Here is a 56252-nt window from a genome sequence, read left to right as displayed (position 1 = left end):
GTGTTCGGCAAGGACGGCCTGGGCTGGACGGACGTCGCCAGGGTCACGGCCGCCGCGGGCGGCGCCCTGCTCAACGCCGACCTCGGCCTGCCGCTGCTCTTCTGCATCGGCGTCGCGATCGGCATGGCGAAAAAGGCGGACGGCTCGACCGCGCTCGCGGCGGCGGTCGGCTTCCTCGTCTACCGGAGCGTGCTGCGCGCCTTCCCCACACGCTGCCCGGAAGGCACCGTGGACATCGGGGGCGGCTGCCTGGGGCCCGACCGGACCTTCGCCGAGTACACCTTCCAGAACCCGGGGGTGTTCGGCGGCATCGTCATGGGCCTGCTGGCCGCCTGGTTCTGGCAGCGCTACCACCGGGTCAAGCTGGTGGACTGGCTGGGCTTCTTCAACGGCCGCCGACTGGTCCCGATCATCATGACCTTCGTGGCGATCGCCTTCGCCGTCCTCTGCCTGTGGATCTGGCCGCCGATCGGCGACGCGCTGGAGAGCTTCTCGGACTGGCTGGTGGGTCTGGGCTCGGTGGGCGCCGGCATCTTCGGCGTCGCGAACCGCGCGCTGCTGGTGATCGGCCTGCACCAGTTCCTGAACGTGCCGGTGTGGTTCCAGTTCGGCAGCTACACCAAGCCGGACGGGCAGACGGTCCACGGAGACATCCCGATGTTCCTCGCGGGCGACCCGAACGCCGGCCAGTTCCTCACCGGCTTCTTCCCGATCATGATGTTCGCCCTCCCGGCGGCGGCGCTGGCGATCACGCACTGCGCGAAGCCGGCCCGACGCAAGGAGGTCGGCGGTCTGATGCTGTCGGTCGGCCTGACCTCCTTCGTCACCGGCATCACCGAGCCGCTGGAGTACTCGTTCCTCTTCCTGGCGCCGGCGCTGTATGCGGTGCACGCGGTGCTGACGGGCGTGTCGATGGCGGTCACCTGGGCGTTCGGCGTCAAGGACGGCTTCAGCTTCTCGGCCGGCCTGATCGACTACCTCATCAACTGGAGCCTGGCGACGAAGCCCTGGCTGATCATTCCGATCGGCCTCTGCTTCGGGGTCGTCTACTACGCCGTCTTCCGCTTCGCGATCACCAAATGGGACATCAAGACGCCGGGCCGGGAGACCGACGAGGAGATCGCGGTGATGGAGGCGGAGAACACGAAGGCGTGAGCCCCGCCGGGACTTCCGGCCCGCGCGAGCCGCGGGCCGGAAGAGGTCCGAAGCACCCCCGGATCCCGGCGGACGTCCTGCCCGGACGGGCCGGTGGACCGCTCCCGGACCTGCCGGAAGCCCCCTCCCGAGACCGCCGAAGGTCCTCCCGCACGACGCCATAGGCCCTGTTCAGGGCAGCCATATCGGAGCCATAGAGGAGACGAAGGCCTCCGGACCCACAGGGTCCGGAGGCCTTTGCCGTGTATGTCCCACTGTGTCTTCCACCACTGAATTGGTGGGTTCCTTACGCGGACCTCACCGTGCTACAACTGGTCTACACCACTGAGTGGTGTAGACCACGTAGGCCTTTCGGCCCGGGGTCCTCCCCTTTCCTGAGACGCCGCCACCCCCCTTCGCCATGCCCCCAGGCAGCGTCTTGTCCACTGGAGGAAGTTGATGAGTACGGCCACCGCCGCTCCCGCCAAGAAGCGGGGCTCCGGCCTGATCCAGGGTCTGCAGAAGGTCGGCCGCAGCCTTCAGCTGCCGATCGCCGTCCTGCCGGCCGCGGGTATCCTGCTGCGCCTCGGCCAGCCCGACGTCTTCGGCAAGGACGGCCTCGGCTGGGGCAAGGTCGCCACGGTGTTCGCCACCGCCGGTGACGCCGTCTTCGCCAACCTGCCGCTGCTCTTCTGCATCGGTGTCGCCATCGGCTTCGCCAAGAAGGCGGACGGCTCCACCGCCCTCGCGGCGCTGGTCGGGTTCCTGGTCTACAAGAACGTCCTCACCGCCTTCCCGGTGACCGAGGCCGTCATCAACACCACCGAGAACAAGGGTGTGGACGTCGCCGCGACGTACAACAACCCGGGTGTCCTCGGCGGCATCATCATGGGTCTGCTCGCCGCGGTCCTGTGGCAGCGCTTCCACCGCACCAAGCTGGTGGACTGGCTCGGCTTCTTCAACGGCCGCCGCCTGGTCCCGATCATCATGGCCTTCGTCGGCGTCCTCGTCGGTGTCTTCTTCGGCCTGGCCTGGGAGCCGATCGGCGAGCTCATCGCCAACTTCGGCGAGTGGATGACCGGCCTCGGCTCCATCGGTGCGGGCCTCTTCGGCCTCATCAACCGCGCGCTGATCCCGATCGGCATGCACCAGTTCGTCAACACCGTCGCCTGGTTCCAGATCGGTGACTTCACCGACGCTGCCGGTGCGGTCGTGCACGGTGACCTGAACCGCTTCTGGGCCGGTGACCCGAGCGCCGGCCAGTTCATGACCGGCTTCTTCCCGATCATGATGTTCGGCCTGCCGGCCGCCGCCCTGGCCATCGCCCACAGCGCCCGTCCGGAGCGCCGCAAGGCGGTCACCGGCATGATGGTCTCGCTCGCCCTCACCTCGTTCGTCACGGGTGTCACCGAGCCGATCGAGTTCTCCTTCATGTTCATCGCGCCGGTCCTGTACGCCATCCACGCGGTCCTGACCGCCGTGTCCATGGCCGTCACCTGGGCGCTCGGGGTCCACGCGGGCTTCACCTTCTCCGCCGGTCTGATCGACCTGGGCCTCGGCTGGAACAAGGCCACCTCGCCCTGGCTGATCCTCCCGATCGGCCTGGCCTTCGCGGCGATCTACTACTTCGGTTTCCGCTTCGCCATCACGAAGTTCAACCTCCCGACGCCGGGCCGCGAGTCCGACGAGGAGCTCGCCGAGATGGAGAAGGCCGAGGCCAAGTAGGTCTCCCGCCCCGCACCACGGCGAAAGCCCCCGCTCTCCCGGAAGGGAGGGCGGGGGCTTTCGCGTGCCGGCGGGCCGGTGGGGACGCTCAGGACCGTCGCAACGGGCAGGACGGGTCAGACCTCGTACACCGCGCCCGTGTACGCCAGCTCCACCGGGCCGTCGTAGACCGCGCGGGCGTCGGCGAGGTTGCGCTCGGCGTCCGTCCACGGCGGGATGTGGGTCAGGACGAGCCGGCCGGCCCGGCCCGCGCGGGCGAACTCGCCGGCCTCGCGCCCGTTGAGGTGGAGGTCCGGGATGTCCTCCTTGCCGTGCGTGAAGGAGGCCTCGCACAGGAACAGGTCGGTTCCCTCGGCGAGCAGGCCCAGCTCGGGGCAGGCGCCGGTGTCGCCGGAGTACGTGAGCGCGCGGCCGTCGTGCTCGACGCGGATCCCGTAGGACTCGACCGGGTGGCAGACCTTCTCGGTGCGGACCTGGAACGGGCCGATCTCGAAGGTGCCGGACTTCAGGGTCCGGAAGTCGAAGACCTCGCTCATGGAGCGCTCGTCGGGGACGTCCTCGTAGGCGGTGGACAGCCGCTTCTCCGTGCCCTCGGGGCCGTAGACGGGAATGGTGCCGCAGCGGCCGCCCTCGTGGCGGTAGAAGCGTGCGACGAAGTACGCGCACATGTCGATGCAGTGATCGGCGTGCAGGTGGCTGAGGAAGATCGCGTCGAGATCGTAGAGCCCGATGTGCCGCTGGAGTTCGCCGAGGGAGCCGTTGCCCATGTCGAGGAGCAGCCGGAAGCCGTCGGCCTCGACGAGGTAGCTCGAACAGGCCGATTCCGCGGACGGGAACGACCCCGAACAGCCGACGACGGTGAGCTTCATGGAGCGTGAACCTCCGTGGACGGTCCGTGGACGGAATGCGGGCCGTGCGTGGGTCGAGCGTAAGGCGCGAAACGTCCGGTCGCTCCTCCGCGGCAGGCCGTTGTGGGGCGAATCACCTGAGCTGTCACCCGGGGGAGCGACGGGGTGGACCCGGGTTGCCGTTCGGCGTGCCGGTGGTGTGCCGGTGCGGTGCGCTGCCGTGCCGCTGGCGCCGGGCAGGACTACGGTCGGTGTATGGACACGTCCTGGTGGCCGGCGGTCGCCGCGGTCGTGGTCGTGATCCTGCTGGTGCTCCTCCCCCGGCGGGTACGGCCCGCCCCGGATCCGCCGCACGGACCGGGACCGCTGCCGCGGCCCTCGGCCGGTGAGCTGTGGTCCCTGGAGGACGGGCGGCCCGTCCTGGTGCTGGGCGTACGGGGTCACCGGGCGCGGATCGCCCGGATCACCGGGAAGTACGACGACCGGCGCGCCGGGGTGATCCCGCTGCCGCCGGGGGTGGTGGGGCCGCGGGGCGCGTTCCTGGAGGCGGACCGGGCGGTGGAGGTGTCGGTATGGGAGTTCGCGAGGGCGCGGCCGCTGGGGACGCTGGATCCGGCGGTGTGGGACGAGGTGAAGGGGCTCGGGGGGCCCGCAGGACCCGGGTCGTCCGGCTGAAGCGTGTCTACGATCCCCCGGAGCCGGAGCTGGACGGGGTCCGGGTGCTCGTGGACCGGCTGTGGCCGCGGGGGCTGTCGAAGGAGGCGGCGGGGGTCGACGAGTGGGCGAAGTCCGTCGCCCCGTCGGGGGAGCTGCGGAAGTGGTTCCACGGGGGCGGATCCGTGGCGGAGTTCCGGGAGCGGTACGCGGTGGAGCTCCGCGCGGAGGAGGCGGTGTCGGAGCTGTCGCGCCTGCGCGCCGTGGCCGCGGGTGGGCCGGTCACGCTGCTGACTGCCGTCAAGGATCCGGCGGCGAGCCACGCCGGGGTGCTGGCCGCGCTGCTGGCCTCTTCCTGACGCGGAGCTTGCACCGCGCGCGGCTCCTCGGGCTTCGCGCGGCTGCGCATCACCGCTTCCGGCGGTGCCCGGTCGGGGTGCTCGCCACTGCCGCGTTGCGCGGGGCCCGGTGGGCGAGTGCGGCTGGGTTCGCCCTGCGGGGCTGTCCCCTACCCGCCCTTCGCCCGTTCCCCGGGCTCTGCCCGGACCCGGTCCTCAAACGCCGGACGGCTGGATCGGCTCCGGGCGGCCGGACTGGCTCCGGGCGGCCGGACTGGCTCCGGGCGGCAGAGCATGCCGGAGGGGCTGGATTGCCGTGTGGCGGTCCAGCCCCTCTCCGGGCGCGGTCGGGCTACGCCCAGAGTTGGCCCTGGAGGACGTCGATGGCTTCTTCGGTGGTGGCCGCCGTGTAGACGCCCGTCGACAGGTACTTCCAGCCGCCGTCGGCCACGACGAAGACGATGTCGGCCGACTCGCCCGCCGCCACCGCCTTGCGGCCGACACCGATCGCCGCGTGCAGGGCCGCGCCGGTGGAGACGCCCGCGAAGATGCCCTCCTGCTGGAGGAGTTCCCGGGTGCGGGTGACCGCGTCCGCCGAGCCCACCGAGAAGCGGGTCGTCAGGACCGACGCGTCGTACAGCTCGGGGACGAAGCCCTCGTCGAGGTTGCGCAGCCCGTAGACGAGGTCGTCGTAGCGCGGTTCCGCCGCGACGATCTTGACGCCCGGGACGTGCTCCCGCAGGTAGCGGCCCACGCCCATCAGCGTGCCCGTGGTGCCGAGGCCCGCCACGAAGTGGGTGATCGAGGGGAGGTCCGTGAGGATCTCGGGGCCGGTCGTGGCGTAGTGGGCGCCCGCGTTGTCGGGGTTGCCGTACTGGTAGAGCATCACCCAGGAGGGGTTCTGCGCCGCCAGTTCCTTCGCGACGCGGACGGCCGTGTTCGAGCCGCCCGCCGCCGGCGACGGGATGATCTCGGCTCCCCACATGGCCAGCAGGTCGCGCCGCTCCTGGGAGGTGTTCTCCGGCATGACGCACACGATCTTGTAGCCCTTGAGCTTCGCGGCCATGGCGAGGGAGATGCCCGTGTTGCCCGAGGTGGGCTCCAGGATCGTGCAGCCGGGGTACAGCCGGCCGTCCTTCTCGGCCTGCTCGACCATGTGGAGCGCGGGGCGGTCCTTGATCGAGCCGGTCGGGTTGCGGTCCTCCAGCTTCGCCCAGATGCGGACGTCGTCCGAGGGCGAGAGCCGGGGCAGGCGTACCAGCGGCGTGTTGCCGACCGCGGCCAGGGGGGAGTCGTAGCGCATTACTTCGATCCGCCGGCTACGGCCGGGAGGATGGTGACGTTGTCGCCGTCCTTGAGCGCGGTGGAGATGCCGTCGAGGAAGCGGACGTCCTCGTCGTTGAGGTAGACGTTGACGAAGCGGCGCAGTTCGCCGCCCTTGGCCTCGTCGACGATGCGCTCCTGGATGCCCTTGTGGCGGGTCTCCAGGTCGGAGAACAGCTCGGAGAGCGTCGCGCCCGCGCCCGTGACGGCCTTCTCGCCGTTGGTGTAGGTGCGGAGGATGGTGGGGATGCGGACCTCGATGGCCATGGCAGGCTCCAGTCAGGATGGTGAAGGGAAGGCGGGCGAAGCGGAGCGGGCGTGAGCACGTGGCCCCGCGAGGGGGCCGTCAGGGCTCAGGCGGCAGTACAGATGGCGCTGGCGAGGCGGCACAGGTCGACGTGCAGCCGCGCCACAAGCAGCAGCCTGCCGGGCGTCTCGATGCTCACGTCGTGGGAAACCATGCGGTCATGTTAACGATTCCCGGTCCCTGGTTTGGAGTGTGATCCCGCATCGTGGACGGATCTCGCTCACATACTGAGAAGTAGCCCTGTGCCGGTGCCTCAGTAGGCCGCTACGACCTGCACTTCTTCCTCCGTGATCACGCCTTCGACGATCCGGTACGACCGGAACTGGAACTCCCCGAGGCCGTCCTTGTCGGCGGTGGAGACCAGCACGTAGTGCGCGCCGGGCTCGTTCGCGTACGTGACGTCCGTGCGCGAGGGGTAGGCCTCGGTCGCGGTGTGCGAGTGGTAGACGATGACGGGGTCCTCGTCCCGGTCGTCCAGTTCGCGGTAGAGCTTGAGCAGGTCCTTCGAGTCGAACTCGTAGAACGTGGGCGAACGGGCCGCGTTCAGCATGGGCACGAACCGCTCCGGACGGTCCGTACCCGCCGGGCCGGCCACCACGCCGCAGGCCTCGTCGGGGTGGTCCTGACGGGCGTGCGCGACGATCTGGTCGTGGAGAGCCTGGGTGATGGTCAGCATGAGCGACAGGATAAGCAGACGGGCCCTCCCGTACCGAGGAGTGGTACGGGAGGGCCCGGATGATGGACACGAGCCCCTGCGTGCAGGGGCTCGTGCCGGAAAGCCGCGCGGTTCCCGGCCGTGACAGGCGGCCGGGACCCGCGGTTCGCGGAGGCCTTACGAGGCCTTGGTGAAGGCGGCGCCGCGCGGGTCGCGGGACTTCATCACCAGGTAGCAGACGCCCAGCAGCAGGCCCCACAGGGGCGCGCAGTAGAGCGAGACCCGGGCGTCCTTGTCGATGCCCATCATCACGATGACCATGCCGATGAAGGCCAGGGCGAAGTAGCTCGTGTACGGGGCGCCGGGGGCGCGGAAGGCGGACCTGGGGAGGTCGCCGCGGTCGGAGGCGGCGCGGTAGCGGATCTGGCAGACCAGGATCATGATCCAGGCCCACATGCCGGAGATCGTGGCGAAGGAGACGACGTAGTCGAAGGCCTTGCCGGGGGCCACGTAGTTGATCCAGACGCCGACCAGCATCAGGGACGCCGAGAAGGTGGTGCCGATCAGCGGGGTGCCGCTCTTGGTGAGCTTGGTGAAGAACTTCGGGCCCTGGCCGTTGAGGGCGAGGTCGCGCAGCATGCGGCCGGTGGAGTACATGCCCGAGTTGCAGGAGGACAGGGCCGCGGTCAGGACGACGAAGTTGACGATCGCGGCGCCGACGCCGAGGCCCATCTTCTCGAAGGCGGCGACGAAGGGGCTGACGCCCGGCTGGAACTCGTGCCACGGGACGACCGAGAGGATCATGATCAGCGCGCCGACGTAGAAGACGGCGATGCGCCACGGCACGGTGTTGATGGCCTTGGGCAGGGTCTTCTCGGGGTCCTTGGACTCGCCGGCGGTGACGCCGACCAGCTCGACGGCGAGGAAGGCGAACATCACGATCTGCAGGGTCATCAGCGTGCCGCCGAGGCCCTTGGGGAAGAACCCGCCGTCGTTCCACAGGTTGGAGACGGTGGCGGTGTCCGCGGCGTCGGAGAAGCCGATGGTGAGGATGCCGGCGCAGATCAGGATCATGCCGACGATGGCGGTGACCTTGACCATGGAGAACCAGAACTCCAGCTCGCCGAAGAGCTTCACGGAGATCAGGTTGGCGCCGTAGAGGATGACGGTGAAGATCAGCGCGTACGCCCATTGCGGGAAGCTGTCATGGGTCCAGTACGACATGTACTGCGCCGCGGCGGTGACTTCGGTGATGCCGGTGACCACCCAGAACAGCCAGTAGGTCCAGCCGGTCACATAACCCCAGAAGGGGCCGAGGAACTCCCGGGCGTAGTCCGAGAAGGAGCCGGACACCGGGCGGTACATGAGCAGTTCGCCCAGGGCCCGCATGATGAAGAAGATGACCAGGCCCGCGATGGCATAGGCCAGGATCAGGCTGGGGCCGGCTTTGGAGATGGCCTTGCCGGCGCCCAGGAAGAGGCCGGTGCCGATGGCGCCGCCGATCGCGATCATCTGGATCTGGCGGGCGCCGAGTGCGCGGTGGTAGCCACCGCCCTCGGTTGTGTCGTGCTGCTGCTCGTCGACCTGTACGGAGGTCATGTCTTGGTGCGCCTTTCTCCACGCCGACCCGCGCCATGACTGGCTGCGGATCGGGTCCTCGATCCCCCCGGATACGGATGGAGTTGCACGCCGGCGGTCAGCCGGTTCAAGCAGGCCGGGGGGCATGGGTGGCGCCCCGTCGGCGGTCGTGAAGATTTATCACGTGCTTACGGGTCCACGAGGGAAGAAAATGTGGCGCAGGGCACAAAAAAATCAGGACAGAGGTCCTGGAATGGATCAGATCACCACATCGCGGTGATCTGATCGTTATCCGGATTTGAGCGTCCGCTGAGCGAACGATCGGGGGACTTGAGGCCCCTCAGAGGATGGCGGGGTCAGAGGGTCTCGGTGAGCGTCTCGATGAGGGTCTCCTGGAGACCGCCGAGCCAGAGGTACGCCATCACCATCGGCTTGCGCGGATCGTCGTCCGGCAGCCGGAAGAGCACGGCGCTCTCGTCGTCCTCCGTGATGTCCAGGCGGGCGGCGATGGTGAGCCGCAGGTCGTTCAGGGCGCCCAGCCAGCGCAGCCGCAGCTCCCCGTCGACCTCCAGGACGGCCGTCCCGTCGCCGGCCGGGTCCAGCCCGTCCAGGTTCCGTACGACGGCCAGCGCGTCCTCCCGCTTGCGGGTGCGCAGGTCGTTCTCGGTGAAGCGGCGGAACTCGGCCGAGTGGGCCCGCAGCTCCTCCGTGTCGGCGTCGGGTCCGGTCTCCGGGCCGCCGTAGGCGTCGGGGAAGAGCCGGGCCAGGGCGGGGTCGGAAGGCGGCTCGGTGGGACCGTCGGAGGCGGCGAAGAGCGCGGCGAGCGGGTCGGCCTCCGGATCGGGCTCCGGCTCGCCGGGGCCGATGAGCTCCAGCAGCTGCACGGCGAGGGAGCGCAGGATCGAGATCTCGATCTCGTCCAGCGCGATGGCGGCCCCGCCGCCCTTCAGGGGCTCGAAGACGCCGCCCATCAGTTGCGGTCCTGGGACATGGTCGCCCAGAGGCCGTAGCCGTGCATGGCCTGCACGTCCCGCTCCATCTCCTCGCGGCTGCCGCTGGAGACGACCGCCCGACCCTTGTGGTGGACGTCCATCATCAGCTTGTTCGCCTTGTCCTTGGAGTAGCCGAAGTACGCCTGGAACACGTACGTCACGTAGCTCATGAGGTTGACCGGGTCGTTGTGCACCAGGGTCACCCACGGGACGTCGGGTTCCGGGACCGCGAAGGTCTCTTCGGCCGATTCGGTGCGTTCGATCTCAATGGGAGCAACACTCACTTGTCCCATGCTGCCACTGACGGGGGCCGGTCGCACAAACGGGCCCCTACATCTCGTCACTTTGACGAGATGTGCGCTAGCATCCGTCGTATGAACCCTGCGGACCTGGGCCTGCCGGTGGACGTGCCGTCGACAGCGCTCTTCACGGACCATTACGAGCTCACGATGTTGCAGGCCGCGCTGGCCAACGGCACGGCCGACCGCCGCTCGGTCTTCGAGGTGTTCACCCGGCGGCTCCCCGAGGGGCGCCGCTACGGGGTGATCGCGGGGACCGGCCGGGTGCTCGACGCGGTGGAGAACTTCCGCTTCGACGGCGCCGTACTGGAGTTCCTGCGCGAGCGGGCCGTCGTCGACGCCCGCACCCTCGACTGGCTCGCCTCGTACCGCTTCTCCGGCGACATCTGGGGCTACCCGGAGGGCGAGGTCTACTTCCCCGGCTCCCCGGTCCTGCGCGTCGAGGGCAGCTTCGCCGAGTGCGTGCTGCTGGAGACCGTGATCCTGTCGATCCTCAACCACGACTCCGCGATCGCCGCGGCCGCCTCCCGGATGGCCACGGCCGCCGGCGGCCGGCCGCTGGTCGAGATGGGCGCCCGGCGCACGCACGAACTGGCGGCCGTCGCCTCGGCGCGCGCCGCGTACGTCGGCGGTTTCACCTCCACCTCGGACCTGGCGGCCGGGTTCCGGTACGGGATCCCGACGGTCGGCACCAGCGCGCACGCCTTCACCCTGCTGCACGACAGCGAGCGGGACGCCTTCACCGCCCAGGTCGCCTCGCTGGGCAGCGGCACGACCCTGCTGGTGGACACCTACGACGTGGCGGAGGCGGTCCGCACGGCCGTGGAGGTCGCCGGGACGGACCTCGGCGCCGTCCGGATCGACTCCGGGGACCTGCTTCTGGTGGCGCACCGGGTGCGGCAGCAGCTCGACGAGCTGGGGGCGACCGCGACGAAGATCGTGGTGACCTCGGACCTCGACGAGTACGCGATCGCCTCGCTGGCGGCCGCTCCGGTGGACGCGTACGGGGTCGGCACCCAGCTGGTGACGGGCAGCGGGCACCCGACGTGCTCGATGGTCTACAAGCTGGTGGCGCGGGCCGCCTCGGCCGATCCGAAGGCGCCGCTGGTGTCGGTGGCGAAGAAGTCCTCGGGCGGCAAGACCTCCATCGGCGGGCGCAAGTGGGCGGCCCGGCGGGTCGACGCCGAGGGGGTCGCGGAGGCGGAGGTCCTGGGAACCGGGCCCGTCCCGGCGGCGCTGGCCGACACGCAGCTCCTGGTCCAGCTGGTCAAGGCGGGCGAGGTGGTGGCCCGCGAGTCCCTGGAGACGGCCCGCGACCGCCACCGCGAGTGCCTGGCGGGTCTCCCCCTCTCGGCGACGCAGCTGTCGCGGGGCGAGGCGGTCATCCCGACCGAGTACGCGTAGCCCCTGGGGGGCGGCGCCCTGCGGGGGCCGTCGCCCACCCGCCCGGGCGGGGCCGTCGCCCACCCGCCCGGGCGGGGCGGAGCCCCCGCCAAGGGGTCTGGGGCCGGGCCCCCGTTTCGGGAAGGGGCGGGGTGGGGGAAGAGCCCCCGCAGGGTCCCCCGCCCACCACACACCAAGCCGAAGGGCACCGGACATGCACCGCGCACTGATCGTCGTCGACGTACAGAACGACTTCTGCGAGGGCGGCAGCCTCGCGGTCGCCGGCGGAGCCGACGTCGCCGCCGCCATCACCGAGCTCATCGGCCAGGCCACCGCCGGCTACCGGCACGTCGTCGCCACCCGCGACCACCACGTCGACCCCGGGTCCCACTTCGCGCACCCGCCGGCCCAGCCGGACTACGAGACCTCCTGGCCGGTGCACTGCGTCGCCGGGACCGAGGGCGTGGGCTTCCACCCGAACTTCGCGCCCGCCGTCGCCTCGGGAGCCGTGGCCGCCGTGTTCGACAAGGGCGCGTACGAAGCGGCGTACAGCGGCTTCGAGGGCGCGGACGAGAACGGCCGCGGGCTCGCGGAGTGGCTGCGCGAGCGGCAGGTCACCGAGGTCGACGTGGTCGGCATCGCCACCGATCACTGCGTCAAGGCCACCGCCCTGGACGCGGCCCGCGCGGGGTTCCGTACGCACGTGCTGCTGGACCTGACGGCCGGAGTGGCCCCGCACACCACGACCCGCGCGCTGGCCGAGCTCCGGGAAGCCGGCGTGGAGCTGAGCGGGACCCCGGTGGTGGCCGGCTGAGACCGGGCACCGGCAGGGGGCGTCGCGGGGCGCCCCTGGTGCCTGCAGGGCTCCCAGGGGGCTCCCAGGGGGCTCCTGCAGGCCACGGGGAGGCCCGGACCCACCCGCTCAGCCCAGCAGGGCCCTGATCGGGTGCCACAGCTCCGTCGCCCGGTCGGGCGCGCAGCGCCAGAGCAGGCCGTCGGGGTGGTGCAGGACGGCCGTGATCTCGTCCGGGGTGGGCGGCTGGGCGTTGCCGCGCAGGTAGACGGCGCGCAGTCCGAGGTTCCGCAGCCTGGTCAGGGCGCGGGCCCGGTTCGCGGCGTGCACGAGCACGCGGACGTTTCCACCGTCGGCGGTGCCGTCGAGGGCGCCCTCGACGGCACCTTCCACGGACGGTCTGGGCAGCGTGAGCGCGACGACCACGCTGCCGCCTGGCAATCGGACGAAACCTCCACCGGGCATGTCTTCATCTCCCCCGTCAATAAGAAACTCAGCTCACGCATCTAAACGCGATCGGCCGCCGCCCGCTAGAGGGCGACGGCCGATCACGCTTTGACCTGCGGTTTTACCGAATTACTTAACGGAGGGGCCGACCTCGACCGTCATGACGAGACCGTCGTAGGTCTCCTTCACGATCTTGATCTTGGTGTTGGTGTCAGTGACCTTCACCGAGCCGGTCGGGTTCTCGTCGTAGTAGTACTTGCCCTTGTGGTCGTCGAAGACCAGCTGCGCGGGCTTCGGCTTCAGGAACAGTTCCGAGCCGTTCTTGTGCAGGGTGATCGCATCCGTCTTGTACGCGCTGAAGGCGGCGTCGTACGGCTGGATCTTGTTGCGCAGCAGGGTGCCGTCCGACCACTTCATCGGCTTGGCGTTGGCGTCGATCGGAAGGATCAGACCGGAGCCGGGGTGCTGGCTGGTGTTGTTGTCCTTCTGGGAGGTGTCCCACTGCCAGATCAGGAGGCCGTCCTGGTAGGCGTAGTGCTCGACCCAGTTCGGCTTGGTGTTGGCGAAGCCGAAGTTGTACGGACCGACCTTGAGGGTCTTGTCGTACGAGACGTAGCGGCGGTTCTCGGCCAGGTAGTACTGCGCGTACTCCTTGGTGAAGCCGGCGCCGACGCGGGAGAAGCCCTTGCCGGTCCAGCCGTTGTCGCCGTTCTCGGCACCGTCGGTGAACAGCGTGGCGCCGTCCGCCGTGATGCTGAGCGCGTCGCCCGTGAAGCCCTTGCCGCCCGCGCCGCCGTCCGTCTGGTAGCGGAAGCGGAGGTCGACCTTCTTGCCCGCGTAGGCGTTCAGCGAGTAGTTCAGGTTCTTCCAGCTGCCCGAGACGCCGGTGAGCGACGGGCTGTTGGAGGCGTCGACCGGGATGGCGACGCCGTCGGCGGTGCCGGCCAGCGCGGTCCAGGTGGCGCCACCGTCGGTGGAGACCTCGGTGTACAGGAAGTCGTACTCCGCCTCGATGTCCCACCAGCCCTTGAGCGACAGGGCCGCGGAGGACTTGCCGGTCAGGTCGACCGAGCGGGTGAGGGTGTTCTTGAGGTCGTCACCCATGTTGCTCCACCACTGCGAGGAACCCTCGGCGGGAGCGACGATGTCGGTCGTGACCTTCTTCTTCGGAAGGTCGACCAGGAGCGCCTGCTTGTCCTTGGTGTTGTACTCCGAGACGCCCAGCTTGTGGGTGGACTTCGTCGCGGCCTTGGCCGTGTCGTAGTTCAGCCAGCCCAGCTGGAACTTGTCCCAGGCGGTCATGTCGCCCGGGAGGTCGCCTATGGAGTCCTTGCCGGTGCCGAGCCAGGAGCCGGCCGACATCAGGGACCAGAAGCCGACCGAGTTCTCGCCGCCACCGGAGGTGTCGTAGAGGTCGGGCAGGCCCAGGTCGTGGCCGTACTCGTGCGCGAAGACGCCGAGGCCGCCGTTCTCGGGCTGCATCGTGTAGTCGCCGACCCAGATGCCGGTGTTGCCGATCTGGGTGCCGCCGGCCTTGTTGTTCGCCGGGCCGTTCTTGCCGGCCTCGGTGCCGTAGGCGTACCAGCGGTGCGCCCACAGGGCGTTGGTGCCCTGCACGCCGCCGCCCGCCGACTCGTCCTCGCCCGCGTGGACGATCTGGAAGTGGTCGATGTAGCCGTCGGGCTCGTTGAAGTTGCCGTCGCCGTCGAAGTCGTAGCGGTCCCAGAGGTCGTACTGGGCCATCTGCGCCTTGATCTCGGCGTCGGTCTTCCCGGCCTTCTTCTGGGCCTCGGCCCAGGCGGTCACGCCGTCCTTGACCGTGTCCCAGACGTTGGCGCAGTTGCTCTGGCCGCAGTAGTTCGAGCCGTAACGGGCCTCGTTGTACGGGACCTTGACCCAGTCGGCGACCTCGCCCTCGACCGAGTAACGGCCCGAGGAGGTCTTCTCGTAGTAGGTCTTCAGCGAGTTCTTGCCCTTGCCGGTACCGAAGTACAGGTCCTGGAAGTACGCGCGGTTGAAGTCCTTGCGCCAGGCCGTGCTGTTGTTGGTCGCACGGTCGGGCTGGGCGATCTGGTTGTGCAGCGGGCCCGGGGTGCCGCCGTACTTGGGCGCCGCCGGCTTGGGGCCGGGGCCGTCCGGGTCGAACATGGTGGTGTTGTCCACCTGGTCGCCGAAGTCGACGAGGATCGTGAAGATCTTGTCGGTCTTCTCGCGGCCGAGCTCGACGTACTTCTTGTCGTCGAGCTTGACGACCTTGGAGGCGCCCCGCTGCTCGACGTCCTTCTTGCCGCTCAGCACCTGCTCCAGGGCGGCCTTGCGGGCCTGCTCCTGCTGCTTGCTGAACGGGCCTTCGAGGTTGTGCTTGACCTGCTCCTTGGAGGGAGCGGTCGGGTCCTGGCGGTCCGCGGCGGACACCTTCGCACCCGGGTCTGCCGTGGCCATCGTGAAGGCGGCGCCGGTGGCCGCCGTCGCTGCCAGGGTCACGCCGATTGCGGCGGCGCGCAGCGCTCGTCTTCTGGCCGAGTTGCTGGTCACTTGATGTCGTTCCCCTCCCGCGGCCGCGAAGTGGTGCGGAACTTCTCCGTAGGAGTGGGGGGTTCCGTGCGGCGCGCGTCTCAAGTGACGACATTTGACCGGAGAGTCGCAAGAAAAGACAGACCTTGACTTGTTCCTTACAACTGCACTATGCGGTCACCGAGTTCCGCTATACGGACGTTCCGCGCCCATAAGGGACGAACGCCACTTCCGACCCCTCGGCGGACCCGCACCGGAGCATCACCGGAGCCCCGGCGGACCCGCACCGGAGTGGTACCGGAGCCGGGCCGGAGCCGGACCGGACCCGCTCCGGGCCCGCTCCGGACCGCCATCGAACCCCACCGGCTCCACCTGCGCCTCCCCGCCCCCCGGGCCCCAGGAGTGCTCCTCGTGCGCCCCCCGTGCTCCGCTGCGTCCGGTCGCATGAGTGAGGTCACGCTTACCGACAGTTCCGCTCGGGCATCCACCGTCGTAGAGTCACTCGACGCCAGACCTGGTCGAGCCGACTCCCCCTCCCGCTTCGAGGACGGATATCGCCATGCCGCGACCGACTGCCGCACAGCTCGCCTACGGGTCCGCCACCGTCATCGTGTCGACGATCGCCATGCTGCTGCTCTCGCAGACGAGTACGGGCCTCGGCGTCGCGGTCATCTCCGCCGCCGCCCTCGCCCTCGGGCTCCTCGTCGCGCTCACCGTGCCGCTCCCGCGCCGGCGCGGACGGCACGCGGCGACCCGCAGCACCACCGCCGTGCACCCGGTGGGTCCCGGCACCGTTCCGCGGGACGTGCCGGCGGACGCCCCGGCGCCCGAGCCGGCCCCGGTCGAGCATCCCGTGCACCACTGAGCGGACGCCGCCTACCGGTCGTGCGACCGGATCGCCTCCGGCCCGGCTGCGCGCACGACGCGGAGCGGGCGGCCTCCCCCGTGGGGAGACCGCCCGCGCGCTCGGACCGGGTACCGCTAGGGGGCTTGGACCACCACGGTCTTGGCCACCTTGTCGTGCAGACCCTGCTTGTAGGGCTTGTCGACGAGCATCGAGATGACGAGGGCGATCGGCCACAGGCAGAAGCAGCAGATCAGCGTCGGCAGCCAGAGCACGGCCGAGCGGGAGAGCGCGGCACCGGACTGCGGGACGCTGCCGTCGTTCAGCATCGCGACGCGCAGGCCCATCCACTTCTTGCCGAGGGTCTGGCCGTTCTTCTTGACGAACCACCAGTCGTAGCCGACGTAGGCGACGATCGAGATCAGCGTCATGAGCAGACCGCTGCCGCTGTAGGACTTGGTGATGACCTCGGTGACGTCCTCGCCCTTGTTCGTCTCGACCGTGTAGCGGTTGCGGTCACCGGCGAGGAGCTGGATGACGAACAGCGGGACCGCGATGATCAGCAGGTCGATGACGCGGGCGACGAGCCGCTTGCCGAAGTCGGCGAGCGGCGGCATCCCGGCGAGCGGGTCGGGCATGCCGTAGCCGCCACCACCGCCGTACGGGTCGCCACCGCCCGCGCCGCCGTACGGGGGCGGCGGGGGCGGGTAACCGCCTCCTCCGGGCGGGGGCGGCGGCGGGAAGCCCCCGCCGGCGCCCGCGGGCGGTGAGCCGTACGGCGAACCACCCGACGGCGGAGGCGTCGGTTCCTGGGGCTTCTTGAGGAACGGGTCGTCCTCGGGCGGCTGGCCCGGCGGCGGCTGGTCGGTGCTCATGGCCCGAGTCGAACCCGGCCCGGAGCGGCCCGCAACGGGAACGCGTCCATTCGGGGGACGGGGCGGCGGGAGTGGCCCTAGCGGGCCACGTACGTCCCTGCGGCGCGGTCGTGGAGGGTCCGGCGGCGCCGGCGGTCCGCGAGGGCCCACAGGGCCCCCGGGAGGCCCAGGAGGGCGTACAGGAGCCAGCGGCGCAGCGCAGCGCCGAAGCGGGGCGGGCGCAGCGTGGCGGTGGCCAGGACCCGTACGCCGAGCAGCTTCTTGCCCGGGGTGCGGCCCCAACGGGCGGTGGGCAGGGCTTCGTAGAAGACGCCGAAGAGGAGGACGGCGCCCACGACGAGGCCCAGCGAGCCCGCGACGGTCCCGTCGAGCAGCCACACGGTGGTGGTCCGGCCGAGGGCCCTGGCGGCGTCCACCTTGGCCTGGATGTGCGCGGTCGCCGCGGGCACGAGGGGCAGCGCCGCCCCGGTCGCGACGGCGGCGTACACGAGGGAGTCCAGCAGCCGGGCCGTCGCGCGGCGCACGAGCCCGGCGGGGCGCACGGCCCGCTCCGCCATCCGCTCGAACACCGCGCGTCCGGTCCTCGCGGGACCCGGAGCCGGGGGCACGGCGCCCTCGGCCCGCTCTTCACGCTCCGCCGGCTCCACGGGCGTCACGCGCCGGGCGGGCTCCGCCGCGGCGGCCGGCGCCGGGGCCGGGCGCTGCGCGGACCGCACGCGCTCCACCGGCTCCGGGTCCGAGCCCGGCGACCCCGGGGCGGCGGGCCACACGGGGGCGGGAGCAGGAGCCGGAGCCGCTACGGGGACAGGGGCGGGAGCCGGAACCGGCGAGGGTGCCGACAGGATCCCGAGGCCGCCCGGGGCGGCGGAGGCGGCCGCCTGCGCGGGCAGGGGCGCGGACACGCGAGCCGGGGCCGGGGCGGGGGCGGGTTCCGGGCGGGGCGCGGGGGCCGGTACCGGCGGGCGGGCCAGGGAGATCCCGCCGGGTCGGGCGGCTTCGGCCTCCTCGTGCCCCCAGGACACCCGGCGGTCTCGAGGCCCGCCGAACCCGGCCTGGTGGAGCGGGTCGACCTGCCACCCCGCGGGCTCGGAGTCCGCACCGGACTCGCCCCGGGGCCCGGGCTCCGCCCGGGAGGCGGGCTCGGACCCGGACCCGGCCCGGGGAGCGGGCTCCGGCCAGGCGTCGGGCTCCCGCCGGGGAGCGGGCTCCCGCCACGACTCGGTCTCCGCGCGGGACGCGGCCGGCTCCGGCCAGGGGTCGGGGGCCGGGCGGGGGGCCGGGCGGGGGGCCGGTTCCGGCGCGGGCTTCGGCCATCGCTCCGGCTCGCGCAGTGCCTCGCTCACGCCCGTCTGGTCGAGGAACACGGGACCCGTCTCGTCGGCAGGGGCCGCGGGGCGGCTCGTACCGGGAACCCAGTTCAGGCCGTTCCAGAACCTGACGTACCCGGGGATGGACGGATCGGGGTAGTAGCCCTCGCGGGCCGCGTGCTCGCCGTCACCAGGGGAGGCCGTCAATGTCCCCAACTCCGATCGTGGCTTGAGGCTTCTTGCAAGGGTGGACCATAGCCAAGAACCGCACCCCGACAGGTCCGGTAACGGGAGAATCCAAGCGTTCGGGCGAACGTGGTCCCGTACGGAAGATTTCGGTCAGCCGATTGATTTCGGCCAATCCTCGATGTGCCTCGCGAAGTCGCGTCATACCCGGGCACTTCGGCGCTCTCCCCGGGTGTGGGCCGGTCCTCCGGCCCCGCGCAGCACCCGTACACGTACCCCCGTACCGAAGTGAGGCCGCCATGCACCACCCCGTCGTCGAGCGCGAGCTGGAACTCAAGCTGGTCCTGTCCCCGGAGCGCAGCGTCCCCGTCCCCGCCCGGCTGCTGTACCTGACGGACGACCCGTACGCCGTGCACATCACCTTCCACACCGGCTCCAGCACCCCGGTCAACTGGACCTTCGCCCGCGAGCTGCTGGTCGAGGGGGTGTTCCGTCCGTGCGGCCACGGCGACGTGCGGATCTGGCCCACGAAGGTCGGCCAGCAGTCCGTCCTGTGCATGGCGCTCAGCTCCCCCGACGGCGACGCCCTGCTGGAGGCCCCCGCCGTGTCGGTGTCGGCCTGGCTGGAGCGGACCCTGCGGATCGTGCCGCCCGGCACCGAGGCCGACCGGCTCGGCCTCGACGCGGCGCTGGCCGAGCTGCTCGCCCCGACGCCGGCCGACGAGCTGTGGATGCGCGACCCTTGGCCGTCGGACGAGTCGGCCGACGGGGACCTGTGACGGCCCGCACGCGGGGCCCCGTACGGGGACTGCCCCTGCCTCAGAAGAGCTTGCCCGGGTTGAGCAGTCCCTCCGGGTCGAAGGCGTGCTTGACGGCGCGCTGCATCTCCAGCCCCACCGGGCCCAGTTCGCGGGCGAGCCAGTCCTTCTTCAGGACGCCGACCCCGTGCTCCCCCGTGATGGTCCCGCCCAGTTCGAGCCCCAGGGCCATGATCTCCTCGAAGGACGCGCGGGCCCGCCGGGTCTCGTCCTCGTCGGCGGGGTCGAAGCAGACGATCGGGTGGGTGTTGCCGTCGCCGGCGTGCGCGCAGACCCCGATGAGCAGGTCGTGCGCGCGGGCGATGGCCGCGGTCCCGTCCAGCATCTCGGCGAGCCGGGTGCGCGGTACGCACACGTCGTCGATCATCGTCGCGGGCCGCAGGGCCTCCAGGGCGGGCAGGGCCATCCGGCGTGCCTGGAGGAGCAGTTCGGACTCCGCCGCGTCCTCGGCCGGTACGACGGCGCTCGCCCCGGCGGCGGTGCACAGCTCCCCCACGGCGGCCAGGTCCTCGGGGGCGTGCGGGGTGTCGAAGGCGGCGAGCAGCAGGGCCTCGGTGGTCTCCGGCAGGCCCATCTTGCCCAGGGCGTTGACGGCGCGGACCGTCGTACGGTCCATCAGTTCGAGCAGCGAGGGCGTCAGGCCGGCCTCCATGACGGCGCAGACGGCCGCGCAGGCGGCCGCGGCGGAGGGGAACTCGGCGGCGAGCGCGAGCTGGCGGGGCGGGGCCGGGCGCAGGGCGAGGACGGCCCGGACGACGACGCCGAGGCTGCCTTCGGAGCCGACGAACAGGCGGGTGAGGTCGTACCCCGCGACGCCCTTGGCGGTGCGCCGGCCGGTCTGCAGGAGCCTGCCGTCGGCGAGGACCACGTCGAGGCCGAGGACGTACTCGGCGGTGACCCCGTACTTGACGCAGCACAGACCGCCGGCGGCGGTGCCGATGTTCCCGCCGATGGTGCACTGCTCCCAGCTGGAGGGGTCCGGCGGGTAGTGCAGTCCGCGCTCGGCGACGGCGCGCGAGAGGACGGCGTTGACGACGCCCGGTTCGACGACGGCGATCCGGTCGACGGTGTCGATCTCCAGGATCCGGTCCATCTTCACGAGGGAGAGCACGACGCAGCCGTCGGAGGCGTTGGCCGCGCCCGACAGCCCCGTACGGGCGCCCTGGGGGACCACGGGGACGCGGAGGGCGTGGGCGGTGCGCAGGGCGTGCTGGACCTGTTCGACGGTCCGGGGCAGGACCACCGCGGCCGGGGTGCCCGCGGGGCAGAAGCTGGCCATGTCGGTGGCGTAGGAAGCGGTCACCTGCGGGTCCGTCAGCAGGGCCTCGGGCGGAAGGCCTTCCAGGAGCAGCGCGTGGAGCCGCGCGGCGAGCGGGGCGCCGGGCGGGAGGTCCTGCGGGGCGCGGCTCGGGGCGGAAACGTCGTGAACATCGTCGGCCATGGTGCCAGCGTGACAGCCGGGGCCATCGGTGTGAACACGCCCGCGACCTTCTTCGGACACCTCGGCGAGCTCTTCATATTGACGCACAGTGACCCCATGGACCCTATGCGTGAGGCCTCCCTCTCTCAGGAAGGGCGGCAGCAGGCTGCCCCGCCCGTGACCTTCACCGGCCGCAAGACGCTCGTGGCGGCGGCGGCCCTGGTGGTCCTGATCGCCGGGGCCCTGTTGATCCGGCCGGCCAGTACGGGCGACGACGCGCGCCCGCCGGGGCCCAGCGAGCGGGCCCGCGCGGCGGTCGGCATGGGCGCGCCGGTGGCGGCGGTCGACCTGTCGGCGCTGGTCGCCGACCGGGAGAAGTGGGTCGTGGAGCACCCCGACGACGAGGCTTCGTGGGCGGTGCTCGGATCGGCGTACCTGGAGCAGGCGCGGCGGACGGCCGATCCCGCCTGGTACCCGAAGGCGGAGGGTGCGCTCAAGCGCTCGCTGGAGCTGCGCCCCGCCGAGAAGGGCAACTTGGACGCGATGACGGGCATGGGCACGCTGGCCAACGCCCGGCGGGACTTCGGGACCGGGAAGAAGTGGGGCGAGCTCGTACGGGCGCAGGCGCCGAAGCGGTGGACGGCGTACCCGGTGCTCGTGGACGCGTACACCGGTCTCGGGGACTACAAGGCGGCGCAGGGCGCCATGGAGCACCTGGTGGACATGCGGCCGGGGCTGGCGGCCTTCATGAAGGCCTCGCAGGTGTACCGGGACCGGGGCTGGCGCGAGGACGCGGCCATGTCCATGGAGCACGCGGGGGGCGCGGCGAAGGCCCCGGCGGAGAAGGCGTACGTGCTGTTCCGGCTCGGGGAGCTGGCGTGGGAGCGCGGGGACGAAGCGGAGGCCCTGAAGCAGTACGAGGCCGCCCTGCGCACCGATCCGGCGCAGGCGCAGGCGCTGGGCGGCCGGGCGCGGGTGCTGGCGGCGCTGGGCCGGGGCGGGGAGGCCGTGCGGGACTACCGGCTGGCGCTGGGGCGGGCCGCGGTGCCGTCCCTGTCACTGGAGCTGGGCGAGCTGCTGGAGTCGCTGGGGCGGGGCGACGAGGCGAAGGCGGTGTACGACGGGATCGCGGCGCAGGCCGCCCGGAGCGGGGTGAACGAGGAACTGCTGCTGGGCCGGTTCGAGGCCGACCACGGTGACCCGACGGCGGCCGTACGGCGCCTCACGGCGGAATGGGCCCGGCACAAGAGCGTGCAGGTGGCGGACGCGCTGGGATGGGCGCTGCACAAGGCGGGCGACGACACGGCGGCGCTGGAGTACGCGAAGAAGGCCACGGAGCAGGGGCTGCGGCTCGCGGAGCTCTCGTACCACCGGGCGATGATCGAGCGCGGCCTGGGCGACGTGGCCGGGGCGCGGCGGCACCTGGAGGAGGCGCTGCGGACGAACCCGCGGTTCTCGCCGGTGCGCGCGCCGCTGGCGAAGGAGGCCCTGGCGTCGATCGGCAAGCCCCCGGCGGGCGGCCCGGAGAACATGCAGCCCACCTCCCCGTGGGTGGCCCCGGAACTTCCGAAGGCGAAGCCCGTCGCCAAGCCGAAGGCGAAGCCGAAGCCGTAGGGGCGCCTCGCACGCCGGCGGGGCTGGAAGATCCAGCCCCGCCGGCGCTTGAGGCGATTTTTTCAGCCCCGCCGGCGCTTGAGGCGCGGGGAAGCCGGGGCGGAGCCCCGGGCGGCGCCCCGGGCGGCGCCATGCCGCAGGACCCCGGTTCCCGCAACCTCCTAGAGGTTGCCCCGCTTCTCCTGCTCCCGCTCGATCGCCTCGAACAGGGCCTTGAAGTTGCCCTTGCCGAAGCCCATGGACCCGTGCCGCTCGATCATCTCGAAGAAGACCGTCGGGCGGTCCTGGACCGGCTTGGTGAAGATCTGCAGCAGGTAGCCGTCCTCGTCGCGGTCGACGAGGATCTTCAGCTCGCGCAGGGTCTCGACGGGGACCCGGGTCTCGCCCGCCCACTCGCCGAGGGTGTCGTAGTAGGAGTCCGGGGTGTTCAGGAACTCCACGCCGGCCGCCCGCATCGCCCGCACGGTGCGGACGATGTCGTTCGTCGCGAGCGCGATGTGCTGGACTCCGGCGCCGCCGTAGAACTCCAGGTACTCGTCGATCTGCGACTTCTTCTTCGCGATCGCGGGCTCGTTGATCGGGAACTTCACCTTCAGGGTGCCGTCCGCGACGACCTTCGACATCAGCGCCGAGTACTCGGTCGCGATGTCGTCGCCCACGAACTCCTTCATGTTCGTGAAGCCCATGACCTTGTTGTAGAACGCCACCCACTCGTTCATCCGGCCGAGCTCGACGTTGCCCACGCAGTGGTCGATGGCCTGGAAGGTGCGCTTGGCCGGGGGCTCGACCATCGGGGCGACGGAGACGAAGCCGGGCAGGTAGGGGCCGGTGTAGTCGCCGCGCTCGACCAGGGTGTGCCGGGTCTGGCCGTAGGTGGCGATCGCCGCCAGCCGCACCGTGCCGTGCTCGTCGGTGAGCTCGTACGGCTCGTCGAGGCCGCGCGCGCCGTGCTCGACGGCGTAGGCGTAGGCCGCCTTCACGTCGGGGACCTCGATCGCCAGGTCGACGACGCCGTCTCCGTGGTCGGCGACGTGCTCGGCGAGGAAGCGGCCGCGGTCGGTGGAGGCCTTGATGACCGAGGTGAGGACGAACCGCGCGGCGCCGTTGGTCAGGACGTAGCTGGCCGTTTCGCGCGTGCCGTTCTCCGGTCCGGAGTAGGCGACGAGCTTCATGCCGAAGGCGGTCGAGTAGTAGTGCGCGGCCTGCTTGGCGTTGCCTACGGCGAAGACGACCGCGTCCATGCCCTTGACGGGGAAGGGATCGGCCTTGGCGGCGGTGCGCGGTGCGGTGTCGAGCGGCTGGGTCTCAGTCATGACGGCAGAGTCCCGCCGTTCCACAAGCTGCGCAATAGTTTCCATTTCTGCTGTACATACTGACCAGTCTCAGCCCACCATGGCTGGGATATCTGTGCACTATGACCACCGACCGACCGCCCGGGAGGCACCCATGGGAATCGACGAACTCGACGGCCGCCTCATCGTCCTGCTCGCCCGCGAGCCCCGGATCGGGGTCCTCGAGGTCTCGCGCCGGCTCGGCGTTGCGCGCGGTACGGCCCAGGCCCGGCTGGACCGGCTTCAGTCGAACGGAGTCATCCGGGGATTCGGTCCGCAGGTGGATCCTGCGGCCCTGGGGTACCCGGTGACGGCCTTCGCCACGCTGGAGATCAAGCAGGGGCAAGGCGCGGACGTACGGGCCCACTTGGACGGTGTGCCGGAGGTGCTGGAGCTGCACACGACGACCGGGCACGGGGACATGCTGTGCCGGCTCGTGGCCCGGTCGAACGCGGACCTTCAACGGGTGATCGACCGGGTTGTCGCGCTTGATGGCATTGTGAGGGCTTCAACGGCGATTGTCATGGAAAATCCCGTACCGCTGCGGATCATCCCCCTGGTCGAACAGGCGGCGGAGGACGACTGACGGCCGGCGATGGACGCCGGGGAAGCGCCCGGCGATCGCCGGCCTCCTGGACCCGCACGGCGCGGCGAAGGAGCGGCGGGCGACGGAGGGGTTCATCGAGGAGGGGTGGGTTCCGGAGGAACGGATGCAAAGGAGTAGTTGCAAAGGATCCCTTGCATAGGTTTCTTTGCAACTCTACTGTGGGGGCATGCCCGAGAAGAACTCCGATCCGAAGCAGCCGGTGGAGTCCCACGCGCCGGCCGAGCCCAAGCTCCGCAAGCTCGACGCCCACTCCCTGCGCGGCCTGGCCCACCCGCTGCGCATCCGCCTGCTGGGCGACCTGCGCCTGCACGGACCGGCCACCGCCTCGCAGCTGGCGGAGCGGCTCGGGGAATCGAGCGGGGCCACCAGCTACCACCTGCGCCAGCTCGCCGCGTACGGGTTCGTCGAGGACGCCCCCGAGCACGGCAAGGGCCGTGAGCGCTGGTGGCGGCCCGCCCAGGACGGCACCCAGTTCGACGAGGCGCTCATGTACGACACCGACCCGGCCACACGCGGCGCCGCGGAGGTCTTCATGGCGGAGATCGTGAAGATCCACGAACAGGAGCTGTCCTCCTGGCTGGGCGAAGCCCACACCTGGCCCCTGGAGTGGCGGCGGAGTTCCGAACTCAGCGACTTCTCGCTGCAACTGACCCCCGAGCAGAGCCACGAGCTGGTCCTCAAGGTCCACGACCTGATCAACAGCTACCGCGACCTACCCCCCTCGGAGGGCACGGAGACGGTCCGTTTCCACACGCACGCCTTCCCGGTCCGCACCAAGTAGCCCGCGCACCCACGCTCCGCCCCACCCCTTTCGCAGAAGGAGTCCTGCCGTGCACGCCTTCAGCCATGCCCAGATCCACGCCGAGATCCACGCCACCCGCACCGCCGAGGCCGCCGCATGGCGCCGTGCGCGGGAGGCCGCACCGCACGCCTTCTACATTCCCCACCTGCGCGCCCCCGCCCTGCGCAACCGGCTCGGCGAGTCCCTGATCGCGCTCGGCATCCGCCTGATCCAGCCCGCACACCTGCACGCGTGCATCACCCGCAACACCCGGATCTCGCGCCCGCACGGCGGCCTCGCGTGAGCCGTCGCCCCTTCATCGCCGTCCTGCTCGCCAACACCATTTCGATAGCCGGGAGTTCGCTGACCCTCATCGGCGTCCCGTGGTTCGTGCTCCAGACCACGGGCAGCGCCGGCCGGGCCGGGATCGTCGCCTTCTGCGCCACCCTGCCCGTGGCGGTGGCCGCCCTCGTCGGGGGCCCGGTCATCGACCGGCTCGGCCGCCGCCGGGTCTCCGCCGTCTCCGACGTGATCTGCGCCCTGTCCGTGGGCGCGATCCCGCTGCTGCACTACGCCGGGCTGCTGGAGTTCTGGATGCTGTGCGCGCTGATGGGCGTCTGCGGCCTCGTGCACACCCCCGGACTGACCGCGCGCTACGTCCTGCTCCCGCATCTCGCCGAACACGCCGGCACCACCGTCGCCCGCGCCGCCAGCCTCTACGACGCCGTCTCGCGCGGAGCCCGCATGATCGGGGCCGTCCTGGCCGGCGTACTGATCGGCACGATCGGCGCCGAGTCGGTCCTGCTCCTCGACGCGGCCACCTTCGGCGCCTCCGCGCTGCTGGTTGCCGTGTTCCTGCGCGGGATACCGGCCGCCGAGCCGCAGCGCGCCGCCGGGAAGGTGTCGTTGACCGGCTACCGGACCGAACTCGCCGAGGGCTGGCGGTTCCTGACCCGGGCCCGGCTGCTGCTCGGCATCACGCTGATGGTGATGATGACCAACGGCCTGGACCAGGGCTGGTCCTCGGTCCTGCTGCCCGTGCACGGCAGCGAGGCACTCGGCGGACCCACCGCGCTCGGTCTGATGATCGCCCTCTTCGGCGGGTCCGCGCTGCTGGGAGCCCTGCTCTACGGAGCCTGGGGCGAGCGGTACTCCCGTAGGGCCGTCTTCGCCGCGGCGTTCCTGCTGTGCGGGGCCCCGCGCTTCGTGGTCGCCGCCTTCACCGACACCCCGCTGCCGCTCGCGGTGACGATGGCGCTGTCCGGGCTGGGTGCGGGCGTGCTCAACCCGATCCTGACCACCGTGACGCTGGAGAAGGTGCCCGACGCCCTGCGCAGCCGGGTCATGGGCGTGACCACGGCCGGCTGCGAGCTGACGATGCCGCTGGGCGGGCTGGCCGCGGGGCTGCTGGTCGACGGCTTCGGGGTGACGAGGGCGCTGCTGGTGTTCGGTGGGGCGTACTTCCTCGTCACGCTCTCCCCGCTGGTGTTCCCGGCCTGGCGGAGCATGGAGGCGGCGCCCCGGCTCAGCAGGACGGAACCGATTCGCCCTTCTGCAGAGCCCGCAGCGCGTTCACCGCATCCGTCAGCGAGGTGACGGGGACCAGCCGGAGCCCCTCGGGGAGTTCGGACTCGGCGTCCGAGCACTCCGCCGCCGGTACGAGGAACACGCTCGCCCCGTCGCGCCGCGCGGCCTGAGTCTTCAGGGCCACCCCGCCGACCGCGCCGACCTCGCCGGCCGCGGTGATGGTGCCCGTACCGGCGATGGTGCTGCCGCCGGTGAGATCGCCGCCGCTGCCGTTCCCGTCGAGTTTGTCGACGATGCCGAGGGAGAAGAGCAGTCCGGCGCTCGGACCGCCGACATCGGCGAGGTTCAGATCGACCTTCACGTCCTTCGGGTCCTTGTGGAGGTAGCCGAGGGCGGCCTCGGAGGCCGTCGACTGCGACTTGGTCATCTCCTCCAGGTTGTGTTCCTCGATCTCCTTGTCGCTTCCGCCCGAGGAGTACACCGATTCCCTGGGCATGACCGCCCGGGAGGTGTCGAACCAGTCGCCGACCAGCTCGGGGAGGGTGACGGAGGTGGAGGGGCCGGTGGCCTGGATGGTGGTCATCCGCAGCTGGCCGGTGGTCTCGCGGGTGGGGGCCCCGGTGATGGAGATGACCTGCTTGCCGTCGCGGGAGCCGAGCACGTCGGCCGTCAGGCCCGGCTGCGCGATCACGAAGGGCAGCGGTGCGAAGGCCGCGACGGCGAACAGCGCGAGCACGGGCACGGCGCAGACGGCGAGGGCGGCGGGACGCGGCAGACGTGTGAGGCGAGAGAGCACCGGGTCAATCTAGCGCGGGTGCCCCCGAACGGGTCGAGCCGCGCCCCCGTCGGTCGGGGGCGCGGCTCGGTGTCCTGCTCTGCCTGCTCGTCCTGCTCGGCTCGTCCTGCTCGGTGGCCTGATGCGCCGCGCGGCTCAGCGCAGGGCGTCGGCCACCTCACGGGCGGCGTCCACCACGCGCGGGCCGACCCGCTCGGGCACGGCGTCGGCCAGCATGACGACGCCCACGCTGCCCTCCAGCCCGGTGATGCCCACGAGGGGCGCAGCGGCCCCGCTGGCGCCCGCTTCGAGCTCCCCGTGGGTGAGCGTGTACCCGGGCTCGATGAGCGTGCCCTGGCGGGCGGCCAGGATGGCCCGGCCGGCTGCCCCGCGATCCAGCGGATGGCGGAAGCCGGGCCGGTAGGCGACGTGGTAGTCGGTCCAGGTCGGCTCGACGACCGCCACGGCGAGCGCTTCGGTTCCGTCCACGAGGGTCAGGTGCGCGGTGGCACCTATGTCCTCGGCGAGGGAGCGCAGCGCGGGCAACGCCGCCTCGCGCACGAGCGGGTGCACCTGGCGGCCCAGGCGCAGCACTCCGAGCCCGACGCGGGCGCGGCCGCCGAGGTCGCGGCGGACCAGGGCGTGCTGTTCGAGGGTGGCCAGGAGGCGGTAGACCACGGTGCGGTTCACACCGAGGCGGTTGGAGAGCTCGGTGACGGTCAGACCGTGGTCGGTGTCGGCGAGCAGTTTGAGAACTCGGAGTCCTCGGTCGAGAGTCTGGGAGGTTTCCGCGGTCACGACGCCTCTCCCTCTTTCGGTGGGCGGCGGTGACTCTCTGGGGATAGCGCCGCCGGTCCCTCGGCGACGCACGGAGAGGCCGCCGGTAGCGGCCATGGCACCGGCTGCGCTCCCGCGGCGGCGCTGCCACGGGGCGTTCGATGCGGGGACAGTAGCGAGCAGGTTCGCTCAGCGGAAGGGCTCGTCCAGAATCCGGGCGCCTACTGCCGTTTTATGCCGGTTGAAAACGCGCAATCGCCGTCGATTCGTGACCTTCGGCTCCTGACGGCGACTCACGGCCCGACCCGGTCGCGAGCGGCCCCGCAGGGCCTGCGACCACGGGTGCGGCGACAGCGGCACGACGTCCCCGGCGGGCCGGAACCGTACGAATCTCCCCGCACGGCCCGCGCCGCGTTCCGTAGGAAATCACCGCATCCGGGTGGCCCACTCCTGGACCTTCTTGATCCGCTCGCGGAGCTGTCCCGCCGTGGCTTCCGCGCTCGGCGGTCCGCCGCACACGCGGCGCAGTTCGGTGTGGAGCACCCCGTGCGGTTTGCCGCTCTGGTGGACGTACGCGCCCACCATCGTGTTGAGCGACTTCCTCAGTTCGAGCAGTTCCTTGTGCGAGACCACGGGCCGCCGGTCGGCCGGCAGCTCCAGCAGGTCCGCCTCCGAGTCCGGCTTGCGCCTGCTGTGCGCGATCTGCCGCGACTGGCGCTTCTGGAGCAGCATCTGGACCTGGTCGGGCTCCAGCAGCCCCGGGATGCCGAGGTAGTCCTGCTCCTCTTCGCTCCCCGGGTGTGCCTGCATGCCGAACTCGGCGCCGTCGTAGAGCACCCGGTCGAAGACGGCGTCGGACTCCAGTGCCTCGAAGGACATCTGCTCCTCGTCGCCGGTGTCCTCGTCCTCCTGCTTGTTCGCCTCCTCCATCTCCTTCTCGGAGTCGGCGTACGGGTCTTCCTCGCCCTGCTTCTTCGGCTTGTCGAGGACGTGGTCGCGCTCGACTTCCATCTCGTTGGCGAAGCCGAGCAGGTAGGGAATGGTCGGCAGGAACACCGAGGCCGTCTCGCCGCGCCGGCGCGAACGCACGAAGCGGCCGACGGCCTGCGCGAAGAACAGCGGGGTCGAGATGGTGGTGGCGTACACGCCGACCGCGAGGCGCGGGACGTCGACGCCCTCGGACACCATGCGGACGGCCACCATCCACCGGTCGTTGCTCGCGGCGAACTCGTCGATGCGCTTCGAGGCCCCGGTGTCGTCGGACAGGACGACGGTGGCCTTGCTCCCCGTGATCTCCCGGATCAGCTTGGCGTACGCGCGCGCGGAGTCCTGGTCGGCGGCGATGACCAGCCCGCCCGCGTCCGGGATGCCCTTCCTGACCTCGGTCAGCCGCTGGTCGGCGGCGCGCAGCACGTTCGGCATCCAGTCGCCGCGTGCGTCGAGCGCCGTACGCCAGGCCTGCGAGATGGCGTCCTTGGTCATCGGCTCGCCGAGGCGCGCCGCGATCTCGTCGCCCGCCTTGGTGCGCCAGCGCATGTTGCCGCTGTAGGAAAGGAAGATGACCGGCCGGACGACGCCGTCGCCGAGCGCGTTGCCGTAGCCGTACGTGTAGTCGGCGGAGGACCGCCGAATTCCGTCGTTCCCCTCCTCATAGGCGACGAAGGGAATGGGATTGGTGTCGGACCGGAAAGGCGTGCCGGTGAGGGCGAGCCGCCGGGTCGCCGGGTCGAAGGCCTCCAGACAGGCCTCGCCCCAGGACTTCGAGTCACCGGCGTGGTGGATCTCGTCGAGAATGACGAGCGTCTTGCGCTGCTCGCACCGGTTGCGGTGCAGCATCGGGCGCACGCCCACACCCGCGTACGTGACGGCGACCCCGTGGTAGTCCTTGCTGAGCGGTCCGGCGGAATAGTCCGGGTCCAGCCGGATCCCTATCCGGGCGGCAGCTTCCGCCCACTGCTTCTTCAGGTGCTCGGTCGGCGCGACGACGGTCACCTGCTGCACCACGTGGTGGTGGAGCAGCCAGGACGCGAGCGTCAGGGCGAAGGTGGTCTTTCCGGCGCCGGGGGTCGCGACGGCGAGGAAGTCGCGCGGCTGGGTCTCCAGGTACCGGTCCAGCGCACCCTGCTGCCAAGCTCGCAGGGCGCTGGCGGTACCCCACGGCGCGCGGCCGGGGAAGGCGGGTGAGAGGTGGTGGGAGGCGGTAGTAGTCACGGTCTCCGGTTCGGGCTCTCGGCGGCGTATCCGTTCCGGGCGTGCAATCCGGGCATCGGTACGGCCAGCGGTACGGGCAGTCGTACGTAGGACAACCGGGCCACCTTACCGGCCCGGGCCCGCCCCTCGCGGAGGGACAGGCCCGTGACCTCGGCGCGTGCGGCGAGCGTCACATTCGCCGGGTCAGCGCGCGCAGCCGCTCCGCGATCGGTCCGATGCGCTCCTCGTGCCCCGCCGTCACGTCGATGACCAGGTCGTACGCCACGTCCTGATCGGCATCACCGAGATCCACCACGCCCAGGGCGTGGAAGGTGGCTGCGGCGAGCCGGGCGGTGCGCTCGTTCCCGTCGACGAGGGGGTGGTTCGTCGCGATCCCGTGCAGCAGGGCGGCCGCCTGCTCGTACGTGTCCTCGTACGCCGACGTCCCGACGCCCTCAGCCCCGCCGGGGCTCCCCGTCCAGCCGGGTGGCGACCCACGCCCCCACCAGCGCCACGCAGGCCATCGGCAGGAACACCACGACGAACGCACCGGGGTGCGAAGCCCCGGCCCCCTCCGCCACGGAGTGCACCGCACCCACCGCTCCCCCGCCCAGCGCGGCAAACGCCGCGCCACCCGCAGCAAGCAGCACCACGTTCGCCAGCGCATCCGAGATCTGCAGCGACGCGGAGTTCGCCCCCGCCTCCTCCGGCGCCGAAAGCTTCAGCAGCAGCACGCTCGTGGAGCCGATGACGAGCCCCATCCCCAGGCACCCCACCGCCCACACCAGCGCCAGGATCCACACCGGCACCCACTCCACCAGCACCGCCGGCACCCCGGCGATCGCCGCCGCGACCATGATCATGCCCAGCACCATGAGCCGTTCCCGGTACGGCGCCACGCGCCCCTGCGACTGCACCCACGAGCCGGCCGCCCACGTCACCCCGCCCAGCGCGAGCGAGAACCCGGCCAGCGTCGGGCTCAGCCCCCGCTGGGTGACCAGCATCAGCGGTACGAAGCTCTCCGCCGCGATGAACGACCCCGCCGCCACGCCCCGCAGCAGCACCACCGACGGCAGCCCGCGCCGCGCCCGGTAGGTCCCGCGCGGCAGCAGCCCCATCACGGCGGGCACCAGCAGCGCCGCCCCCGCGAGCCCCGGCAGCAGCGACAGCCACCTCAGATCCTGCGCGGCGTACTGCAGCAGCCCCGCACCGGCCGAGATGCCCAGCGCCAGCCGGATCCGCCGCCGGTCGAACGCCACGGGCTGCGCCTCGGGGTCCACCGGCCCGGACGCGGTCCGCCGTATCGCGGGCAGCGCCACGGCCAGCGGTACGAAGACCAGCGCGGGTATCCCGAGGAAGACCCAGCGCCACCCGAGGTGCTCGGTCACGGTCCCCGCGGCCAGCGGCCCGACGATCGAGGGCACGACCCAGCTCGCCGCGAAGGCCGCCATGATCGCGGGCCGCAGCCGCTCCTCGTAGGCCCGGCTCACCACCACGTAGAGCGCGACGATGACCAGCCCGCCTCCGAACCCCTGCACGGCCCGCCCGAGCACGAACATCCACATCGCCCCGGCGGTCCCGGAACACACCAGCCCCGCGGCGAAGGACCCGATCCCCACGGTCAACGGCCGCAGCGGCCCCTGCCGGTCGGCCCACTGCCCGGAGAGCACCATCCCGAAGAGGCTGGTCGTGAAGTAGGCGGAGAAGGCGAACGCGTAGAGCGCGATTCCGTCCAGCTCCCGGGCTGCCACGGGCATGACGGTCCCGACGGCGGTGGCCTCGAAGGCGATGAGGAAGATGACGGAGATGATGCCGATGCTGAGCGTCCGGTACGCGGGCCCGAGGATCCCGCCCTTCGGGTGGTCGGGCATCGATGCGGCTGGGGCAGCAGCTCGCTGCGGGAGGACGCTCATCGCCCCAGAGTAAGGCCCGTATTGCTCTTTCGACCCTGTCATTCCGACGGATCCCACCCCCTCCTCCAGCCCTAGGCCAAAGGTCCTACCCGCCCCCTCTGTGAACGCGGCATGGCAGTCGCATTGCACCGCCCCCAGACCCCTTCCCCACCCTCCCGCCCCCTCGTACGGTCATACCCATCACCACCACCCAGCCGTGTGCCCGAGTGGTTGAGGGACTCGCCTGCAAAGCGAGTTACGCCGGTTCGATTCCGGTCACGGCTTCCAGCTGCCTGAACAGGCAAAACGAAGGGGCGGCACCCTCTGAGGGTGCCGCCCCTTCGGCCGTCCGTCTCAGTTCCCGTCTCAATCGGTGCTCTCCGCCGAGGGCGGCGCCATCGCCCGGACGGCACGACCGGCCGCTCTCTCGGCCCGACCAAGACCGAGCAGGCCGGAGACCCCGAGACACGCGAGTGCCCGGGGCTCCAGCATTCCTCGTTAGTTCTCCAGGGAAGTAGTGCTGTCGTCCCGCCCGGTGACGCGCCTGCGCCCCTCTGCGGCACTGTCGCCCGACGCGACCGAGGAGCGGCGCAGGACGAAGGCGACGATGCCCCCTGCGGCGGTGCCGATGGTGGCCACAGCGGTTGCCGCATCCGGCGCGATGGCGCCGGCGAGGACACCACCGCCGAGCATGAGCCCGGCCCCAGTAACGACAGATGCAATCAAAATCGGTCGCTTGTCGCCATTTACAGCACTCTGCGTGAGCGGCGTCACTGTGCGCCCCTGACGCCGGGCACTACGGTGAAACATGGGTATCGACCCTTTCCAGGCTCGACTGCAAATACCCGGCGGCCCCCTGTTGGTAGCAGGGGGCCGCAGCCATGCCGGGAGGCAGGCTGCGACCAAAGGCCTGTGGGAGCACCCCTGTTGAGGCGCTAGACCAACCGCTATCAGGGCATCCGGGGTCCCTTCAAGGAAAGTGATCTGCGCCACAGTTGTTCGCGAACTGGGCTAACCAGGCGCGCCAGGAGCTCTATTGACGCCGTAACGGGCGTATCGGACACGCTGACACAAGGCCGTGATCAAGGGGTTTCCGAAATAAGTCCGAATTGATCCGCGGCCTACCATCGCTTCACACAGATGGCCAAGGCCCCCTTTTCGGAGCCGCCGATTTAAGAGTGATACGCCTCGCACACCGCCATCTCTCTGGCAAGTCAAAGGGTGCTAGCTCCACCCGCCATCGCGGTCCCGTCACTGCGCATCTGGCCGGTGGCACTCGACTCCACCGAGCAGCTCAGTAGCCGCGAATGGCGGCATTGGCCGCGCCGTCATTCAGTTGGCCCGTCTCCGTCTCCGGCTTCCAGATCAGACCATCGACCTGGCGCGCCACGTCAGTCCGCACCGCGTCGACCATGTGCTGATACCGACGCGGCCATGGCCGTGGTCGACCATCCCATGAGGCCCATGACCGCCCGCTCCGGCACCCCGAGGATGAGCAGCACCGTGGCGGCCGTGTGGCGCGCGTCGTGCAGCCGCCCGTCCCGAACCTTCGCTTCCACGAGCAGAGCCTTCCACTCGGCCCAGTCCCGTCGGTGCGAGGGACTGCGCCCGTGCTCGTCGGGGAAGACCCAGCCGCCTTCCATCCACCACTTCCCCGCGACGTCCCGCTCGGTGCCCTGCGCTTTGCGGTGGTCCCGGAGAAGTTCGACGAGCTGCTCCGGGAGTCCCACCGCGCGGCGGCCGGCGCGCGATTTGGTGGTGGACGTCTCCGGGTTGGTGCGCTGCTTCTCCGGGCAGTACCCGGCCTTGCGTCCGCAAGGGTCGGTGCACCCGTGCTTGTACTGCGGCCGATGGCGACTGCGGCGGACTACGAGGAACCCGCCCTCCAGGTCCACGTCCTCCCACTTCAGCGCGAGTACCTCCCCCTGCCGCAGCCCGAGGGCGAGCGCGACGGCCCAGCGCGCCGAATTCCGTTGCCGACCAGAGGCCTCCAGGAGCCGCTGTACCTCTTTAACCGTGTAGGGCTCCGCCTCGTAGTCGCCCGTCTTCGGAGCCTTGGCCAACTGGACGGGGTTCTTGCCGAGGTGGCCGCGGCGTACTGCCTCGTTGAGTGCGGTGCGGAAGGTGCGGTGCACCTGATGTGCGGTCGCGGGCTTGCTGCCGTTGGCCTGCATCTTCGCGTAGAAGACCTCGATGTGCTCGGGCGTGAGCCGGTCGAGCCGGTGAGCGCCCAGTCCGGGAATGAGGTGCTTCCGCACGGCGACTCCGTACCCGACCATCGTGTTGTCGTTGACCCCGAGCGGGGCGACGTTCTCGATCCAGTGCGTCAGCCAGGCCTTGACCGTCATGGCCTTGCCCGGCTTCCGCACAGTCTTGGCCTCCCGCTCCTTCTCCAGCTTCCGTACAGCGATCGTGACTTCGGCACGGGTCTTGCGCTCGACGTGGCGCCGGTCAGGTGCTGGCCTGTGTCCACAGCGTCCTTGGCATAGCCGACGTCGTGCGCGATGGCAGCCGCAGCAAGCAACTCGGCATCGACACCCAGTGCCGGCACCAGGGTCAAGGCTTGGGAGTAGACCCGCTGCGAGTGAGCCCACCGGTCCGGAAGGTTCTCCGCGAGCAGTGCTTCGGCAAGGTCGTACGCCCACTTAGCCAGCTTCACGTGCATGCCCTCCGAGACCATCTCGACTCAAGAGCGCGGGCTGACGAAGCGCCCAACACCCTGCCGTGCTTGGACATACCCAGCCGTTTCCAGTTCACGTACGGCTCTCCGCACGGTCCCCCGAGCCACGCCGTAAGCCTCCGCCAGCTCGGTCTCGCTGGGGAGCCGCGCGCCGGCGGGGAGGTCACCTTCATGGATTCGCATTTGCGGTCCGCCATGATCTGTTCGTAGGGCGCGAGCCGACCGGCTGTGGCGACCTGCCGTCCGACTCCAGGGACAGTTGCGACGTCCCCGGACTCCTCGAGCGTTCGCAGAGCCCGACGGACCGTCGTACGAGCAACGCCGAACTCCCGCCCAATCTCCGCTTCGGATGGCAGCCCTTCGGGATAGGCCCCCTCAACGATCCGTGCACGCAGCGCTTCCGAGATCACGAGATAGGTCCCGCGCGGGCTGTGGTCGGGCACTTGCTCTCTTCACTGATCCGCCTTGTAGTCAACAGGCTCGCATGCCCAGCAGCAGCGGACCGCGGACCATCTCACTGCACATCCGAGATCCATCCTGCCTGACCGTCGGCTGTACGCCTGTTTGGGCCCGTGGTTGCAAGACCCCGCCATCACCGCGCTTGGGTGCGACCCCGCCTCGGCCGGACCCATCCAAATTCGTCGTCTGCCCATCATCAAGGTGGCGGCCTCGATAGCATGTCGCTCCGTCAGACAGCACTCCCGACACGGAGGCACAGTGGCCAAAATGTACGACTACGAATCGCTCGGAGCAGACGAGTTCCAGGAACTCTGCCAAGCGATTCTAGTCGCCTACTACCCAGACGTTCAGTGCTTCCCAGTGGGAATGCCTGATGGGGGAAGGGATGCATCCGACCCACGCCTCCGAGTTGCGGATTCAACCGTATACCAAGTGAAATTTCGGAAACCCACCCCCAACAAGCTCGCCACTCCGGACCAGATCGTCGCTTGGATAACTAAGGCACTTACCGGCGAACTCCCAAAGGTTCAGGAACTAGCTTCTCGCGGCGCCCAGAAGTACGTGTTGATGACGAATGCCCAGTGTTCCTCTCACACTGATTCTGGTACTCGAGATCGCGTACAAAAATGGCTCAACGAGAACATGCCGATTCCGGCACAGGTGTGGTGGCGCGACGACCTAGATCGACGTCTGGATAGCCAGACCGAAATCAAGCGCACTTACGGATTCATTCGGGATGTGACCGGACTCGCCGAACTGCTTGGACTGAGAGACAGTACCGCAGACGACGAATCTTTCATCAGAATCGCACGCGGGGATGCACGTGTTAGCGCACTCATGAAATATATGATGCACCAATACCAACGCGACAGGATGGTGAAATTCAAGCAGGCGGAACTTGAGCCACAACTCCTTGACGTCTACATTGATGTACCTCTCTCCCGAAACTCCATCGAGCGATCACTTGGCATTCGCTACCACAGCGGCCCGAATCAGAGGGCTCTCACCATGGAGAAATGGGCAGGTCTTATATCATCAGATGTTTCTGCCGCCTTCATGACTAGCAACCGCACAAGCGGTCCAGCAGCTGCCTCTGTTCTACTTTCCGAGGAGATGGCTCCTGGCAACTTCGCGCCATCGCAATCTCGCCTTGTTCTAGAGGGCGCTCCGGGACAGGGAAAATCCACAGTCGGGCAGTACGTGTGCCAAGTACACAGAGCCCGTCTTCTCGGACTCGCAGAGGTAGATCGATTCCGACAAGAGCACCGTTACAGCCCTATTCGGTTTCCATTTCACGTGGATTTCCGAGACTTGGCCACCTGGTTGCGGCGCCAGGATCCCTTCGACATCAAAAATCAAGGATTGCCTCAAGGGTGGTCAGACACACTCGAGTCCTTTCTCGTCGCTCAAATCAGTCGATCCTCCGGCGGGATGAAATTTTCCATCTCGGATTTGGACGCACTTCTACGGGCTACCCCCGCCCTTCTAATCCTCGACGGCCTCGACGAAGTTCCTGACCTCGGAGATCGTCGGGCTGTGGTTTCGTGCGTGAACGAAGCTCTAAATCGCATCGAGCCGTTCAGCCCATCGTTTCGCACAGTAGCGACCAGCCGGCCCAGTTCATTCTCAAAAACTCCTGGATTTTCGAAGCGCGAATACACCTACTTCACACTGGGCGATCTACCGTTGTCTCTGGTGCTTGAGTACACGGATGGCTGGCTAGATTCTCGAAACGTCGGCCATCACGCAGCACACGAGATCAGGCAAGTGCTAGGGCTCAAGTTGGGTCAGCCGCACATTGTTGACCTCGCCCGCAATCCTATGCAGCTCGCAATTCTTCTTTGGCTGGTCCGCAAGAAGGGTCCTTCACTCCCAGATAAACGAACGGCCCTCTACCGCGAGTACATGGAGACATTCCTAGACCGCGAAGCCGAAAAGAGCACCATCATCCGAGACGAGCGAGAACTCATCTTGGACCTACACGGTTACGTGGCCTGGGAACTGCACTGCCTGGCCGAGACCGGGGATTCGACAGGGAGCATCTCAGAACCAAAACTAAAGACACTGCTCAAGAAGTATCTCCTAACCCGCGGCTATAAAAAGAAGAAGCTTGAGCTGGTGGACCAGCTCTTCACCGGCATGACCGATCGCGTAATGGTTTTGACGAGTCGAGTACAAAACACTTTCGAATTCGAAGTGCAGCCACTCCGAGAGTACTTCGCAGCGCGGTACCTCTATTCGACAGCGCGAACAAGTAGCCCAGGGGCCGAGCACGCAGGAAATCGGTCCGATCGCTTCGAAGCTCTTCTCCGAAATCCCTACTGGTGGAACGTCACGCGTTTCTACGCAGGTTTTTCAGATGTAGGCGAGCTAGCAAACCTGGTCGACTTGGTAGAGGACCTCGTGCAATCTGGAGGAGATTACTCGCTAATCTCCTATTCCCGCGAGGTGGCCCTGACCTTGCTTCGAGACCAAGTCTTTTCACAGAAGCCGCGCTCTGTGTCAAAGATGGTTGAGATCATCTCCTCCGAAGAATCCGCCGCCCTCTTCAACCCGCGAGAATTGGCGAACTCGAACCTTTCACTTCCAGCGGACTCTGGCGGTGAAGAGGTTGTTGAAAAAATGATACAGAGGATCGAGCAGCGAGCCAAATCCGGCGTAACCGATTTTGATGCCGCGAAGCTTCTTGCAGCGAACGCCTCGGGGTCAGAGACCGTCGACTGGTGGTTCACCAAATGGTCTCGAGCTCGAACAAGTCGCGCGCGCAATTCGTGGCTAACTATAGGAAGAATCGCGGATTCCCTTAGTTACATATCCGTCGACCAGGGCGCCGAAATTGTCGCGAGAATTGGCGAGGACCTCCGTTCCTGGCACATCCTGCTCGATGCAGACATTCCATCTCGGAGTCTGCTGACCGAATCCAATTTCGACTCCTTCCTTAAGGCCTTCCGTGCCGGCGTGCACGTAGACATCTTGACTAGGCGTCAGACTGTGACCGTGACAGGGATGTGCGCCACCATCGCGTCGCCAGATCAGCTGCTCTACCTTCTTCAATCAGACGGCAACGTAGGACCCTGGACCAGGATAGGGATCCGCGAGCTCAAAGCGCGCGCGCAGGGCGACAGATACGAGCGGCTGCTCCACGAACTCTATTCCATTATGCAAACAGCTTCTGCTGCACCGAACCCTAGGAATGACATCCGTGTTTGGGTGGACTTTCATGCATCCATCACTGATGCACTTGGAGGTCAATGCCGTCGCACCTTGGTCCTCGGTGCTGCACTCGGAGAGATTCGAAGCGGCAATCTAAATCGCAGCACCGTGGGCAATATGCTCGATGATGCAGTGTCTGTAGTCATTCGAGCCCGCTACGCCAGGCAGCAGCGTGGGAACCTCGGCTGGTGGGCGGATCAAGTAGCAGGGATTAGAAATGAAGACGATGCATTCTTCATACTCTGCTGCATGATGCGCTGGGCACCCGTCTCAGCCTTTGCCGAAAACTCAGGGCCCCTCATTAAATGGGTACGGCAACTCGACGCCTACACGTTGCAAATACTTCACTCTGCGGCGCCCCCCATTTGGCTCCGTTCCGGGCCTGGTATCCCTCATGACGGTCTAGCATCCACTCACCCGTCTTGGGTTTACATTGTCTCTGCTAAGTTGCATCGCGCAGACGCGCTTGCAGTTTTGGAAAACGCCACAGAAAATTGCCGCAATAACGAGATAGCAGGCCTTATGGGGGCGTGCCGACTGAACATTCTAGTGCGTTCATCCGGAAAGGACTGGAGCGAAGCGACTAATTCCATAATCGATGCTCACGCTAGCACGCATGACAACATCCCGAATCGGGTGTTCCATCCTGAATTCTCGACTATGACTGCTCCAACCAGCCGCGACCTACTCCGACGTGCTACTCAGTTGCCCTCGGGTTTGAGGTACGCGGCGAACGACACGCTCACCGCCGACGTCGCACGCAGGGCGACCCCGCTCAGGGAGGTGTCCGGCAAGGACGAGTGGTTCGATCGGGAGGCAATCGACTGAGCGACGACGGTCGTCTCGGCTCCGTTCAGGGCCATCCTGGCCCAGAACGGCCAACCTCCCTCCGTCTCAGTTTTCGTCTCGTTCATTGACGTACGCACCCGTACGAGGAAGCCGTGCTTCCTCCCAAACGACCCGGGTGCGTACAAGATTGAACAGGAGCGAACGCCTACGTTCGGGTTTTCGTGAACCGGGACAATCCTGCAAAGCGAGTTACGCCGGTTCGATTCCGGTCACGGCTTCTACAGCGAAGGCCGGTCAGGGGAGGGCGCTCCCCTGACCGGCCTTCGCCGTGTCGGCCCCACGAGGGGCCGCGATCAGCCGGCCGGTAGCGCCGAGGCCTGCTCGGGTAGCCCGCCACCGTCGCGGCAGCCCAGCTCCTTGGCCAGCGCACGGGCGGCAGAGTGAGCGATGACGAGGTAGTCGTTTGCGAGTTTGGTCTCCCCCTCGCTGTCCCACTGGTCCTCGAAAGCAACGGTGAGCCGCACGGAGCCCGCGGCCCCGGCCCGGGCACTGACGCAGTCGAACGCCACGGCCCTCTCCTTGTCAGCGCGCGCCACCCGCACGCCGCCCCCTGCGGCACCCTCCACCGACGGCCGGACCTCCGCGACCCGCTTCCCCGACCCGATCCGGCCGGTCACCACGCATGACGGCACAGCCCGGGCCTCCTCCACGGCCTTGGCCATGGCCGTGGCGCCCACGGCCCCCTTGGCGTCCGGGACCAGGTACCAGGACTGCAGGACCCGCCCCAGCGCGTCCGCGCCCGCCTCCGCGAATAGCCCGGAACACGCCTCGGTCGCCGCGACCTCGGGATTCTTCACGGCAGGAGCCTTCACCTCAGCGTCCGAACCCCCGCATCCGGCCACGAACACCAACCCCGCCACAACCCCCGTGACGCGTACCGCCCGCACCCACGCCATCACAGCGTCCCCTTCACGTTTCGAACCGGCGGCATCGAATCCGCCGTTCACGACCGACTGGCCGACGACGCCACCAGATCCCGGCCGACGGAGTGGCCAACGGCCGACTCCTTCGAAGCGGCCGTCGCCAGGGTGTCGACATCCGCCGCCGACATACCCGACCCGGCCGCCGCATGGTGGACGGCGTCGTCCGCCGCCCTGCTCGACCTCTCTTCGGCAGCGGCGTACATCGTGGCCACCTTCTTCTCCGTCTCGGCCGTCTTGTCTTCGCCCTCCTTCTTCGCGTCCTCCACGAAGTGCTCGGTGACGTCCTCCTGGACCCACTCCAGTACGTCACCGGCAAGCGGTACCAACTCGACGTACTTGCCGCCCGCCGCGGTGATACCTCGATTGATCCACTTCGCAGTGTCCTCGACGCCCTTGACGTACTCCTCGTTACTGTGAGCGGTCTCGGAGTGCATGTTCTGGGCCCGGGCCTCCGTCAGCATCCCGGTGATCTGCCCACCGGGGAAAACGGCGTTCTCAATCGCCGTGTCCAAGTGCCCGTGCTCCACTCGGTGCACGATGACGTCGTTGACGAGAACCCCGGTGAAGGCCTGGTTGGCGTTGACGATCGCCCCGTACGCTTCCGGATCCTGGCCGACCGCCCCCAGGAAGCGGGCCATGTCGGCCTTGTTGAACTCTGCCATCTCACCGCTCACCTTGATCTGGGCGGAATGGTGGGCGGCGGACGCCTGCAGGTCGGGTACGTATTCGGCGGCCATCCGCCCGAAGTGGCCGGACAGGCCGGCCAGCGGGGCCTTCTCGTCCGCGCCCGGTTTCGCCGCGACCACCTCCGGGTTGTCGCTGATCTTCTCGACGACCCGTTCCATGACGTCCGTCATCGGGCCGGTGTGCGGAACGGGCTTGGCGTCCTCGTCGCCCGCCGCGCGGCCCGTCACCGCCGCCTCCAGGGCGCCGCCCAGCGCGTCCTGCGCCGGGTGCACGTCACCCGTCTTCGCGATGTCGAAGCTGTCCATGTACGGCTTCTTGTCGAGCATGTAGTCGACCATGCCCTGGTCCTTGCCGTGCTGTCCGCCGACCGGCTTGTCGTCCTTGGTGACGATGCCGTCGTGGTTGCTGTCCTCTCGGACCGGCTCGTTGAAGAAGGCCGTGGCCGCGTCCGGGTTGTTGCCCAGCGCCTCCATCAGGCCCGTCAGCGGGTAGAAGCCCCGCCCGCCGCCCTCGCCCTGGTTGAGGACCGAGTCCAGGCCGTACGGGGTGTGGTACTCCCAGGCCTTCGGATCCTTGCGGTCCATGGCGACCATGTCGCGGCCGACCGAGGTCAGGAACTCCGTGTCGTACGTGCCCTCACGGATCAGCGCGCCGAGCGCCTGGTAGCCGTAGATCGACGTCACACCGCCGGTGACCTGCATCTCCTTGCGGCCGGCCTTCATCAGCTGGGTCGTCCACGCCGCGTCGAGGTGGTTCGGCACGTCCTTGTGCGTGGCCAGGCCGAGCATCGCCCCCATGTCGCTCTGGATGTTCGCGACCATCAGCGCACGGTCCCTGCCCGCGACGCCGAGGCTCGTGGCATCCAGGGACATGGTGGCGTACATCTCCAACGTGCCTTCGGCGCCCACCGTCCGGTAGAACCCCGTCGCGAACTCCGGGTCCTCCCGGTTGTCGTCGAGCAGGTCCTCCAGCTCGCGCAGCGCCTCGGGGTTGCGGGCCGTGCCGCCGTCACCCGTGACCTTCTTCATCAGCGCGGCCGCCCGGTCGGCTTGTTCGGCGTCGAGCGTGCCGTACTTCGGGGCGGTGAAGTTGTTGTCGTCCGTGACATTGGCCTGGAGCGCGCGGACGAGCGAGTCATCCGCGTCCTGGGCGTCCTCGACGGCACGGTTGACCCGCTCCTGCCACAAGCCCTGATTCTTGCGGAGCGTGGCCTGGTAGTCCGGATCGTGCTGGGCCGCGTAACGGTCCTGCGCATCGGCGAGCGGGATGGCGGACACCCGCCCGCTCTCGTCGATCCGAAGGCCGGCGGCCGGGGCGTCCGCGACCAGCTTCCTGATCTGCTCCTGGACCGCCTTGAGGGTGGCGTGGCCGTCGGTGAGCAGGAGGTGGATGCCCTTGGCCTCACGGGCCGCGTCGTCGAACTCCTTGGCCGTCTTGTCGACGAGGGATCGGGCGACACCCGCCGTGGCGCCGTTCCACTGCGCCTTGTCCGACTTGGCCTTCATGCCGTTGCGGGCCGACTCCGCCAGCTCGTCCAGCTTCTTGACCATCGCGGCCCAGTCGGTGATCGCGGTCTGGAGCGGGCCCAAGGGCGCGTTCATGACGTTCTCGTACGTCAGCACGTGTCCGACACCTTCGTCACTTGAGGAGCTGGTCGATCTTGGAGGCCGTGAAATCGGCGTGCAGCTGCTGCTCTTCCTTGGCGTGCGAGGAGAGTGAGTAGTTCAACCCGTTGGAGATGTTCGCGCAGGCGGCGACGAGGGTCTTGAGCTGGCTCTCCCAGCGGGTGTTGACCTTGAGCAGGGCCGCACCACTCGCGAAGCCCTCGCGCGCGAGCGCGCCGGCCGCCTCGGCGGTGGAGGCGGCGGCGTGCTTGCCGTCGGCGGTGAGCCGGGTGTGGAGCTTGTGGGCCTCGGAGCCGACCTCGCCGATGTGGTCCTGGTTCAGCTCCAGATCGGCGGGGCCGCCGCCGGGACCGGGTGCGGCGGGGACGCTGTTGAGCCGCGTGGAGACGTTGGCGGCGGCAGCGCTCCGGGCCGTGGACCATTCCTCGTCGAACGACATGGCGTGGCCTTCCCTTCTGGCTCTGGTGGTCTGCGGTTCAGTAGCTTCGCGCGAGTCAGCGGCTCCGGCGCCGGAGGGCAACGGCGGTGACGGCTCCGCCGATGAGTACGCACGCACCGAGGCCGAGCGCCAGCCAGGGAAGGCTGCCACTGCCACTGTCCTCTGCCTTCGCCTCGGCCTGGGGAGCGGGGGCCGCCTGGCCGGAGGGGGCGGAGGAGGAAGGCCCCGACGGGGCCTTCGTCCCGGTCCCACCGCCGGCTGCGGCCAGGTCGGGGAGCGGGTAGACGTCTGCGGGGCCGGGGTCGCCGGGGTTGGGTACCGCGATGCGGGGGCGAACGACGCCGTAGCCGACGAAGTCGCTGCGCTCGGCGCCGTCGACGGGCTTGCCCGCGGTGTTGATGAGGACTCGGAGCACCTGATTGTTAGTCCACTCGGGGTGGGCAGACCACACCAGAGCAGCCGACGCGGAAGCGAGGGCGGTGGCGTCACTCGTGCCATGGTTCTTGCACAGCTGAGTGTCGCTAGCGCAAGCCGTGACGATGTCGACGCCCGGGGCCACCAGGTCGACCTGGTGACCGTGCTGAGACTCCGAGGTCGCCTTGCCATCTGGGCCAACAGCACCAACGCCTACCACGCCTGGCGTTGCAGCCGGGTAGAGGACGCTATTGCCCGCATCGCCCTCATTGCCTACGGAAGCAAAGATCAACTTACCTTTAGACAAGGCATAGTTAACGGCACCGAGCCGCTCGGGGTCATCCTTGGGAAGCCCCAGCGAGATATTGATGATCTTGGCATCTGAGTCCGCCGCAAAGCGGATCGCCTCGGTCCAAGACGGAGCGGTCTCGCGGGACTCGTGTGGCACGCGGATCGGAAGAATCTTGGCTCCTGGCGCAAGCCCGAACGACCCATCACCACTGGGGTGTTTGCCCGTTGCTGCGATCAACGCAGCCATGGTGGTTCCATGCTTCTCATAGTCCGTGCGTTCGTCGCCCTTGTTTGACGTGGCGAAGTCCTTTCCGGGGAGAACCTGCCCTTCCAGCTCAGGGATACGGCCGACACCCGTGTCGATTACAGCGACGGTGATGCCCCTGCCTGTGGCGGTCTTCCAGATCTCGTCGGCCTTCATCGAGGTGAGATGCCACTGCTGGGACCGAATGGTCTCTGCATGGGCCGGGGTCGCGGAAATCCCGGCCAGCAAGAAACCGGCCAAGGCCGCCGTCACCCTACGCATGCGCATCCCCTGCAACGTCCGCTCCACTCAGTCGATCACCGGCGGAACGACACGACCATCGCCCTGCCACGTCTCTTCGTCCTCAGCCAGATAGTCCGGGCGCTCACCCTGCGGGCCGTCACTCCGTCGACCTGGAGCATGTGCGCCAGCGCCCCCGTGGCCCATTGGTCCACCCATCGGAGCAGAGCCCGCTCCACCGCGAACCAGGCCGGAACCACCCTGGGTAAACGGCTGCCCACCAGCGATAGAGCGACCACCTGCACCCGGCTGGTGCCCATCGACGACGCCGCCCGGTTCGATGGCAAGACGACGACCGGCCATCGGGTTGCCAAGAGCGCCATTCGCTCCGCCACCACCCATACCCATGCCGCCGCCCATGCCCATGCCGCGCCCGGCCGTCTGCGCGCCCTCACCACCAATGACCGTGCCACGGGGAATGCTCGCGCCCGGCCCACTGGGTGTCACCGGTCGGCCCCCCGAGATCCCACTGTCGCGCGGGGGCAACCCGGCAACACCGCCTAGTCCGCCCCCCTTCCCACCAACCCCGCCCGCGCCGGGAATGGTCCCGCCGGGACCGAAGCCGCCTGGGCCGACACCGCCGATCGGCTTTTGCATTCCACCGCCCGGCGGCAGCGTCAGGGGCGGGACGAACCCACCGGGGGTGACACCCAGACCGCCTCCGCCCGGACCGACCTGACCCGGGCCCCCGGGTACTGCCGGGGCCGGGGGAAGGGTCGTACTCGGCGTCGGGCCGACGGTGTCGAGACCGGTGCCAATGTTGCGGTCCGGGGGCGCAGGAATGGGTCCCGGCGACGGCTGCGGGCCGGGCGCAGAACCGGGGCCAGGCGCCGCACCTCCAGGACCCGAGGGTGTCGGGGCATACGACGAGCCGCCTGCCCCAATTGCCCCCGGCGAAGCCCCTCCAACTGCACCCTGGCCAGCCCCACCGGTTGCCCCCTGAGGAGTCCCGCCAGAGCGCTCCAGTTCCTGCCCTCCGTCCTTCACTTCCGGAACAAACGTTGCCGGTGGCGGCGGAAACGTGGGAATCTCCGCCATCTCCATCCCAGTAGCCGAAGCCTCGTACCCCTGTGCCAGCTTCGTCATCTGCTGGATCGCCTGCTGCCGGTCGCCGCTCAGCTTTGAGTGCGCCTGCTGGCCGATCTGCTGCGCGTCGGGGTCGTTGCGGTACTCGCGGGACGCCTCCAGGTTGGCCGCGGCCCCGCTGTCGTACTTCGGCATGTTGGCCTTGACCTCGATGACGACCTGACTGGCCTGCGTCAGCTGCTTGCCGCCCTCGGCGCTGTACTCGCTCAGCCGCAGCGTCGCGTTGCCCGTGCGGCTGACCCAGTCCTGGAAGGCGACGGCCGATTCGCCTTCCCAGCCGGTCACCCGGTGGTCCTTGAGGCTTTCGCCAATCTCCTTGATGGTCGCCGCGGCGTCCGTCAGCTGAGCGCCGCGCGCCTTGAGCGTCTCCGCATTGGCCGAGGCCAGCATGGCCAGCAGCTGCTGGTGCGTGTGGTTCTCGAAGTTCGTCGCCATCAGAGACCCTCCACCTGCGACGTTCCGGAACCGGATGACTGCGAAGCCGAACTGTGCGGGGGCGGCGGCGCCAACGGGTCCCGTTCCGGGACGTAGTTGGCGTCGGCCTGCTTGCTGATCGCCAGCATCCGACGCTTCGTTTCCTCGTCCACGCCCTCGAAACCGCGACCGCTCGTCTGGATCGCGATGCTGAGCCCCTCGATCTGGTCAGCCAGCCCCTTCGACAGCGCAAGCAGCTGCGTGTGCACGTTCGTGTAAGCCGTGAACAGCCGCTTGGCCTCCGCGAAACCCTCGCCGAGGGAGTTCTCCGGGAGGGTGCCGTCCGCCAGTTTCTTGTCGCTCGCCGGGGAGCCGTCCAGCTTCTCCAGCAGACCGTCGACCCGCTTCTTGTAGTCCGTCAGCGATTCGTACTCGACCTGGAGCGCGCCCAGAGCCGCCGGCGAGGCTACGCCCACGCCGAAGTCCAGCCCGAACACGCCCGGCCCATAGTCCACTGCCACGATTGGCCTCCCCGACTCCCCGTCGTCCCCGTTCACACCCGCTTCGCGTGCATTCGCACACGCACGTCGCCAGTGTCCATAGGTACTCTATCGACAGACACCGACAGGCCCAAGTTCCGGGTTGCAGGTGCAATCGGGGTCACAAGGTTATGAGTTGGGCGCCGCCACCGCCGCGGATGGCCGGATCGGGAGCCTGTTGACCGGCCGGCCCGTGGCCGCGCGGACCGCCGAGGCCACCGCCGCCGGGGCCGTGACCACCGGGACGGCGCTCGCCGGCTTGGCGCCGAAGGGGGCCACCACGTCGCGTTCCTCGACGAGTTTGACGATGCGGACCGTCGGGGCGTCCAACGAGGTGGGAAGGGCGTAGCCCGTCAGATCCGGGTGGCGGATCAGGCCGGAGGCCGTGCGGAGGTTCTCCGTCAGGGCCGCGCCCACGCCCTGGATGACGCCCGCTTCGATGCGGGCCGCCAGCTGGCGGGGGTTGAGGACCCGGCCGACGTCCTGGGCGACCGCGAGCTCCACGACGCGCACCGAGCCGAGCTCGATGTCCACGTCGACGACCGCGCGGATCGCGCAGAAGGCGAGGCCGACGAAGGCGTCGCCCTGGCCGTCCCCGTCCAGCGGCTCCGTCGGGTGCGGGCGGCACTGGGCCGTCGCCCAGAGTTCCTTGCCCTCCATCGCCTCCGCGACGGTCGTGGAGAAGGCGCCGTCGTACGACGTGATCCGGCCATCGGCGATCTGGAGGAGTTCGGTGGACATGCCCAGCTTGTGGGCCATCGGCTGCAGGAGTTGGGTACGGACCATCTTCGCGGCCCGCTCGACCGCGCCGCCCGAAACCCAGGTGTGGCGGCCGTGGGCGGAGGGGCCCGCCGGCGGCTGGTCGGTGTCGACCGGGGCCGTGACGACCTCGTCCACGCCGAGGGTCTCCTGGACGATCTGGCGGGCGAGCGTGGAGAAGCCCTGGCCGGTGTCGACGGCGGCGCAGATGACCGTCGCCGCGCCGCCGACGATCTTCACCGTGGCCGTGGACACCTCGTCGGTGCCCTCCGCTCCGAGCATGTGGACCATGCCGACCCCGTACCCGACGCCGCGCCGCACCGCGCCCGGCTCGCCCGCGCCCTCCAGGCCTCCCGGGAGCAGCCACTCCTCCTCCGGGGTGTCCTTGGGGAGGGCGGGCAGCTCGTGGTCGCGGACCGCGCGCAGGAGTTCCGCCACGGGGGCGGGGCAGGTGACCGTCTGGCCGGTCGGGAGCAGGTCGCCGGTGGCCAGGACATTGCGCAGGCGAAGTTCGGCGCCGTCGATGCCGAGGGCGGCCGCCAGCTTGTCCATCTGGCCCTCGTAGGCCGCGCAGACCTGCATGGCGCCTTCGCCGCGCACGTGTCCGGAGGGCGGGTTGTTGGTGCGCACCGCCCAGCCTTCGACGAAGGCGTGCGGGACGACGTACGGGCCGCACGCGAAGGCCACCGCCGCGGCCAGGGATTCCGAGGAGGCGTCGGCGTAGGCGCCCGCGTCCATCAGGATCTGGGCCTCGACCTTGACCAGCCGGCCGTCCGCGTCCGCGTGGTGGCGGTAGCGCAGCAGCGTCGGGTGGCGGTGGGGGTGGCCGAGGAAGGACTCCTCGCGGGTGGCGGCCAGCTTCACCGGGCAGCCGGTGCGCAGGGCGAGCAGGCCCAGCGGGAGCTGGAAGGCGGCGTCCTCGCGGTCGGCCGTCGCGCCCGGGACCCCGGTGACCACGACCCGTACGCGGTCCGGTTCGAGGCCGAAGCAGGCGGCGGCCAGGTCGCGGTCGGTGTGCGGGTCGGTGGAGGCGGTGTAGATCTCCACGCCGCCGTCGGGCCGCGGCACGGCCAGGCCGGCCTCGGCGCCGATGGGTGCGGGGTCCTGGCGGCCGATGCGGTAGAGGCCCTCGACGACGACCTCGCCGGTGGCTTCGGGATCGCCGTAGCGCAGCGGGATGTGCCGGATCAGGTTGCCGTCGGGGTGCAGGTCGGGGGCGCCGAAGGCCTGCTCGGGGTCGGTGACCGGGTCGAGGAGCTCGTACTCGACGGCGATCGCGGCGGCCGCGAGGCGTGCGGTGTCGGGGTGGTCGGCGGCGACGGCGGCGATGGGCTCGCCGTGGTGGCGGACCACGTCGTGCGCGAAGACGGGCCGGTCGGCGATGCGGCGGCCGTGCGTGGTGGCGCCGGGGACATCGGCGTGCGTGACGACGGCCCGCACGCCGGGCATTTCGGCGGCGGCGGAGGTGTCGATGGAGAGGATGCGGGCGTGGGCGTGCGGGGAGCGCAGCACGGCGGCCCAGAGGAGGCCCTCGGCCCACAGGTCGGCGGCGTAGGGGAAGGTGCCCTCGGTCTTGGCCCGGGTGTCGGTGGCCGGGACGGACGCGCCGATGCCGCGCGGGACCGCCGACTCCGACGGTTCCGCGCCTTCGGTCATCGGTGTCGTGACCGCTACCGGGACCGTCGCAGCGTCGTGGGCGCTCACGCCGTGCCTCCCTCGTGGTTGCCCTGCATCCCGTGGTTCCCGTGGTTGCCCTGGTTGTCCTGCATCCCGTGGTTCCCCTGGCTGCCCTGGTTGTCCTGCATCCCGTGGAAGCCGCCCTCGCCCGGCGGGGCCTGGTGCGGGATCCGGGCCTCGGCGGAGGCCGCGGCGGCAGCTTCCGCCGCCGATCCGCGCTCGGCGACGACCTCGCGCACGGCCTCGATGACGCCCGAGTAGCCGGAGCAGCGGCAGAGGTTGCCGCACAGGGCCTGGCGTGTCTCCAGCTCGCTGGGGGCGTGGTTGCCTTCCAGCAGATCGTGGATGGTCATGGCCATGCCGGGGACGCAGAACCCGCACTGCACCGCACCCGACCTGCACAACGCCTCTTGTACGTCCGACAGTTCCCCGTCGGTCGCGAGACCTTCCACGGTCCGGACCTCGCTGCCCGCCGCGGTGGCCGCCGGGACGAGGCAGGAGGCGACGAGCCGGCCGTCGACCTGCACGGCGCAGGCGCCGCATTCACCCTGCGAGCAGCCGTCCTTGGCGCCGGCGAGGCCGAGGCGCTCGCGCAGCACGTAGAGGAGGGACTCGCCGATCCACGCACCGGTGACGGGGCGGTCTGCCCCGTTGACGCGCAGGACGTAGGAGGCCGACGGGTGCTCCTGCTGGGCGACGGCCGCGGCGTCCGCTCCGTCGGCGGCCTCTTCCTCGTACGTCGCCCCCTCGCCCGGAGCCCCTTCGGCCGTCTCCGCCGAAGCCGTCCCGACAGCCAGGTCGGCGTCGTCCGTACCCGGCGCGGGCGCGGCCCCGGCTCCGCCGGCGGCCGGCACGACTCCGCCGCCACCCTGCTCCGCCCCCACGGCCCCGGCTCCGGCCTCGTCCCCGGCCCCGTCGAGGTCCTGGTCCCCGGCTCCGCTCACGGCTTCGTCAGTACCCCGGGCTTCGCCCGTACCCCGGGCTTCGCCCTCGGTCCCCGGGTGCTGGCGCTCCCCCGAGTCCGGGACCTGCGCCGGGCCGTGGGCGGCTTCGATGTCGTGCGGGGCCGGGTAGCCCGGCTCCCCGTCCAGCGGGGTGCCGACCCCCGGGCCGCCCAGCACGCGCGGCCCGCGCCCCGGGGCCGAGCCGAAGAGTCCGCCGGCCGGCGCGGACACCCCGGGGAACACCCCGGAGCCCAGCGGATCGGAAGCCAGCGGATCGGAGCCCAGCGGGTCGGAACGCAGCGGGTCGGAGCCCGGCCCGTCCGAACCCGGCCCCCCGGAAACCGGCCCGTCGCCGTCCGGCTGCTGCGCCACGTATCCGCGCGCACCCTCGAAGTCCGGATGGGCCGCCCACGGGGCCGCGGCCCCGCCCGGCAGCGTCGCGGGGGCCTGGCTCCAGTCGGCCGAGGCCGCGAGCTGCCCGAAGCTGCCCGTGTCGCCCGCGCCTCCCGGGGTCCACACGTCGCTCGCCGCCGCCTCCGGGAACCGCCACTCGCCAGTGGCCCCCGGCTGGTGCGCGGCGCCCCGGCTCGCCTCGAAGGGCTCGCCGAACGGCTCGCCGAAGGACTCGCCGAAGGGCTCCCCGAAGTTCTCCGCGCCGGGCTCGGCCACCGGCTCCGCCGCCGGATCCGCGAACGCCGCGGCCACCGACGCCGGAATCGGCACCGACGCCGGGATCGGAGCCCGCCCCGCGGCCCCCGAAGCACCCGCGCCCGCACCCGTGTCGGCCGGCGCCGTCGCACCCGCCTCCGGCCACTGCACCGGGATCGTCCACGTGCCCGTGGCCGCCGGATCCGTACTGCCCGTGCCCAGCGGCACGATCATCGGCGGCGGCACGTAGCCGTGCCCGGGGGCCGCGAGGGGCTCCCCGGTGCCGAGCGCGTCCAGCATGTCCTGCGGCAGCTTCACGAAGGCCGTCGCGTCGGAGTCGTACTCGCCGCCGTGCGGCACCGGCTCCCAGCCCCAGGCGGGACCCGTGTTCTCGTTCTCACTCATGAGCTCAGCGCCCTCCCCAGGGCCCTCCGTGCCAGCACGGCCACCGTCCGCCGCAAATGCAGTACTGCGGGAGCCACCGGCTCCCCCTGGTCGGGCACGCACGCCGCCGCGACGTACTCGCCGAAGGCTTCGAGCGCCTCGGGGGCCAGACTGCGCTCCCCGTCCCAGTCGATCAACGATGCAACCCACTGCTCGGCTTCCAGCGGCCGCAGCGGCATCGGGGCGACCGCGCCGATCGCGCAGCGCACACCCCGGCGCGCGGGGTCCAGTACGAGCCCCACGGACGCCACCGCGCGCCCCGGTCCCGTACGGCCCGTGGCCTTGAGGAACACCTGCGGCGCGTGCAGCAACGGCACCCGCACGAAGCCGATCAGCTCTCCGGGGCGGAGCATCTCCCGGCCGGCCAGCAGGTGGGAGACCGGGATCTCGCGCCGCGATCCGCCGGGCCCGACGATGACGAGCACGGCCTCCAGAGCGGCCAGCACGGGCAGCGCGTCACCCGTCGGCGCGGCCGTGGCGATGTTGCCGCCGAGCGTGCCGGCGTTGCGGATCTGCGGCGGGCCCGCGGCGCGCGCGGCGGCGGCCAGGGCCGGGATCAGGGCGGCGAAGTCCGGCCGGCCCATGCGCGCGTGCGTCAGGCCGGCGCCGAGCAGGGCGTGGCCGTCCTGGTACTGCCAGCCGCGGATCTCGTTGATCCGGCCGAGGCCGACCAGGGCGGAGGGGCGAAGGAGTCCCGCGTTGACGGCGGCCATGAGGTCGGTGCCGCCCGCCACGGGGACGGCGGCGGGCATGGCCGCGAGCGCCGCCACGGCCTCGTCGAGCGAGGCCGGCAGCGTCACGGACTGCGCCGCGTTCCCCGCCCGCGGGTCGCTGCGGGGCCCCTGGGACGAGTCCCGTGCCTGCGGTGCGTGCGGTGCGTGCGTGGTCAACCCAGCTGCCCCTTCCCGATGTCCCGGTCCCGGCGCTCACGCCTGTCCGCCGTACGGTACGTGCTCACCGCCGGGAGGTGGCAACTCTGGCACATCTTCCGGAGCACCGGACGCGAGGGTCCGCCGCCCGCGCACCACCGGCGACACCGCCCGCGCAGCCCCGGGTGCAGCCCTCCGTACGGCGCCCGCACGGCCCCCGCACCAGCCGCGCGACCCCACCGTGACCCGGCTGCGATCCGACCGTGATCGGGCCCCGCTCCGGCCCCGGTACGACATCGCCCCGGCCTCACCCCGGCCCTGCCCCGGGCCCGCCCCGGCCTCGCCCCGACCTCGATCCCGCGCCCCCGCGGCTCATCCCCGCGGGGGGCTCGTCACACGTTCGGGGGCGCTCCCTCGATCGGGCGTCCGAGCACTCCGGGCCTGCGCTGCCACGGCAACGGGCCGCCCGGCGGCCGGTAGTCGACCCCGAGGGCGTCCAGGCGCCGGTAGTGGGCCGTCATCCGCGCCTCGAAGTCCGCGTAGTCCCGGTCCTCCGGCCGGGGCAGCCGGGACCACACCACCTCGGCGAAGGCCGCGAGGCGCGGGAACACCTGGTAGTCGACGCGGCTCTGGTCCTCCATCACCTCGGTCCACGCGTTGGCCTGCGCTCCCAGCACGTGGGCGGCGGCCTCTTCGGACAACTTCGGCGGTACCGGCTCGAACCGGTACACATCCTCCAATGTCCGTACGTACCCGATGGGCATCGGCTCGTCCTCGCCGCCCGCCTGACGGTGGTCCAGGTACACCTGCTGCTCAGGGCACATCACCACGTCGTGGCCGGCCTCGGCGGCGGCGATGCCGCCCGCGTAGCCGCGCCAGGAGGACACGGCCGCTCCCGGGGCCAGTCCTCCTTCCAGGATCTCGTCCCAGCCGATGAGCCGGCGGCCGCGCTCGGCGAGCCAGCCGTCGAAGTGCCGGATGAACCAGGACTGCAGACCGTCCTCGCCGTCGACCTCCAGCTCGCGGATCCGCTCCTGCGCGACCGCGGAGGCCTTCCACTGCGCCTTGGGGCACTCGTCGCCGCCGATGTGCACGAAGGGCGAGACCTCGGCCGGGAACAGCTCCAGCAGCTCCTCGAAGACCCCCTCGTAGAACCGCAGGACGGCCTCGGTGGGCGCGAGCACGTTCTCGTTGATGCCCCAGTCGTCCCACACCCCGAGCGCGGACGTGTCCACCACGTCGGTGTTCCCGAGCTCCGGGTAGGCGGCGATCGCGGCCTGCGAGTGCCCCGGCACGTCGATCTCCGGCACCACCCGCACGTGCCGCTCGGCGGCGTACGCGACGATCTCGCGGATGTCGTCCCGGGTGTAGAAGCCGCCGTGCGGGGTCTCGTTCCACAGCGGCGAGGCCCGGTGGCCCCACCGGCTGCGGCCACGCCACGCGCCGACCTCGGTGAGCTTCGGGTAGCGCTCGATCTGCACGCGCCAGCCCTGGTCGTCCGTCAGGTGCAGGTGCAGCACGTTGAGCTTGTGGGCGGCGAGCAGGTCGATGTACCGCAGTACCCCGTCCTTGGGCATGAAGTGCCGGGCCACGTCGAGCATCAGGCCGCGCCAGCCGAAGCGGGGGCCGTCGGCGACGTCCCCGCACGGCAGCCGCCACACCGCCCCCGGCAGCGGCGCCCGCCGGTACGCGTCGGCCCCGAGGAGCTGACGCAGCGTCTGGGCGGCGTAGAACAGGCCCGCCTCGTCGGCGCCCTCCAGGAGCACGGCGCCGGGCGCGATGTGGATCCCGTACGACTCGGGGCCGCTCTCCCGCGCCAGCTCCGGGCGCACCACGAGCCGGATCACCTGGTGCACGTCGTACGTCTCGCCGGGGGCCGGGGCGGGCAGCACCCAGCCGGTGGCCGCGCCGAGTTCGCGGCGCAGCCAGCGGGCCGTTCCCCCGGCGCCGGGCCCGGCGTGCATCAGCGGCGACCTGAGTTCGAGCACGGCCCCGTCGGGCCGGAAGCGGGCGTACTGCGGCTGCGGGATCAACTCGGGCATGGCCTCGACTCCTCCACCGTTGCAGCATGTGCAACGTACGTTTCACAGGGCGCTGACGCGGCGACCCTAACCCGCCCCCGGGGCACGGCAAAGGCCCCCGGGCGCACCTGTGCGCACCGAGGGCCTTCGTCCCGCTTCCAGGGGGCCGGAGGACTACTTCCCGTCCTTGCCGCCCTTGTCCTTGTCCCCGCCGGGGCCCATGGACTCGTAGATCTCCTTGCACATGGGGCAGACCGGGTACTTCTTCGGGTCGCGGCCCGGAACCCAGACCTTGCCGCAGAGCGCGACGACGGGGGTGCCCCCGAGTGCGCTCTCCATGATCTTGTCCTTCTGGACGTAGTGGGCGAAGCGCTCGTGGTCGCCGTCGCCGTGGGACACCTGCGGCGTCGGCTCTACGAGGGTCCCCGTACCAGTCCCGCGATCGGGCTCAAGAGTGCTCATGACGCCAGGGTACCGAGTCCCTCGCGCGCGAGGGATCCGCGGCGGCGCCCCGGCCACGGGCTCAGTTCATCGACGGGTCGTCCGCGTACGTGGCCACCATGGCCAGCTCGCTGCGCTGGCGCCGCAGCACGGCGCGCCACAGCCGCTCGGGGTCCGGGAAGGAGACGTCGCCCGGCTCGGAGTCGACCACGTACCAGGCGCCCACACCCAGTTCCTCCTCCAGCTGTCCCGGGCCCCAGCCCGAGTACCCGGCGAAGATGCGCAGGCCGCCCAGGGCCGCCGCGAGGAGTTCGGGCGGGGCCTCCAGGTCCACCAGGCCGATCGCCCCGTGCACCCGGCGCCAGCCGAGCGGCCCCTCCTCGCCCGGGACGACCGCCAGGCCCAGCGCGGAGTCCAGCGCCACCGGGCCGCCCTGGAAGACCACTCCGGGATCCTTGGCCAGCGGAGCCCAGGACAGCAGGACGTCACCGACGCCCACCGGCGTGGGGCGGTTGAGGACGACGCCGAGCGAGCCCTGCTCGTCGTGGTCGAGCAGCAGCACCACCGCGCGGTCGAAATTCGGGTCCGCGAGGGCGGGGGTGGCCACGAGCAGCCGCCCTGTGAGGGAGGACACCTCGGTCATGGCGACATGATCTCGCACATTGGCCCGCGAGGGGGAGTGGACGGCGCATCCGGACCGTACGCAGCTCAGGGCGCACCGCGGCAGTACGGGGCGCGCGCGGGCCGCCGGCCGGACCCGGTGCGGAAGGAGACGCTCCGCCACCTGGCGGGCACCCAGGGTGTTGTGCCGAATTCATGACAGTCCTACGGCCCCGTCAGCCTTACGAACAGGGGGGTCATGCCCCTTACCCTTTTCACTGGCCCCCTGCCCACCCCTCTCCGGAACGCGAGATTCATGACCGGCATCAGTGACGATGTACTGCTTGTCCACGGCGGAACTCCGCTCGAGGGCGAGATCCGTGTCCGCGGCGCGAAGAACCTCGTACCCAAGGCGATGGTCGCGGCCCTGCTCGGCAGTGAGCCGAGCCGGCTGCGCAACGTTCCCGACATCCGGGACGTCCGGGTCGTGCGCGGGCTGCTCCAGCTGCACGGGGTGACCGTCCGCCCCGGAGACGAACCGGGCGAGCTGGTGCTCGACCCCTCGCACGTCGAGAGCGCGAACGTCGCCGACATCGACGCGCACGCGGGCTCCTCGCGGATCCCGATCCTGTTCTGCGGCCCGCTGCTGCACCGCCTCGGCCACGCCTTCATCCCGGGCCTGGGCGGCTGCGACATCGGCGGCCGGCCGATCGACTTCCACTTCGAGGTGCTCCGCCAGTTCGGCGCGACCATCGAGAAGCGCGAGGGCGGTCAGTACCTGGAGGCCCCGCAGCGACTGCGCGGCTGCAAGATCCGCCTGCCCTACCCGTCGGTCGGCTCGACCGAGCAGGTGCTGCTGACGGCCGTCCTGGCCGAGGGCGTCACCGAGCTCAGCAACGCCGCCGTCGAACCGGAGATCGAAGACCTCATCTGCGTCCTGCAGAAAATGGGCGCGATCATCTCCATGGACACCGACCGGACCATCCGGATCACCGGTGTGGACCGCCTCGGCGGCTACAACCACAAGGCGCTCCCGGACCGGCTCGAAGCCGCCTCCTGGGCGTCCGCGGCCCTCGCGACCGGCGGCAACATCTACGTGCGCGGCGCGCAGCAGCGTTCGATGATGACGTTCCTGAACACCTTCCGCCGGGTCGGCGGGGCGTTCGAGATCGACGACGACGGCATCCGCTTCTGGCACCCGGGCGGCCCGCTCAACGCCATCGCGCTGGAGACCGACGTCCACCCCGGCTTCCAGACCGACTGGCAGCAGCCGCTGGTCGTGGCGCTGACCCAGGCCACCGGCCTGTCGATCGTCCACGAGACGGTCTACGAGTCCCGCCTGGGATTCACCTCCGCGCTCAACCAGATGGGCGCGCACATCCAGCTCTACCGGGAGTGCCTGGGCGGCAGCGCCTGCCGTTTCGGCCAGCGCAACTTCCTGCACTCGGCCGTCGTCTCGGGGCCCACCAAGCTCCAGGGCGCCGACCTGGTCATCCCCGACCTGCGCGGCGGATTCTCGTACCTGATCGCGGCGCTCGCCGCCGAGGGCACCTCGCGGGTGCACGGCATCGACCTGATCAACCGGGGCTATGAGAACTTCATGGAGAAGCTCGTGGAACTGGGCGCCAAGGTCGAGCTCCCGGGCGGCGACCTCGTCTGACGCTCGTCCGGCGGGCGCCTGGCGCCCGTCTGACGAGCGCCCGACGGGCGTAGATCCACGCAGACCGACCCAGAACGCCCTCACAGGCCCCG

General features: G+C 70.1%; 49 protein-coding genes, 1 tRNA gene and 3 pseudogenes (1 of these 53 running past the window's edge). 16 read left to right on the top strand and 37 right to left on the bottom strand.

The window, feature by feature from the left end:
* A protein-coding gene (locus ABZY57_RS07460) for a PTS transporter subunit EIIC (RefSeq protein WP_356509072.1) crosses the window boundary here: on the top strand, positions 1-1155 show its 3' portion. The gene continues 147 nt to the left of window position 1, outside the view; the window shows 1155 of its 1302 coding nt (coding positions 148-1302); the start codon falls outside the window, past its left edge; it ends in the stop codon at positions 1153-1155.
* A gap of 438 nt (positions 1156-1593) precedes the next feature.
* Positions 1594-2859 (top strand): PTS transporter subunit EIIC, encoded by a 1266-nt coding sequence (locus tag ABZY57_RS07455; protein WP_356509070.1) that lies wholly within the window; start codon positions 1594-1596, stop codon positions 2857-2859.
* 116 nt (positions 2860-2975) lie between these two features.
* Here ABZY57_RS07455 and ABZY57_RS07450 read toward each other — a convergent pair whose 3' ends face one another.
* Positions 2976-3728 (bottom strand): MBL fold metallo-hydrolase, encoded by a 753-nt coding sequence (locus ABZY57_RS07450; RefSeq protein ID WP_356509068.1) that lies wholly within the window; start codon positions 3726-3728, stop codon positions 2976-2978.
* A 234-nt stretch (positions 3729-3962) separates the two neighbouring features.
* Between ABZY57_RS07450 and ABZY57_RS07445 the strand changes: the two genes are divergently transcribed.
* Both ABZY57_RS07445 and ABZY57_RS07440 read left to right on the top strand, forming a co-directional pair.
* Complete coding sequence (locus ABZY57_RS07445) at positions 3963-4382, top strand: hypothetical protein (RefSeq protein ID WP_356509066.1); 420 nt, start codon at positions 3963-3965, stop codon at positions 4380-4382.
* Positions 4328-4720 carry a DUF488 family protein gene (locus ABZY57_RS07440; protein WP_356509064.1) on the top strand — a complete coding sequence of 131 codons (393 nt, stop codon included), beginning with the start codon at positions 4328-4330 and terminating at the stop codon, positions 4718-4720. Before ABZY57_RS07445 ends, ABZY57_RS07440 begins: the two co-directional genes overlap by 55 nt.
* Before the next feature lie 331 nt (positions 4721-5051).
* Here the strand turns inward: ABZY57_RS07440 and ABZY57_RS07435 are convergent, their stop codons facing one another.
* The 7 genes from ABZY57_RS07435 to clpS all read right to left on the bottom strand — a co-directional run bounded on the left by ABZY57_RS07435 (position 5052) and on the right by clpS (position 9847).
* A complete protein-coding gene (locus ABZY57_RS07435; protein WP_356509062.1) occupies positions 5052-6002 on the bottom strand; it encodes a cysteine synthase in 951 nt (316 codons plus the stop codon).
* Positions 6002-6289, bottom strand: a complete 288-nt coding sequence (locus tag ABZY57_RS07430; RefSeq protein WP_356509060.1) for a MoaD/ThiS family protein — start codon at positions 6287-6289, stop codon at positions 6002-6004. Before ABZY57_RS07430 ends, ABZY57_RS07435 begins: the two co-directional genes overlap by 1 nt.
* 86 nt (positions 6290-6375) lie before the next feature.
* Positions 6376-6483 (bottom strand): putative leader peptide, encoded by a 108-nt coding sequence (locus tag ABZY57_RS07425; RefSeq protein WP_323182362.1) that lies wholly within the window; start codon positions 6481-6483, stop codon positions 6376-6378.
* A 99-nt stretch (positions 6484-6582) separates the two neighbouring features.
* The gene (locus ABZY57_RS07420; protein WP_356509057.1) at positions 6583-7005 is read right to left on the bottom strand and encodes a M67 family metallopeptidase; all 423 of its coding nucleotides are present in this window, start codon (positions 7003-7005) and stop codon (positions 6583-6585) included.
* Between the two features lie 156 nt (positions 7006-7161).
* Positions 7162-8583, bottom strand: coding sequence for an amino acid permease (locus ABZY57_RS07415; RefSeq protein WP_356509055.1), 1422 nt, complete (start codon positions 8581-8583; stop codon positions 7162-7164).
* 335 nt (positions 8584-8918) lie between these two features.
* Positions 8919-9533, bottom strand: a complete 615-nt coding sequence (locus ABZY57_RS07410) for a DUF2017 domain-containing protein (protein WP_356509053.1) — start codon at positions 9531-9533, stop codon at positions 8919-8921.
* Positions 9533-9847, bottom strand: a complete 315-nt coding sequence (gene clpS / locus ABZY57_RS07405; protein WP_243337276.1) for an ATP-dependent Clp protease adapter ClpS — start codon at positions 9845-9847, stop codon at positions 9533-9535. Before clpS ends, ABZY57_RS07410 begins: the two co-directional genes overlap by 1 nt.
* Positions 9848-9928: 81 nt before the next feature.
* Between clpS and ABZY57_RS07400 the strand changes: the two genes are divergently transcribed.
* Both ABZY57_RS07400 and ABZY57_RS07395 read left to right on the top strand, forming a co-directional pair.
* Positions 9929-11257, top strand: coding sequence for a nicotinate phosphoribosyltransferase (locus ABZY57_RS07400; RefSeq protein ID WP_356509050.1), 1329 nt, complete (start codon positions 9929-9931; stop codon positions 11255-11257).
* 193 nt (positions 11258-11450) lie between these two features.
* The gene (locus ABZY57_RS07395; protein WP_356509048.1) at positions 11451-12050 is read left to right on the top strand and encodes an isochorismatase family protein; all 600 of its coding nucleotides are present in this window, start codon (positions 11451-11453) and stop codon (positions 12048-12050) included.
* A 108-nt stretch (positions 12051-12158) separates the two neighbouring features.
* Here ABZY57_RS07395 and ABZY57_RS07390 read toward each other — a convergent pair whose 3' ends face one another.
* Together ABZY57_RS07390 and ABZY57_RS07385 are read right to left on the bottom strand one after the other, a co-directional pair.
* Entirely contained in the window at positions 12159-12494 is a 336-nt protein-coding gene (locus ABZY57_RS07390; protein WP_356509046.1) for a hypothetical protein, read from the bottom strand.
* Positions 12495-12605: 111 nt separating this feature from the next.
* Positions 12606-15011 carry an immune inhibitor A domain-containing protein gene (locus tag ABZY57_RS07385; RefSeq protein ID WP_356509044.1) on the bottom strand — a complete coding sequence of 802 codons (2406 nt, stop codon included), beginning with the start codon at positions 15009-15011 and terminating at the stop codon, positions 12606-12608.
* A 538-nt stretch (positions 15012-15549) separates the two neighbouring features.
* On the opposite strand from ABZY57_RS07385, the gene ABZY57_RS07380 reads away from it, so the two are divergent.
* The gene (locus ABZY57_RS07380; RefSeq protein ID WP_356509042.1) at positions 15550-15855 is read left to right on the top strand and encodes a hypothetical protein; all 306 of its coding nucleotides are present in this window, start codon (positions 15550-15552) and stop codon (positions 15853-15855) included.
* Between the two features lie 116 nt (positions 15856-15971).
* Here ABZY57_RS07380 and ABZY57_RS07375 read toward each other — a convergent pair whose 3' ends face one another.
* Complete coding sequence (locus ABZY57_RS07375; protein ID WP_356509040.1) at positions 15972-16709, bottom strand: RDD family protein; 738 nt, start codon at positions 16707-16709, stop codon at positions 15972-15974.
* A 77-nt stretch (positions 16710-16786) separates the two neighbouring features.
* Positions 16787-18223: an RDD family protein gene (locus ABZY57_RS07370; RefSeq protein WP_356509038.1), complete on the bottom strand. Its 1437-nt coding sequence runs from the start codon at positions 18221-18223 to the stop codon at positions 16787-16789.
* Between the two features lie 278 nt (positions 18224-18501).
* On the opposite strand from ABZY57_RS07370, the gene ABZY57_RS07365 reads away from it, so the two are divergent.
* Positions 18502-18981, top strand: a complete 480-nt coding sequence (locus ABZY57_RS07365; protein ID WP_356509036.1) for an SsgA family sporulation/cell division regulator — start codon at positions 18502-18504, stop codon at positions 18979-18981.
* A gap of 40 nt (positions 18982-19021) precedes the next feature.
* Here the strand turns inward: ABZY57_RS07365 and ABZY57_RS07360 are convergent, their stop codons facing one another.
* A complete protein-coding gene (locus tag ABZY57_RS07360; RefSeq protein ID WP_356509034.1) occupies positions 19022-20461 on the bottom strand; it encodes an FAD-linked oxidase C-terminal domain-containing protein in 1440 nt (479 codons plus the stop codon).
* Positions 20462-20557: 96 nt separating this feature from the next.
* Between ABZY57_RS07360 and ABZY57_RS07355 the strand changes: the two genes are divergently transcribed.
* Positions 20558-22054, top strand: a complete 1497-nt coding sequence (locus ABZY57_RS07355) for a tetratricopeptide repeat protein (RefSeq protein WP_356509031.1) — start codon at positions 20558-20560, stop codon at positions 22052-22054.
* A gap of 161 nt (positions 22055-22215) precedes the next feature.
* On the opposite strand, the gene hppD is transcribed toward ABZY57_RS07355, so the two are convergent.
* The gene (gene hppD, locus ABZY57_RS07350; RefSeq protein WP_356509029.1) at positions 22216-23367 is read right to left on the bottom strand and encodes a 4-hydroxyphenylpyruvate dioxygenase; all 1152 of its coding nucleotides are present in this window, start codon (positions 23365-23367) and stop codon (positions 22216-22218) included.
* Positions 23368-23500: 133 nt separating this feature from the next.
* On the opposite strand from hppD, the gene ABZY57_RS07345 reads away from it, so the two are divergent.
* The 4 genes from ABZY57_RS07345 (at position 23501) to ABZY57_RS07330 (ending at position 26369) form a co-directional block, all read left to right on the top strand.
* Positions 23501-23971, top strand: coding sequence for an Lrp/AsnC family transcriptional regulator (locus tag ABZY57_RS07345; RefSeq protein ID WP_356509027.1), 471 nt, complete (start codon positions 23501-23503; stop codon positions 23969-23971).
* Positions 23972-24158: 187 nt separating this feature from the next.
* A complete protein-coding gene (locus tag ABZY57_RS07340) occupies positions 24159-24773 on the top strand; it encodes a helix-turn-helix domain-containing protein (protein WP_356509025.1) in 615 nt (204 codons plus the stop codon).
* 49 nt (positions 24774-24822) lie between these two features.
* A complete protein-coding gene (locus ABZY57_RS07335) occupies positions 24823-25077 on the top strand; it encodes a hypothetical protein (RefSeq protein ID WP_356509023.1) in 255 nt (84 codons plus the stop codon).
* Complete coding sequence (locus ABZY57_RS07330) at positions 25074-26369, top strand: MFS transporter (RefSeq protein ID WP_356509021.1); 1296 nt, start codon at positions 25074-25076, stop codon at positions 26367-26369. Before ABZY57_RS07335 ends, ABZY57_RS07330 begins: the two co-directional genes overlap by 4 nt.
* On the opposite strand, the gene ABZY57_RS07325 is transcribed toward ABZY57_RS07330, so the two are convergent.
* From ABZY57_RS07325 to ABZY57_RS07300, 6 genes and pseudogenes are all read right to left on the bottom strand, one after another.
* Positions 26299-27096: a S16 family serine protease gene (locus ABZY57_RS07325; RefSeq protein WP_356509019.1), complete on the bottom strand. Its 798-nt coding sequence runs from the start codon at positions 27094-27096 to the stop codon at positions 26299-26301. The two genes, ABZY57_RS07330 and ABZY57_RS07325, sit on opposite strands and share 71 nt — an antisense overlap.
* Positions 27097-27231: 135 nt before the next feature.
* Positions 27232-27873, bottom strand: a complete 642-nt coding sequence (locus ABZY57_RS07320; RefSeq protein WP_054222485.1) for a helix-turn-helix domain-containing protein — start codon at positions 27871-27873, stop codon at positions 27232-27234.
* A gap of 405 nt (positions 27874-28278) precedes the next feature.
* Positions 28279-30063: a DEAD/DEAH box helicase gene (locus ABZY57_RS07315; protein ID WP_356509016.1), complete on the bottom strand. Its 1785-nt coding sequence runs from the start codon at positions 30061-30063 to the stop codon at positions 28279-28281.
* A 169-nt stretch (positions 30064-30232) separates the two neighbouring features.
* Complete coding sequence (locus tag ABZY57_RS07310; protein ID WP_356509128.1) at positions 30233-30355, bottom strand: hypothetical protein; 123 nt, start codon at positions 30353-30355, stop codon at positions 30233-30235.
* A gap of 27 nt (positions 30356-30382) precedes the next feature.
* Positions 30383-30592 (bottom strand): annotated as a pseudogene (locus tag ABZY57_RS07305) (Fic family protein); the annotation flags it as partial.
* On the bottom strand, positions 30498-31913 hold the full coding sequence (locus ABZY57_RS07300) for an MFS transporter (protein WP_356509124.1): 1416 nt from the start codon (positions 31911-31913) through the stop codon (positions 30498-30500). The pseudogene ABZY57_RS07305 and the gene ABZY57_RS07300, both read right to left, overlap by 95 nt.
* 234 nt (positions 31914-32147) lie before the next feature.
* Between ABZY57_RS07300 and ABZY57_RS07295 the strand changes: the two genes are divergently transcribed.
* Positions 32148-32222: transfer RNA gene (locus ABZY57_RS07295), tRNA-Cys, on the top strand.
* 210 nt (positions 32223-32432) lie between these two features.
* Here ABZY57_RS07295 and ABZY57_RS07290 read toward each other — a convergent pair.
* The 5 genes and pseudogenes from ABZY57_RS07290 to ABZY57_RS07270 form a co-directional block, all read right to left on the bottom strand.
* Positions 32433-32627, bottom strand: coding sequence for a hypothetical protein (locus ABZY57_RS07290; protein WP_356509013.1), 195 nt, complete (start codon positions 32625-32627; stop codon positions 32433-32435).
* A 601-nt stretch (positions 32628-33228) separates the two neighbouring features.
* Positions 33229-34390 (bottom strand): annotated as a pseudogene (locus tag ABZY57_RS07285) (site-specific integrase); the annotation flags it as partial.
* The gene (locus ABZY57_RS07280) at positions 34279-34599 is read right to left on the bottom strand and encodes an HD domain-containing protein (protein ID WP_356509011.1); all 321 of its coding nucleotides are present in this window, start codon (positions 34597-34599) and stop codon (positions 34279-34281) included. The gene ABZY57_RS07280 and the pseudogene ABZY57_RS07285, both read right to left, overlap by 112 nt.
* A gap of 21 nt (positions 34600-34620) precedes the next feature.
* A complete protein-coding gene (locus ABZY57_RS07275) occupies positions 34621-34797 on the bottom strand; it encodes a GntR family transcriptional regulator (RefSeq protein WP_356509122.1) in 177 nt (58 codons plus the stop codon).
* A gap of 68 nt (positions 34798-34865) precedes the next feature.
* A pseudogene (locus ABZY57_RS07270) lies at positions 34866-35024 on the bottom strand (GntR family transcriptional regulator); the annotation flags it as partial.
* Between the two features lie 316 nt (positions 35025-35340).
* Between ABZY57_RS07270 and ABZY57_RS07265 the strand changes: the two are divergent.
* Positions 35341-39114 (top strand): hypothetical protein, encoded by a 3774-nt coding sequence (locus ABZY57_RS07265; RefSeq protein WP_356509009.1) that lies wholly within the window; start codon positions 35341-35343, stop codon positions 39112-39114.
* A gap of 314 nt (positions 39115-39428) precedes the next feature.
* Here the strand turns inward: ABZY57_RS07265 and ABZY57_RS07260 are convergent, their stop codons facing one another.
* From ABZY57_RS07260 to ABZY57_RS07205, 12 genes are all read right to left on the bottom strand, one after another.
* A complete protein-coding gene (locus tag ABZY57_RS07260; protein WP_356509006.1) occupies positions 39429-39932 on the bottom strand; it encodes a hypothetical protein in 504 nt (167 codons plus the stop codon).
* 146 nt (positions 39933-40078) lie between these two features.
* Positions 40079-42367 carry a hypothetical protein gene (locus ABZY57_RS07255; RefSeq protein WP_356509004.1) on the bottom strand — a complete coding sequence of 763 codons (2289 nt, stop codon included), beginning with the start codon at positions 42365-42367 and terminating at the stop codon, positions 40079-40081.
* 16 nt (positions 42368-42383) lie between these two features.
* On the bottom strand, positions 42384-42809 hold the full coding sequence (locus ABZY57_RS07250) for a hypothetical protein (RefSeq protein ID WP_356509002.1): 426 nt from the start codon (positions 42807-42809) through the stop codon (positions 42384-42386).
* A gap of 55 nt (positions 42810-42864) precedes the next feature.
* Positions 42865-44040, bottom strand: a complete 1176-nt coding sequence (mycP, locus tag ABZY57_RS07245) for a type VII secretion-associated serine protease mycosin (protein WP_356509000.1) — start codon at positions 44038-44040, stop codon at positions 42865-42867.
* Positions 44041-44067: 27 nt separating this feature from the next.
* Positions 44068-45579 (bottom strand): hypothetical protein, encoded by a 1512-nt coding sequence (locus ABZY57_RS07240; RefSeq protein ID WP_356508998.1) that lies wholly within the window; start codon positions 45577-45579, stop codon positions 44068-44070.
* Complete coding sequence (locus ABZY57_RS07235) at positions 45579-46079, bottom strand: hypothetical protein (protein ID WP_356508996.1); 501 nt, start codon at positions 46077-46079, stop codon at positions 45579-45581. Before ABZY57_RS07235 ends, ABZY57_RS07240 begins: the two co-directional genes overlap by 1 nt.
* Before the next feature lie 147 nt (positions 46080-46226).
* Entirely contained in the window at positions 46227-48512 is a 2286-nt protein-coding gene (locus ABZY57_RS07230) for a xanthine dehydrogenase family protein molybdopterin-binding subunit (protein ID WP_356509120.1), read from the bottom strand.
* Between the two features lie 44 nt (positions 48513-48556).
* Positions 48557-50530, bottom strand: a complete 1974-nt coding sequence (locus tag ABZY57_RS07225) for a (2Fe-2S)-binding protein (RefSeq protein WP_356508994.1) — start codon at positions 50528-50530, stop codon at positions 48557-48559.
* Positions 50527-51321, bottom strand: coding sequence for an FAD binding domain-containing protein (locus tag ABZY57_RS07220; protein WP_356509118.1), 795 nt, complete (start codon positions 51319-51321; stop codon positions 50527-50529). The genes ABZY57_RS07225 and ABZY57_RS07220 overlap by 4 nt, the downstream gene beginning before the upstream one ends.
* Positions 51322-51830: 509 nt before the next feature.
* Positions 51831-53480: a beta-N-acetylhexosaminidase gene (locus ABZY57_RS07215; RefSeq protein ID WP_356508992.1), complete on the bottom strand. Its 1650-nt coding sequence runs from the start codon at positions 53478-53480 to the stop codon at positions 51831-51833.
* Positions 53481-53633: 153 nt separating this feature from the next.
* Positions 53634-53921 carry a DUF3039 domain-containing protein gene (locus tag ABZY57_RS07210; protein WP_243337322.1) on the bottom strand — a complete coding sequence of 96 codons (288 nt, stop codon included), beginning with the start codon at positions 53919-53921 and terminating at the stop codon, positions 53634-53636.
* Positions 53922-53982: 61 nt separating this feature from the next.
* Positions 53983-54543 (bottom strand): YqgE/AlgH family protein, encoded by a 561-nt coding sequence (locus ABZY57_RS07205; RefSeq protein WP_356508989.1) that lies wholly within the window; start codon positions 54541-54543, stop codon positions 53983-53985.
* Positions 54544-54816: 273 nt separating this feature from the next.
* Here ABZY57_RS07205 and murA point away from each other — a divergent pair, with 273 nt between their 5' ends.
* Positions 54817-56160 carry a UDP-N-acetylglucosamine 1-carboxyvinyltransferase gene (gene murA / locus ABZY57_RS07200; RefSeq protein WP_243337326.1) on the top strand — a complete coding sequence of 448 codons (1344 nt, stop codon included), beginning with the start codon at positions 54817-54819 and terminating at the stop codon, positions 56158-56160.
* Positions 56161-56252 lie beyond the last annotated feature (92 nt).

The sequence above is a fragment of the Streptomyces sp. NPDC006450 genome (genome assembly GCF_040612195.1).
Lineage (GTDB): Bacteria > Actinomycetota > Actinomycetes > Streptomycetales > Streptomycetaceae > Streptomyces.
Note: the sequence above shows the minus strand (reverse complement) of the source record. Positions and strands in the feature narration are given on the sequence as shown.

What these genes read in the sequence shown, in the direction of transcription:
- clpS (WP_243337276.1), bottom strand. Translation starts at nt 9,847, where the DNA reads ATGGGACAAGTGAGTGTTGCTCCCATTGAGATCGAACGCACCGAATCG.
- ABZY57_RS07265 (WP_356509009.1), top strand. Translation starts at nt 35,341, where the DNA reads ATGTACGACTACGAATCGCTCGGAGCAGACGAGTTCCAGGAACTCTGC.
- mycP (WP_356509000.1), bottom strand. Translation starts at nt 44,040, where the DNA reads ATGCGTAGGGTGACGGCGGCCTTGGCCGGTTTCTTGCTGGCCGGGATT.
- ABZY57_RS07280 (WP_356509011.1), bottom strand. Translation starts at nt 34,599, where the DNA reads ATGCACGTGAAGCTGGCTAAGTGGGCGTACGACCTTGCCGAAGCACTG.
- ABZY57_RS07420 (WP_356509057.1), bottom strand. Translation starts at nt 7,005, where the DNA reads ATGCTGACCATCACCCAGGCTCTCCACGACCAGATCGTCGCGCACGCC.
- ABZY57_RS07300 (WP_356509124.1), bottom strand. Translation starts at nt 31,913, where the DNA reads ATGCCCGACCACCCGAAGGGCGGGATCCTCGGGCCCGCGTACCGGACG.
- ABZY57_RS07355 (WP_356509031.1), top strand. Translation starts at nt 20,558, where the DNA reads ATGGACCCTATGCGTGAGGCCTCCCTCTCTCAGGAAGGGCGGCAGCAG.
- ABZY57_RS07275 (WP_356509122.1), bottom strand. Translation starts at nt 34,797, where the DNA reads ATGCGAATCCATGAAGGTGACCTCCCCGCCGGCGCGCGGCTCCCCAGC.
- ABZY57_RS07360 (WP_356509034.1), bottom strand. Translation starts at nt 20,461, where the DNA reads ATGGCCGACGATGTTCACGACGTTTCCGCCCCGAGCCGCGCCCCGCAG.
- ABZY57_RS07340 (WP_356509025.1), top strand. Translation starts at nt 24,159, where the DNA reads ATGCCCGAGAAGAACTCCGATCCGAAGCAGCCGGTGGAGTCCCACGCG.
- ABZY57_RS07435 (WP_356509062.1), bottom strand. Translation starts at nt 6,002, where the DNA reads ATGCGCTACGACTCCCCCCTGGCCGCGGTCGGCAACACGCCGCTGGTA.
- ABZY57_RS07430 (WP_356509060.1), bottom strand. Translation starts at nt 6,289, where the DNA reads ATGGCCATCGAGGTCCGCATCCCCACCATCCTCCGCACCTACACCAAC.
- ABZY57_RS07365 (WP_356509036.1), top strand. Translation starts at nt 18,502, where the DNA reads ATGCACCACCCCGTCGTCGAGCGCGAGCTGGAACTCAAGCTGGTCCTG.
- ABZY57_RS07345 (WP_356509027.1), top strand. Translation starts at nt 23,501, where the DNA reads ATGGGAATCGACGAACTCGACGGCCGCCTCATCGTCCTGCTCGCCCGC.
- ABZY57_RS07220 (WP_356509118.1), bottom strand. Translation starts at nt 51,321, where the DNA reads ATGCCCGCCGCCGTCCCCGTGGCGGGCGGCACCGACCTCATGGCCGCC.
- ABZY57_RS07455 (WP_356509070.1), top strand. Translation starts at nt 1,594, where the DNA reads ATGAGTACGGCCACCGCCGCTCCCGCCAAGAAGCGGGGCTCCGGCCTG.
- ABZY57_RS07225 (WP_356508994.1), bottom strand. Translation starts at nt 50,530, where the DNA reads ATGAGTGAGAACGAGAACACGGGTCCCGCCTGGGGCTGGGAGCCGGTG.
- ABZY57_RS07230 (WP_356509120.1), bottom strand. Translation starts at nt 48,512, where the DNA reads ATGACCGAAGGCGCGGAACCGTCGGAGTCGGCGGTCCCGCGCGGCATC.
- ABZY57_RS07410 (WP_356509053.1), bottom strand. Translation starts at nt 9,533, where the DNA reads ATGGGCGGCGTCTTCGAGCCCCTGAAGGGCGGCGGGGCCGCCATCGCG.
- ABZY57_RS07210 (WP_243337322.1), bottom strand. Translation starts at nt 53,921, where the DNA reads ATGAGCACTCTTGAGCCCGATCGCGGGACTGGTACGGGGACCCTCGTA.
- ABZY57_RS07450 (WP_356509068.1), bottom strand. Translation starts at nt 3,728, where the DNA reads ATGAAGCTCACCGTCGTCGGCTGTTCGGGGTCGTTCCCGTCCGCGGAA.
- ABZY57_RS07250 (WP_356509002.1), bottom strand. Translation starts at nt 42,809, where the DNA reads ATGTCGTTCGACGAGGAATGGTCCACGGCCCGGAGCGCTGCCGCCGCC.
- ABZY57_RS07445 (WP_356509066.1), top strand. Translation starts at nt 3,963, where the DNA reads ATGGACACGTCCTGGTGGCCGGCGGTCGCCGCGGTCGTGGTCGTGATC.
- ABZY57_RS07400 (WP_356509050.1), top strand. Translation starts at nt 9,929, where the DNA reads ATGAACCCTGCGGACCTGGGCCTGCCGGTGGACGTGCCGTCGACAGCG.
- ABZY57_RS07425 (WP_323182362.1), bottom strand. Translation starts at nt 6,483, where the DNA reads ATGGTTTCCCACGACGTGAGCATCGAGACGCCCGGCAGGCTGCTGCTT.
- ABZY57_RS07215 (WP_356508992.1), bottom strand. Translation starts at nt 53,480, where the DNA reads ATGCCCGAGTTGATCCCGCAGCCGCAGTACGCCCGCTTCCGGCCCGAC.
- ABZY57_RS07205 (WP_356508989.1), bottom strand. Translation starts at nt 54,543, where the DNA reads ATGACCGAGGTGTCCTCCCTCACAGGGCGGCTGCTCGTGGCCACCCCC.
- ABZY57_RS07380 (WP_356509042.1), top strand. Translation starts at nt 15,550, where the DNA reads ATGCCGCGACCGACTGCCGCACAGCTCGCCTACGGGTCCGCCACCGTC.
- hppD (WP_356509029.1), bottom strand. Translation starts at nt 23,367, where the DNA reads ATGACTGAGACCCAGCCGCTCGACACCGCACCGCGCACCGCCGCCAAG.
- ABZY57_RS07390 (WP_356509046.1), bottom strand. Translation starts at nt 12,494, where the DNA reads ATGCCCGGTGGAGGTTTCGTCCGATTGCCAGGCGGCAGCGTGGTCGTC.
- ABZY57_RS07415 (WP_356509055.1), bottom strand. Translation starts at nt 8,583, where the DNA reads ATGACCTCCGTACAGGTCGACGAGCAGCAGCACGACACAACCGAGGGC.
- ABZY57_RS07395 (WP_356509048.1), top strand. Translation starts at nt 11,451, where the DNA reads ATGCACCGCGCACTGATCGTCGTCGACGTACAGAACGACTTCTGCGAG.
- murA (WP_243337326.1), top strand. Translation starts at nt 54,817, where the DNA reads ATGACCGGCATCAGTGACGATGTACTGCTTGTCCACGGCGGAACTCCG.
- ABZY57_RS07375 (WP_356509040.1), bottom strand. Translation starts at nt 16,709, where the DNA reads ATGAGCACCGACCAGCCGCCGCCGGGCCAGCCGCCCGAGGACGACCCG.
- ABZY57_RS07240 (WP_356508998.1), bottom strand. Translation starts at nt 45,579, where the DNA reads ATGGCGACGAACTTCGAGAACCACACGCACCAGCAGCTGCTGGCCATG.
- ABZY57_RS07290 (WP_356509013.1), bottom strand. Translation starts at nt 32,627, where the DNA reads ATGCTCGGCGGTGGTGTCCTCGCCGGCGCCATCGCGCCGGATGCGGCA.